The sequence below is a fragment of the Bartonella sp. OC16QHHD genome (assembly GCF_042194035.1).
Classification (GTDB): domain Bacteria; phylum Pseudomonadota; class Alphaproteobacteria; order Rhizobiales; family Rhizobiaceae; genus Bartonella.
Genome location: NZ_JBHIMJ010000021.1, coordinates 57,672 through 115,342 on the forward strand (window position 1 = coordinate 57,672; position 57,671 = coordinate 115,342).

Sequence of the window (57,671 nt, forward strand, 5' to 3'; positions counted from 1 at the left end):
TTCTATAAGTTTAACTTTGAAAAATGCGGTGCGTGAAGCAGCTGTTGACGCAATGGGTTGTAAGGAAAAAGAGGTGACGGTTCTTTTGTCACCTGCTTGTGCAAGTTATGACCAATTTAAAAATTATGAAATGCGAGGCGAAGCATTTGTCTCTTTTGTGATGCAGTTACAATAAAAAAGCATCAGTTATAAAAAAATATTTTTGCGTTAAGACTCCAGAATCTTTTTTTGTGTAATTTAGTTTTTAAAGTGTTTGTTAAACAGGCTGGGGAACCATATCACTTTGAGATAATTTATAAAATGGATAAGGTGGATATCATGGTGACGCGTGCAGATAGAGATCCAATTGCTAATTGGTGGTGGACGATTGATCGCTCTATCTTTGCAGCTTGTTTAATTTTAATGGGAATTGGCATTATGCTGTCTTTTGCTGCCAGCCCTATTATTGCAAAAAAAATCGGAATTGCTGATAGTTTTTATTTTGTTCGGTGGCATATCATTTTTAGCATTTCAGCATTTTTTACGATGGTTACCATTTCCTTTTTTTCGCTTTCTAATATTCGTCGTTTATGTGCTCTTTTGCTCATTGTAACGCTTGCTCTTATGGTTGCAACCTTATTTTGGGGTCCAGAATTAAAGGGAGCACGGAGGTGGATTCTACTATTTGGTTTTTCTGTACAGGCTTCAGAGTTTATGAAGCCAGCTTTTGTGGTTATGTCCGCTTGGCTTTTTTCAGAACAGATACGCAGGAGGGGAATTCTGGGTTATACGTTAGCGATTCTACTTTATGCCATTTGTTGTGTGCTTCTGGTTTTGCAGCCTGATATTGGACAAACAGTTTTAATAAGTGCAACATGGGGGGGGCTATTTTTTATTGCTGGTGTACCTCTTACCATTATTTTTCTCTTTCTCATTTTAGGCGTTGTAGGAATTATTTTAGCTTATCTTTTTCTGCATCATGTGCGCGAGCGTATTAATGGTTTTTTGACAGGTGAAGGGGATACGTTTCAAGTGGATGTAGGACGTGAGGCTATTTTGAATGGTGGTTGGTTTGGGCAAGGCCCTGGGGAGGGAACAGTAAAACGTATCATTCCTGATAGCCATACAGATTTTGTATTTTCCGTTGCTGCTGAAGAATATGGTATTATTCTTTGTTTATTAATTATGATGCTTTTTGGCTTTATCGTTATGCGTTCATTGTATATAGCCATGAATACACGTGATTCCTTTATACGTCTTGGTATTACTGGCATAGCAATGATGATTGGCTTTCAATCAGCGATTAATATGGCCGTTAATCTTCACTTAATTCCTCCAAAAGGCATGACATTGCCTTTTATTTCTTATGGTGGTTCTTCGATGGTGGCGATTGCGTTTTCAATGGGCATTTTGCTCAGTTTAACACGTCGTTGGCCAGAAGCGCGCCTTTCAGCTTTTTCTTCCTCTTCTGTCTTGGATACCCCTTATGAATGATAAAAAAGTTATTGTTTTGGTGGCTGGTGGTACAGGTGGACATCTTTTTCCTGCTGAAGCCCTTTCTGTTGAATTAAGGCAGCGTGGATATGATGTTCATTTAATAACAGATGAAAGAGCACGACCTTTTGTTCGGTGCTTTGATGAAGGGCATATTCATATCGTTTCATCGGCAACATTTACACGACGCCATCCTTTTGCTCTGATAAAGACGTTTTGGTCTTTGCTAAGGGGGATGGGGCAAACGTTGGCGTTGTTTTATAAATTACGTCCTGTTCTTGTTGGAGGATTTGGGGGGTATCCGAGCTTTCCTCCTCTTTTTATTGCGGCCTTAACGAGGCGTGTAACATTTATTCATGAACAAAATGCTGTTATGGGGCGTGCCAATCGGGTGTTGGCAATTTTTGTGCGTGCAATCGCTGGTGGTTTGTTGTCACCAAAAGGCGCTTATGCTCATAAAATACTTTTGACGGGGAATCCTGTCCGTGAGGCTGTGTTGAAGGCGGCCAAAATTCCTTATCATTCTTCAGAGGGAGAAAAGCCATTTAATTTTTTGATTTTTGGAGGTAGCCAAGGGGCTTCTGCTTTTTCACATATTGTTCCAGAAGCTATTGCTTTATTTGATGATAAGAACCGTAAACGTTTACGAATTGTACAGCAAGTCCGCGGTGAAGCAGGAAGGTTGATCAAAATCTATCGTGATATGGGCGTACAAGCAGAAGTTGCTCCTTTCTTTGATGATATGGCTGAACGTATGGCACATGCTCATTTTATTTTGTCGCGCGCTGGGGCTTCGTCCGTTTGTGAGATAGCGGTGATTGGTAGACCTGCTTTGCTTGTTCCCTATCCCCATGCTTTAGATCATGATCAGGCTGCCAATGCAGCTCTGCTTGCTCGTGTAGGTGGTGCGCAAATTGTATCAGAAAAAGATTTAAATGCACAAAAGCTTTTTTCTCTTTTAATGCACGCTTGTTGTGCGCCCCATTTATTGGAAAAACAAGCGCTTGCTGCAAAAAAAGTTGGACAACCTCATGCAACCCGTTGCCTTGCTGATATGGCTGAGTCCTTAATTGCAGGGCGATTGTTGTCAGATATAAAAGAGGAGCTTTTTAATGAAAATGCCACTTGATATAGGCGTTATCCATTTTATCGGAATCGGGGGGATCGGTATGAGTGGAATTGCGGAGGTTTTTTATAATCTTGGCTATAAAGTTCAAGGGTCAGATCAAGTTGAAAGTGCAAATGTTGAACGTTTGCGGAAAAAAGGAATTAACGTTCATATAGGTCATTGTGCTGAAAACTTAGGGAATGCAGAGGTTGTTGTTTTTTCTACTGCCGTTAAAAAAACAAATCCTGAGTATATTGCTGCAAAGGAAAGACATTTGCCGCTTGTCAGACGTGCAGAAATGCTGGCGGAGCTGATGCGGTTTCGGCGTGCAATTGCGGTGGGTGGTACACATGGTAAAACAACAACCACATCAATGGTCGCAGCCCTTCTTGATGCTGGTCATTTTGATCCAGTGGTGATTAATGGCGGTATTATTAATGCTTATGGTACGAATTCTCGTACAGGAGATGGCGATTGGATGATTGTTGAAGCTGATGAAAGTGATGGTACATTTTTAAAGCTGCCTGCTGATATTGCTGTTATTACTAATATTGACGCTGAGCATTTGGATCATTATGGAAATTTTGATGCTGTGCGTGAGGCTTTTCGGCAATTCGTAGAAAATGTTCCTTTTTATGGTTTTGCTGTTTTGTGTCTTGATCATCCAGAGGTTCAGTCATTGGCGGGCCGTATTGATGATCGTTGGGTGATCACTTATGGTGCAAATCCACAAGCGGATGTTCGTTTTCTTAATCTTTCGATGGATGGTCAAAAAACGCATTTTGATGTTCTTGTTCGCTCACGCAAAACAGGAAGAAAGATTGAGTTGAAAAATTTGCTTTTGCCCATGGCAGGGCAGCATAATGTTGCTAATGCAACGGCGGCGATTGCTATTGCGCATGAACTAGGCATTTCAAATGAAGCTATAAAAAGGGGCTTAGCAGAATTTGGCGGAGTAAAACGGCGTTTTACGCGAACAGGAAATTGGCGTGGCATTGAAATATTTGATGATTATGGACATCATCCTGTTGAAATAAAGGCTGTTTTGCGTGCAGCACGTGAGAGTGCAAAAGGGCGTGTTATTGCGATTGCACAACCCCATCGGTATTCACGTTTGTATCATTTATTTGATGATTTTTCTGCTTGTTTTAATGATGCAGATACAGTGTTGATTACGCCCGTTTATGCGGCTGGTGAAGAGCCTATTGTAGGATTTGGTTCTCAAGAATTGGTAGAGCATATTAAAATGGCGGGTCATCGTGATGTGCGCTTGATACATAGTCTGGAAGATGTCGTGTCTCTTGTCTCAAAATTTGCTCAGGCAGAGGATTATGTTGTTTTTCTTGGTGCTGGCAATATCACACAATGGGCTTGTGCGTTGCCTCATCAATTAGCGGTATTGGATGGTCATGGTAAATTTTCAGCACATTGATGGTGAGGCGCTATTGGCGCAATTGCAACCACTGTTGGGTGGCGTGAGAGGAAAGCTTACACCTAATGTTGAGATGCGTAAGGTAACGTGGTTTCGCACGGGCGGGTTGGCAGAGCTTTTTTATCAGCCTGTTGATGAAGAAGATTTGGCTCTCTTTCTTCAAAATTTGCCTGAATTTGTTCCTGTAACAATTGTCGGTATTGGTTCTAATCTTCTGGTGCGTGATGGGGGGGTTCCTGGTGTTGTGATTCGTCTTTCGCCAAAAAAATTTGGGCAAGTGAAGCAAGTTTCTCCAAAAGGCTTTTTAGTTGGTGCTGGTACGGCGGATAAACATTTAGCTGCTGCCGCTTTAGAAGCTGAGATTGCAGGTTTTCATTTTTATCATGGTATTCCCGGAGGTCTTGGAGGAGCTCTCAAAATGAACGCGGGTGCGAATGGTGTTGAAACTGCAGCGCGTGTTGTCGAGGTCTATGCGCTGGATCGTAAAGGGCAACGTCATATCTTGAGTGTGAAAGATATGCATTATTCCTATCGCCATTGTGATATTCCTAAAGATTTTATTTTTACGGCTGCTTTATTAGAAGGAAGAATCGGCAATAAAGATGATATTCGTGCTGCTATGGATGAAGTTGCCCTCCACAGAGAAACAGTGCAACCTATTCGCGAAAAAACAGGGGGGTCAACTTTCAAAAATCCTGAGAATACATCCGCGTGGCGCGTGATTGATGAAGCAGGGTGTCGTGGTTTACAGATTGGTGGCGCTCAAATGAGTGAAATGCACTGTAATTTTATGATTAATACAGGGCAAGCAACAGGATATGATCTTGAAGCATTGGGAGAAACAGTGCGTGCGCGTGTTTTTGCAAATTCAGCCCACCTTTTACAATGGGAAATAGAGCGTATTGGTCAATTTGAGCGTGGTCGAAGTGTTTCTCCTTTTGATCCATTTCATTGATTTATTGTTCACTAAAAAAGTGAAAATAAAAAATTGAGTCATTTCAAAGAGATAATAAAAAAATTCTATTAAGAATCAATAAATTAACAAAGAATCTCTTGCATCAGGCTTTTGAGTCTGATTCATTATGCAAAATGCTAGGTTATTGATTCGCAAGGATAAACTTTGTTTTTCCTGTATGTGGTGCTGATGTATTCTATATAGACTACATATAGTATGCGAAAGAGGGTGATTTATTATGAAAGATAAACATATAGCTGTGTTAATGGGAGGTTTTTCTTCTGAACGGTCTATAAGTTTATCTTCGGGGGCGGCGTGTGCTGATGTTCTAGAGGTGCAGGGGTATCGCGTGAGCCGCGTGGATGTTGACGCTCATATTGCTTCTGTTCTTGAACAGTTGCAGCCCGATATTGCCTTCAATGCATTGCATGGTCCATTTGGTGAAGATGGCCGGATCCAGGGGATTCTTGAATATTTAAAAATTCCTTATACCCATTCTGGTGTGATGGCATCCGCTTTGGCAATGGATAAGGGACGTGCAAAAATTATCGTTGAAAATTTTGGGGTTTGTGTTGCTCCTTCTCGTATCATGAGCCGCTTTGCTTTGGGACAAACGCATCCCATGGAGCCTCCTTATGTAATTAAACCTGTGTGTGAAGGATCAAGTTTTGGTGTTGTCATTGTCCAGGAAAATGAAGCAGCACCGCCGCATAGTATTGGGGGAGCTGAGTGGGGGTATGCTGATGAGGTGATGATTGAAAAATATATTCCTGGTCGTGAATTGACTTGTGCTGTTTTGGGGAATGAAGTGCTGGATGTGTGTGAAATTCTTCCCGATAAACACTTTCCATTCTACGATTATGACTCGAAATATAAAACGGGTGGTTCTCTTCACATTTGTCCTGCACAACTTTCACTAAATATTTACCAAAGTGTGCAAAGAATGTCTTTAGCAGCCCATCAGGCGATAGGGTGTCGAGGTGTTAGCCGTTCTGATTTTCGTTTTGATGAGAAAACGGGAGAATTGGTTTGGCTTGAAATTAATACGCAACCCGGTATGACATCGACGTCTCTTCTTCCTGATATTGCAAAAGCGAGCGGCCGTACTTACGGCGATATTGTTCAATGGATGGTGGAGGACGCATCATGTATGCGTTGAATGTTAATAAAACAAATGTTCCGATGGAGGTGCTTTCAGTGCCGGCTTTGCCACGTCTTTATCGTCGTTTTCTCCGGTTTATGTTTGAGTTTGTTTTTGTCAATATTCATATTCCACGCCATTTCGGCTCTTTTGCTGTTGTATGGTTTTTCTTTGTTACGGCTTTTTATGGACTTTCATCAAGTGGTCAGATGGCTGTGATCGTAAATACGATCATATTGGATAGTAGTTTTGTGGTCACTCATGTCGATATAAGCGGTAATAAGCGCTTGGCAAAGCAGGATATTTTTAAAATTTTAAAACTTGATGTTGCGCCTTCTATATTCACTTTTGATGTTGAAAGAGCACGTTCTCTTTTGGAAAAACAGGCTTGGGTGCAATCGGCTAATGTTCAGAAAATTTATCCCAATAGAATGCGCATTTCCATTGTGGAGCGTGAACCCTATGCCATTTGGCAACATGATGGCATAATGGATATTGTTGATAATACAGGTCGTGTCATTGTGCCTTTTAAAGGGGAAATTGTTCGGGATTTACCTCTTGTGGTTGGGCAGGGTGCACAAAATGCTGCTAAAGTGTTTATTCAAGCGCTGTCAGTCTATCCGGAAGTATATGATCGTATTCGTGCTTTTGTGCGGGTAGGTGATCGACGTTGGGATCTTGTTTTGAATAATGGAATGCGCGTTATGTTGCCTGAAAATGGTGCTCTTGAAAGGCTTTCTTCTCTTTTTTCGTCCGGTACAATGCAAGATCTTTTATCTCGCGATATTCTCAGTGTTGATTTACGTCTTGCTGATCGAATTACTGTTTCTTTATCAGATGAAACGTTGGAGCGTTATCATACTACTGTAGCAGAAGAAGAACGTATTTTAAAAGCGCGAAAGGCAGGAAGCCTATGATGCTGCTCAGATCACATCATTTGAAGGGGCGTAAAACACGTTTTTTAACGGTACTTGATGTCGGTTCAAGTAAGATTGTTTGTCTTATTGCTTGTTTGCGTCCTTTGAAGCATGCGCACTATTTACATGGTCGTACACATTCTACGGAAATTCTAGGCTTTGGAGTGCAGCGTTCACGTGGTATTAAATCTGGTGTTGTCATGGATATGTTTGCAGCAGAACAATCCATAAGATTGGCTGTTGATGCGGCAGAAAAAATGGCGGGTTTGGTGGTGGATTCAGTGATTGTGAATTTTTCCTCAAGTCGATTACAAAGTGCTTTGATTAATGGAAAGGTCCATTTGAATGGTCGTGAAGTCACCAAGCGTGATATGCGTATGGCCTTTTCAGATGTTTCGCGTAAAGCCTTTGATGCTGAACGTCATGTTATGCACTCAGTTCCAGTTTCTTATGTATTGGATGGAGATAAAGGAATTTTTGATCCTATTGGCATGGCAGGGGAAACATTTGGTGTCGACGTGCATGTGGTAACAGCAGAAACAGCCTCTTTGCGTAATTTAGAAACTTGTATTAATCGTGCACATTTGAGTGTTGAAGCAATGGTTGCTACTCCCTTTGCAAGTGGTCTTGCTGTCTTGATGAATGATGAGGCGCGTTTAGGGGCTGCATGTATTGATTTTGGTGGTGGAACAACAACATTTTCAGTGTTTTTTGAGGGGAAATTTATTCATGCGGATGCTCTTGCTGTTGGGGGGCATCATGTGACTCTTGATGTTGCGCGCGGATTTTCTATGTCTTTAACAGAGGCGGAACGTTTAAAAGTTGTTTATGGTTCAGCACTTTTAACAAGTGCTGATGAGCGGCAAATGATTAATGTAGCAGAAATTGGGAGTGAACAGCGTGAAACTCAATATCCTCGCGCGGTTCTTGGGCGTATCATTCGTGCGCGTGTTGAAGAAATTTTAGAAATGGTCCGTGATTGTTTAAATCGTTCTGGTTTTGGTCACATCATTGGTAAACGTGTTATTTTGACTGGGGGAGCAAGCCAGTTAACAGGATTGCCAGAAATGGCACGTACTATATTAGGAAGAAATGTTCGTATCGGGCGGCCTTTAGGTATTTCGAGGCTTCCTTCTCTTGCAAAAGGGGCGGCGTTTACATCTGCTGTTGGGTTGTTAATTTATCCGCAATTGGTGGGGTTTGAAGAAAAAACAATGCAGGCGGCAGGAAATCATTTATCGATGGGCACGCGTGGATATTTTCAGCGTGTTGGTCAGTGGTTGCGTGAGAGTTTTTAGTTAAGTGTCTAGTTGGATAAATTTCATCGCTTTGGCTTGCGGTGTCTTATGAGAAGGAAAAGAAAATGACGATTAATCTGCATCGGCCAGATATCGCGGAATTGAAGCCACGCATTACCGTTTTTGGTGTTGGAGGTGGTGGCGGGAATGCCGTGAATAATATGATAAATGCTGGTCTTCAGGGAGTTGACTTTGTTGTTGCAAATACGGATGCACAGGCTTTGGCTATGTCAAAGGCTGAACGTGTTATCCAACTTGGGGCAGCTGTGACAGAAGGTTTGGGTGCTGGGGCTTTGCCGGAAGTTGGACAAGCGGCGGCGGAGGAATGTATTGATGAAATTATTGATCATCTTGCAGACTCTCATATGGTTTTCATTACTGCTGGTATGGGGGGAGGAACTGGAACAGGAGCTGCTCCCGTTGTTGCTCGCGCAGCGCGTGAAAAAGGTATTTTGACTGTTGGTGTTGTGACAAAGCCGTTTCAGTTTGAAGGCGCACGTCGTATGAAAACGGCAGAGGCTGGTATTGAAGAATTACAAAAGTCTGTCGATACATTGATTGTTATTCCCAATCAAAATCTTTTCCGTATTGCAAATGATAAGACAACGTTTGCTGATGCTTTTGCTATGGCTGACCAAGTGCTTTATTCTGGTGTTGCTTCCATTACGGATTTGATGATTAAAGAGGGTTTGATTAACCTTGATTTTGCTGATGTTCGTTCTGTTATGCACGAAATGGGTCGAGCCATGATGGGAACGGGTGAGGCATCTGGTGATGGGCGTGCTTTGGCTGCGGCTGAAGCTGCCATTGCAAACCCATTGTTGGATGATACCTCTATGCGTGGGGCGCGTGGTTTATTGATTTCTATTACGGGTGGTCGTGATATGACTCTCTTTGAAGTTGATGAAGCTGCTAATCGTATTCGTGAAGAAGTAGATGCTGATGCGAATGTGATCTTTGGCGCTATTGATGATGAGTCATTGGAAGGTGTTATTCGTGTTTCTGTGGTTGCCACCGGTATTGATCGTGAAGTTAGTGATGTGGTTCAGTCCTCTCATCCTCAGATTCAAAGGACTGCTTCTTCAATACGCAAGAGCGATCCTGGAACGTCACACAGTTCTTTTCATGTTCAATCTTCGCCTCTGCGTTCTGAGTCAATGGTAGAAGTAATCGAATCACTTGAAATAGAGAAGGGTAAATCAACCGGAGAACAGTTCCGTCCCAAAAGTCAAATTTTTGCACATCCTGCAGACTCAATGACGACACGAAGTGCGACGAATGCTGTTGCGTATGGTTCAAATGCTGTTCAGGAACAGAGATCAAATGTGCCTCGTATGCAAGTAAGCCGTGGTTCTCAACAGGCGATGACGGCTCCTGTGAGTATGGAGGCAACAGCGCATGTTCTTGATGAGATGACAGGGCTTGTGAAGCAAAAAGAAAAGCCAGTGCAACCAAAACAAATGCAAGCGCGCGCTCCAATGCGTATGCCTGAGTTAAAGGATTTTCCACCTGTTGCTCATGGACAAAGTCAAAGAACATTTGTGACTGATCAAGGTCCTCGTAATCTTTGGCAGCGTTTGAAACAGAGCTTGACACATCGTGAAGAAGCTGAGCCAGAAGCGAGGCTGGAGCCTGCTGTTAGATCGTCTCAGCAGAAAGAGTCTCATGTTTACAATAAAAATTCTCAGGCGCTTTCTCAAGATGCTTCTGTTTATGTTCCACGTCGTTCTGGTGAGCTGCATCCTCAGGTACCACAAGATCAGCGTACATTTATAAGTGAAGAAGATCAGTTGGAAATACCAGCATTTTTACGTCGTCAGGCAAATTAATTGATGAAAAATGAGGTAAAGTAAGAAATTTTATTATTTCTTTAATGATCAGACAAAAATTATACAGTAAAATATATTACTGTTTTTTGGATAAAATACTTTGTTTAAAAAAAACCGCTTATAATAAGCGGTTTTTTTTATTATTTACTATGAATATTTTTTATAGTTTTATAAATTTTGTTAAAAGATGTACAAGCAATTTAATAACATGATATGATGAATTTAGTACCAAAATATCAGTCTACTCTTAAAAAAGCAGTAACATTTAAGGGGATTGGCGTTCACAGTGGCTGTTTGTCAGTGGTAAAGATTTGTCCAGCGGATGTTGGGTGTGGTATTGTTTTTAAGCGTTGTGGATTAGACGGAACAGAGAAAATATTTCAAGCCCATGCATCGCAAACAGGAGAAACTGAATTATCAACAGTACTTGGAGATGAAGATGTAAGGGTTGAAACAATTGAACATTTGATGGCGGCAATTGCTGCTTATAATTTGGATAATCTTGTTATTGAAGTGTCACATAATGAGATTCCTATTTTGGATGGTTCAGCGTGGCTATATTGCCAAGCTTTTGAAGATGTTGGTATTGTACAGCAAAATGCGTTGCGTTCTTATTTCATTATAAAAAAGCCGGTGCGGGTTGAAGGAGCTCATGGTGTTGCAGAGCTTTTGCCATTCGATGGACGTCGTTTTGATATAACGATCTCTTTTCCTTCTTCTGCTATTGGTAAGCAACATTTCAGTTTTGATCTTACCACACGAGGGTTTAGGGATGATTTGTCACGTGCGCGCACTTTTGGTTTTATCAAAGACGTGGAGGAATTAAGGCTTTCTGGAAAGGCGAGAGGTGCTTCTTTGGAAAATTCTCTTGTTATCGACCTTAATGATAAAATTTTAAATCCCGATGGTCCTTATTGGGAGAATGAATGTGTTCGGCACAAGATGCTTGATGCGATTGGTGATACTGCTTTGCTTGGGGCACCTTTTATTGGATTATTTCGTTCTTATTGTAGTGGGCATAGAATTAATGCGCAATTGGTGAAGGCTGTTTTGGCAGACGAATCATATTATGAAAAAAGCTTTTTAGAGAAAGAGTAAAAAAATTGACAAGATTTTTTTATCGTTTATTTGATTTTTAAGGGGATGATTGACCTAAACTGCTAAATTGGTTATGTGGATTTTAAAGTGATATGGTATAAAACCTTTGATAAATTGTTTTTGCTACAAGGTGATATTCTGTGGAGGCCGGAAAAACTATGAAAAAATCTCATGTGTGCATTGGAAATATGACATATAGAAAATCTAACATTGTACGCAAGATATTGGGGGTGGTGCTTTTGGGAAGCACCTGTATGTTAGCGGGATGCCTCTTTAAAGAGAAAAATACCCTTGATCCATCTGCTTATGTTTTGAAAATAGAGCCACCAGATGTTTTATATAATCAGGCGCTTGCTAGCCTTGAAAGTGGGCGGCTTGGGGACGCATCGAAGAAGTTTTTGAAGATTGAAAAACAGTACGCTTATACAGACTGGGGACGTAAATCTTTGGTCATGGGTGCTTTTACTAATTATCGACTCGGAAAGTATGATGATTCAATTAGTATGGCTCAACGCTATATTACTCTTTATCCAGGGTCGACTGACTCGGCTTATGCATACTATATTATTGGTCTTTCTTCTTTCCGTCGGATTCCTGATGTTACGCGTGATCAACGTGACACGAAACGTGCTATTGCTGCTATGCAGCTTCTTATAGAGCGTTATCCTAATTCTGAGTATGTCAAGGATGCTAAGGATAAAATCCGTTTTGGTCGCGAACAACTGGCTGGTAAAGAAATGCAGATTGGCCGTTATTATGAAGAGGGACGGCGCTATCTTGCGGCAAGTAGACGGTTTCGTACCGTGGTTGAGGAGTATTCTGATACAAATCAAATTGAAGAAGCACTTTTCCGCTTGACTGAAGTTAATCTTGCTCTCGGCTTAACGGCGGAAGCACAGACGGCAGCAGCTATTTTAGGACGTAATTATCCCAAAAGTGAGTGGTATAAATTTTCTTATAATCTCTTGCAGAAGAATAAAATATCGCCACGTGAGCATAAATCTTCTTGGATCTCAAATGCTTTAGGTGGTGACAAGAAGAGGATACGTTGATTCTCTATGTTGGTACAGCTTTCGATTCATAATATTGTTTTGATCGAAACGCTCGATATTCATTTTACAGCGGGGTTGACGGTTTTAACTGGAGAAACGGGTGCGGGGAAGTCTATTCTCCTTGATGCTTTATCACTTGCTCTAGGGGGGCGGGGTGATGCTTCGCTTGTGCGTCATGGGGCTGACCGCGGGCAGGTCACAGCTGTTTTTGATGTGTCTGTTTCACATCCTGCACGTCAACTTATTCGTGAGAATGGTCTTGATGATGAGGGTGATATTATTTTACGACGTGTGCAATCAAGTGATGGACGTAGCCGTGTTTTTATCAATGATCAGGTGTCTAGTGTTGCATTGATGCGGAGTGTTGGCCGTTTGCTGGTTGAAATCCATGGACAACATGATGATCGTGCGCTTGTTGATGTTGCTACACATCGCCAATTATTAGATGCCTTTGGTGGTCTCGAAGATGAAGTGGAAAATTTGCGTCAGTGTTATCACTCATGGCGTGAATTTGAGGAGCGTTTGCAACGGCAGCGTCTTAAAGTAGAGAGTGCTGTACGGGAGGTTGATTATCTTCGTGCGTGTGTAGAAGAGCTTGAAAAGCTTGATTTTAAAGTTGGTGAAGAGGAAGCTCTTTCTCTTCGTCGTGCTGATATGCTTAAATTAGAAAAAATAGCAACAGATATTAAAGAAGCGGATGATCTTTTAACGGGTCAAAAATCACCAATCCCAGTGCTTTCTAATTTGGTGAGGCGTTTGGAGCGGAAAATTCCTGAGGCGCAAGAACTTATTGCACCTGTGGTGAAATCTATTGATGAGGCATTGCATGCACTTGCAACAGCACAAGAAGGTATTGAGACGGCAATACGAGCATTAGATTTTGAACCTGATGAATTGGAACGGATAGAAGAGCGTCTTTTTTCTCTTCGGGGTTTTGCTCGTAAATATCAAGTTTCTGCGGATGAATTGATTCAGTTACGCGATAAAATGGACGCAGAACTCGCTGATTTTGAAGAGGCTCAGACTATATTGACACGTTTTGAAGATGAGGCAGAGCAGGCAAAGAAAAATTATGATACATTGGCGCAAGCCTTAACAATAAAGCGTCGGGAGACAGCAAAGCATTTATCTGAAAGTGTTATGGCTGAGTTGCCGGCATTGAAGTTAGAGAGGGCTGAATTTATTGTTGAAATGCAAAGTGATGTGGAAAAGCGGAGTGCAGAGGGATGTGATCGTATTGAATATTGGGTGCGGACAAATCCTGGAACACGTGCTGGGCCGATGCTTAGTGTGGCTTCTGGCGGTGAATTATCCCGTTTTTTGCTGGCATTAAAAGTTGTTTTATCTGATCGAGGATCAGCACCGACGCTGATTTTTGATGAAATTGATACAGGTGTTGGGGGGGCTGTTGCAGCGGCTATTGGGCAACGGTTGCAACGCTTATCAGAACATGTCCAAGTTTTCGCTATTACGCATGCTCCACAGGTTGCATCGAAAGCGCATGGTCATTTTCTTATTTCAAAAATTGAGAGTCATGATAAAGGACGCTTTGTTACTGCGATTCATAAAATGAAAGAGCATGAGCGTGCAGAAGAAATTGCCCGTATGTTGGCTGGAGAACAGATTACTGAAGAAGCGCGTGCAGCGGCTCAAAAGCTTCTCGCATAAAGGTAATTAGTCAGCGATAAAAATACTAGAAAGCTTATATTTATTGAGATTCACTTGATGAGGAGGCGTGGGAGGCCCTTGTGGCAGCGCTTGTAATTTGGAATAGATTTTATGAACAAAGATGCATATAAAAATCTCACAGCTGTTGAAGCAGAACGTGAATTAGAGTGGTTGGCAAAAGAGATTGCACGTCATGATGTGCTTTATAATCGTGATGATCAGCCTGAAATTTCTGATGCAGAATATGATGCTTTACGTCGTCGTAATGCAGAAATTGAAGCTCTTTTTCCAGAGCTTATACGTATTGATTCTCCTTCACATAAAATTGGAGCACCAATTTCTGAAAAATTTGAAAAATCTGTTCATGTACAGCCTATGCTTTCACTTGATAATGCGTTTAGCTCTGAAGATGTTACTGAATTTGTTGAGCGTATTCGTCGTTTTTTACGGCTTCCAGAAACACAAGTGTTGGAAATAACAGCGGAGCCAAAAATTGATGGTTTATCTTTGTCTTTGCGCTACGAAAAGGGGCAGCTTGTGCGTGCGGCAACGCGTGGGGATGGAACTGTCGGTGAAAATGTGACGGCAAATGCCCGAACAATTGCTGATATTCCACAAGTTTTGCAAGGTGATTTTCCTGGTATCATTGAGGTGCGTGGTGAAGTTTATATGGGGCGGGAGGATTTCCAAGCACTGAATATCAGCCAACAAGAGAAGGGCAAGTTAACCTTTGCCAATCCTCGAAATGCGGCGGCTGGTTCTCTCCGTCAGCTTGATTCACGGATAACCGCTAGCAGAAAACTTCAATTTTTTGCTTATGCTTGTGGTGAGGTGAGTGAAATATTGGCAGAAAGTCAAATGGAGATGATGAAAAAGCTAAAAGAGTATGGCTTTGTTATCAATCCATTAACAAAAGTCTTTAAGACAGTAGAAGACATTATTTGCTATTATCACGATATCGAAGAATGCCGTCATTCTTTAAGCTATGATATTGATGGCATTGTTTATAAGGTCAATGATTTGATGCTCCAAAAGCGCTTGGGGTTTGTTTCTCGTTCGCCGCGTTGGGCTATCGCCCATAAATTTCCAGCAGAAAAAGCGATAGCGCTTTTGGAGAATATTGACATTCAAGTTGGGCGCACGGGAGCTTTGACACCTGTTGCACGTCTTACGCCTATTACTGTTGGTGGAGTGGTGGTGACCAATGCTAGTTTGCATAATGAGGATTATATTAAGGGAATTGGTCATAAAGGAGAGCCCATTCGTGAAGGGCGTGATATCCGTGTAGGCGATAGCGTGATTGTACAACGTGCTGGTGATGTGATCCCTCAAGTTATTGATGTTATCATTGAAAAACGCCCGAAAGATGCTGCTGTTTTTATTTTTCCTCATTTGTGTCCAGCTTGTGGGAGTCATGCTGTTCGTGAAGTGGGAGAAGCCGTGCGTCGCTGTACAGGGGGGCTTATTTGTCCTGCACAAGCAATTGAACGTATTCGTCATTTTGTTTCACGCAATGCTTTTGATATTGAGGGCTTGGGTAAAAAACAGGTAGAGTTCTTTTTCCATGTTCAAGATGAGGCGCTTTGTATTCATACACCAGCCGATATTTTTACTTTACAACGGCGCCAAGAAAAATCTTTGATACGTTTGGAAAATATGGAAGGTTTTGGTACTGTTTCAGTGCGGAAATTGTATGATGCCATTAATGCGCGCAGAGAAATTCCGTTGAGCCGTTTTTTGTTTGCATTGGGGATTCGTCATGTTGGCGAAGTGAATGCACGCCGCCTTGCACGCGCTTATAAAAATTATACAGCTTTTGAGACTGCGGCTATGGAAGCACTTATGCCATGTGATAAGGAAAATGAAGAAGGAAATGAGGCTTGGATAGAGCTTACCAATATCGAAGGAATTGGACCACAGGTAGGGAGCGCAATTGTTGATTTTTATCAAGAAGCGCATAACCGTGAGATTTTATCTGTTTTGCTTGAAGAAGTAATACCTCTTGATGAGGAGCCTATCATAGCAGATTCTTCACCAATAGCAGAGAAGATCATTGTTTTTACAGGAACTTTGGCGCATATGTCACGCGATGAAGCAAAAGCATTGGCAGAGCGATTAGGGGCTAAAACATCTGGTTCACTTTCTAAAAAAACAGATCTTCTTGTTGCAGGACCTGGAGCGGGCTCCAAGTTGGCTAAAGCTGAGGAATTAGGTGTTGAGGTTATCGATGAAGAGGCTTGGCTACAGCTGATTGAGAAACATAATGTTTAGAGGGATTTTTCCAGAAGATCGTATGCTGTTTGTATGATTATCTCTCTTACATTTTTGGGGGGATGAAATCAAAAAGGGGGATAATAGGGGCTGTTTTTTGCAAAAACAGAGCGCCATATATTTTGATATTTATTAAGTTATTAAAAATGATTAACGTTGAACTTAAATATTAAACTTAAACTATTATGATGAAGAATATACAAGGTTATTATTAGTAAAAGATATAAATTATTACTGTGAAGAAAGGCAAAATTTTTGAACAAATATGTATAATTTAATCCAAAATGCCGTAATAAACCAATTATAATGACGTAATAGAAATATAACGCGGAAGATTACAAAATATAATAAAACATTCCGCTATAAATGAATAAGGGATATAACTGCGAGTTGTTTATTATGTTGAATTATAAAAGATTACTGGTATCTATGCTTATCAGGCATTATTAGATGGTACACTTGTCCAATTTCATTACAAAATTTCGGATATTCGCTAATGCGTCTAGCAGCATAATTTTTTTTCTGACTTCCTTCATCTCTCTCAAATTTCTCAGCATAGGAAATTTCGTTTATTAGAGCTAGTATTTGGACTGAGAATATTTCAGAATTAAATACCATTCGTGCATATCTAAACATTGGATCTGTCGAGTTCATGACCAGATTTTTTGCCCAAATGAAATCGCTTTCTTTCCAATTATATTGAGAACGTAACTTATGTATGTAGGTAGGTAGGGATAATGCCGGAAATTTTTTATTATACTCTCTCTGTAATAAGTCCACAAGGCATGCACACCAAACAACTTTCGCATGGATAAGATTTATATTTTCAGGAATTAGCACTATCATACCAGGGTTTAGAACATGATATACACCATAACTCTTATTATCCAGATATTTTTTCGCAATTTCTAGACGCTCTTCGTATATATTATCAGGATATTGTGTCTTTACGTACTCTTCGTATAATTTATCGTACTTATTTGGAGTAATGACTTGATTTTCAGAAAATACAGCAATAGGAACTCGCTTAAATTTAGTAATTTCCTTCAATACAGAAGGCTCAATATAGTATCCAAAAATAATATTATGGAACAAAATAAAACTATACGCATTAGGATAATCACTTTATTTCTAAAATACTGGATAAGGATATAGCTTATTAAGATCTGTGCTTAAGATTTTGTTAACTAACAAGCCATAAGATACACGCTTTATTGTGTCTTTTTCAAAGTATTTGTGAAATTTTGTAGAGAGCTTGAATCTCCTTTACTTATGTGACTGTTTTTGTGTTATGTAGTTTTTCATATACTCTGTTATTGTTGTTAATTTTTTAGCTGAATGACATGTTCAGGTAAAAACATATACCTCCATATATGTTGTTTTCATACTGTGCAGTTGGAAACTATTTATATTGTGGATAACGTTTTTCAACAATAAGTTCTAGTCTAGAAAATAATATTGTACTGTTAACTATGCAAATAAATAAAAAACCTTAACGCTGATGTTATCATCATGCTATTTCTTTTAAATTCTAAATACTTAACTTTTATTTCATAGCAGATTCTATTTTATTGTAGCAATATGTATTATAAGGAATTACAGCTGTTGAAAATAACTCAAGAATTTAAAAATATAAATTATCATTATGAAGCAAACAAAAAGGTAAAATTTATTCGAATAAATATGCAGAATTTTTGAATCCAAACAGCGTAATAAGCTGGTTATAATAGGTGTTTTAGAAATACGATGCGGAGGATTACAAAATATAACGAAAGTTTCCATATAAAAGAAATAGGGATATAATAATGTCTAGATGGAGATCGCCAAGATAAGTATTACCACGTATAGGTGTATCTCATCTTGCTTCACCGAGGTTAGCGTTTACCGTACCAGCAAAAAAACTTGAAGTATCTTGTAGAAATATTTTTTGTATTTCCTGATGCAGATACATATTTTTCCCTTAAAAAGAGAAGATCCTGTGTTTTGTAGAAAGAGTAAAAGTTATACGTTGCTTCATTTAAAGGGGCATTGTTGCTTCTTTTGCCCATTTTTTATCTTCTTCGTTCAAGTAAGGTGCATTCATCTGATAAACGCGCGCATGGTAATCATTGAGCCATTGTCGTTCTTCTTGTGTCAAAAGCTCTGGAAGGATTAACCGTCGATCAATGGGGCAAAGTGTGAGTGTTTCGAACGAGAGCATTTCTATATCTCCACCATCAATTTTTTGTGCTGGCTTCACAATCATCAAATTTTCAAGACGGATACCAAAAGCGCCTTCGCGGTAATAGCCTGGCTCGTTTGAAAGAATCATACCGGAGATGAGTTCTTGGCACCCTTTGCGAGAAATATTTTGCGGTCCTTCATGGACAGAAAGATAAGATCCAACACCATGACCGGTGCCATGGGCATAATCAAAACCAGCTTTCCACAATGCAATGCGTGCAAGAGAATCAAGGTCTTGTCCTCGTGTGCCTTTTGGAAATCTGATAGTTGAAAGAGCAATCATGCCTTTGAGGACAAGCGTAAAACAGTGTTTTTCTTCTTCTCCAATATTCCCAATTGCTACGGTGCGTGTGACATCAGTCGTACCATCACGATATTGTCCACCTGAATCAACGAGGTAAAGTTCACCGGCTTTGAGTTGTTTATTTGTTTGCGTTGTTACACGATAATGAATAATGGCACCATTTTCTCCTGCTGCTGAAATTGTATCAAAAGAAAGATCTTTAAGTTTTTCTCCCATTTCTTTTGCTGTATTTATGCGAAATTCTTCTAATTTTTGAGCAGCGGAAATTTCACTTATTGACCCTGGTATTTGTTTATCTAACCAAGAAAAAAAACGGGTTAGGGCAACACCATCGCGTAGATGCGCTTTGCGTGCGCCATTGAGTTCTGTGTCATTTTTAATGGCACGTGGTAGAGCAGCAGGATCAGTAAGTGTGATAAAAGAGCTATTTTTTTCTTCAATAACAGTTCGTAATTTTTCGCATGTTAGCTGTGGATCTAAGGCAAACACTGTCCCTTTTTGAACATACTCTTTGATCTTGGGAATAAGCTGTTCTGGTTCATATAATTTTGCATAACGTTCTAGATATTGTTTCTGTTCTACACCAAGTTTTTTGCTGTCAATGAATAAAGCTGGTGTTTCGTTAAGTGGAATGAGAGCAAAACAAAGGGAAAAAGGCGTGTTGGAAACATCATTGCCCCGTATGTTGAATGTCCATGCAATGGAAGAGGGGTCTGTAAAAATAAAAGCATTTGCATGAGTTTGCTGTATATCTTTGTAAATCAAAGCGAGTTTTTCATTTGTATCGCACCCAGCATATTTGAGAGGGTGAATTGATAAGGCAGATTGTGGTAATTTTGGTTGATTATGCCAGAGCAGATCAATGGGATTATGTTGAACTTCTACAAGTTTTCCACCTGCTTTCATTTCTAATGCATTTCTCAATGCATCGGTGGCAGCAATCGTGTGGAGCCATGGATCAAAGCCAATAGAAAGTTTTTGACCATTTTTTTCAAGCCATTGTGAGGGAGGACAAGTTATGAGATCTTCATAATTAAAAATATCAGGATCAGTTTGTTGGCGAACTTGGAGCTTATATCGCCCATCTGTAAATATGATGGCTTTGTTTTTTAAAATCAGTGCAATCCCAGCTGAGCCAGTAAAGCCGGTTAGCCAGCTAAGACGTTGAGCATGAGGGGGGACATATTCTCCTTGATGCTCATCGCACCGCGGAACAAGAAAACCATCGAGTCCAAGGTGATTGAGTTCTTTACGAAGGCAAGAAATGCGTTCTGCTGCATAAGCAGGATTTGTTGTCGCCTCAAAAGATTGATACATAACGACGTCCTTTTCTTTTATTTTATTTTATTTCAGGTGTATCGTAACCCATCCTTGCCGGTGGTATGTTTCGATATGCTTCAGTCCTTGTTTTATATAAGTCTCCAAAACATGGGCATGTTGTTCTTCAAGAATTCCAGAGAGTATAAGTGATCCCTCTTTTTGAAGTGCCGTTACCACTTCTTGCGCAAGTTCAATAAGCGGATTAGCAAGGATATTGGCAACAATGAGATCAAAAGGGACTCGTGATGCAATTGCATCATGGGCAAAACCTGTTGCTGTAATAGCTGTAACAAATTCATTGACATCATTGAATTCGATATTGTGTTGTGCAACTTGAACAGCAATTGGGTCAATATCGGATGCAAGCACAGTAATTGGTTTGAGCATTGCTATGCCAATGGCTAGTACACCGCTCCCAGTACCAAGATCAAGGGCATTTTGGGGATTTTCGTGTTTCATGACTTTGGCGATCATTTCTAAACAACCGGCTGTTGTTCCATGATGTCCGGTGCCAAAAGCTTGATTAGCTTCAATTTCAATAGGGAGAACATTTGCTGGAATGGCGTTTCGGTTGTGACTTCCATGAAGGAAAAAAGGACCAGCTTGCACAGGTTTTAGTCCTTCTAGGCTTTTTTGTACCCAATCAATGTTGGGTAAAATTTCCATATTAATTTTATCAAAATCTATAGAAAGAATTTTGGCAAAACGTTTCAATGCGTTCTCTTGATTGTCTTGATCGACATATAGAGAAAGCTCATATACAGCATTTTGTTCATCTATCTCTGTAAGAGCAAGAGGATAACCTTCTTCGTCAAAGGCTGTTTCTATAAGGGTATAGAACCGTTCTGCTTCATTTTTAGAAGCAGTATAATAGAGGCGAATTTGTTGCGACATGCTGTTCTTTCTTTTGATCGGCTTTTTTTAGTTTAAGATGAGTTTTTTTAACCGTTCAATGGCGATTTCATCTTTTAATTCGCTATCGCTTTCTTTCGTGTCATAACGGATAACGCCAGCTAATTTTCCACCTTTTTTGAGTAAAAAAACTGCTGCTGTATGGTTATATGTATAGTTTCCATCTGTTTCAGGAACTTTTTCAGCAACGATGTTGAAAGAATTGACCATTTTATGAACTTTATCAGGATCTCCACTAATGCCAACAATTTTATTGTTAAAATTACTGAGATAATCATGGAGTACTTTTGGTGTGTCACGTTCAGGATCAACAGTCACAAACCATATACCTAATTTATCAGCTTCAGGACCAAGGGCTGTAAGCCATCGATCAAGATTCATCAGTGTGGTAGGGCAGCTTTCAGGACACATAGTGAAGCCGAAAAAAATTATTGAAGGCTTGCTTCGAACATCAGCCTCAGTAATATTTTTCCCATTAGAATCAGTGAGAGTAAAGTTATCACCTAAAGGCTTATTTGTCAGCGTATCATAACTAAAAACACCTGCAAGAAATATGATTGTCAGCCCCAAGATGCGTATTACATTTTTCATAGTTTGACTCTCTTAGATAGATCGAGAAATTGTAACATCGGCAGGTTTGTTTTGCAATGTTTGTTTCATGGTTGATTTTATTGGCTTGATTGGTATGTCTTTCCATATCTATTGATGAAACATTGGTGAAAGATGTATGAATATTGAGAAAGATCTTCGATTTCATGAAAGTGAGCCTCGTATCCATACGACAGCGCGGCTGCATGGTTGTAAATTAGGGCGCTATGTGGAAATTAATGAGCGGGTGATTTTACGGGATGTAACCGTTGGAGATTTTTCTTATTTAGAGCGTAATAGTGAGGCTATTTATAGCGATATTGGGCGCTTTTGTTCTATTGCATCTCATGTACGGATGAATGCGTTGGAGCATCCTATGGAGCGCGTTTCAACGCATAAAATAACCTATCGTCCAAACGAATATTTTCGTTATATGGCATTAGATAGTGGTTTTCGTGAAAGGCGTTGTGCAAAACGTGTTATTATTGGGCATGATGTGTGGATTGGATATGGTGCGGTTATTATGCCTGGGGTGACAATTGGTCATGGCGCTATCATTGGCGCGAACGCTGTTATAACGAAAGATGTTTTGCCATATACGATTGTTGTTGGGGTGCCTGCTAAACGGTTGCGGATGCGTTTTCCCAATCATGTCATAGAATGCCTTTTAGATATGGCTTGGTGGGATTGGCCGCTTGATAAAATTCACAACGCATTGCCTGATATGCAAAATTTGCCCATTGAAGCTTTTGTTCGTAAATGGAAATGACATTCAGAATAAAATAAAGTGGTTTCTTGAAAAAACTGATCGTGGTTTACTTGTAATTAAGCTTTGTTTACAAAATTGTCTAGTACACGCTTTTCTCCGGCTTTTTCGAACATTATTGTCAATTTATGATCGTCTATTGTTGTAATACGACCATAACCAAATTTTATGTGAAAAATCCGATCATTGACAGAAAAATCTGATGGTACATGAGAGATTGATTGAGAGATAACTTTCCCTTCAATATTCTTGTTTTTTTGTGCACGCTTTTGTCTTGCTGTTGCATAGTCACTATAAAAGGAATCGTGATGTTGAAAGGAAGATTTTCCATAACCACCATAGGATGTTTCCATTTCTACAACTTCTATATGTTCTGCTGGTAATTCATCTAGAAAACGGGAGGGAAGAGCAGGTTGCCAAAGTCCATGAATTCTTCGATTCGATACAAACCATATATGCAAATATTTTTTTGCTCTTGTTAGACCTACGTAAGCAAGGCGCCGTTCTTCTTCTAATCCTGAACGTCCACCTTCATCTAATGAGCGTTGGTGGGGAAAGAGTCCTTCTTCCCAACCTGGAAGGAAAACTGTTTCAAATTCAAGTCCTTTGGCTGAATGAAGTGTCATGATGTTGACTGCATCCATATTTTCATTATTTTCCGTTTCCATAACGAGTGCAACATGTTCCAAAAAACTTTGAAGATTTTCAAATTGTTCCATGGAACGAATCATTTCTTTAAGATTTTCTAGTCTTGTAGGAGCCTCTGGTGAACGATCTTCTAACCACATGGTTGTATAACCAGAATCATCAAGGACGATCTCGGCAAGTTCTCTATGAGGAGTGTCTTGAAGCATATTTTGCCAGCGGCGGAAGTTTTCAATAAGGCTTCGTAACGCACTGCGTGCCTTAGGCTTTAATTCATCTGTTTCAATGATGTCAGCGGCAGCAGAAAAGAGAGGAACAGCACGTGCACGTGCACTCTCATAAAGAATGCGCAGGGTTGCATCTCCTATGCCGCGTTTCGGTGTATTAATAACACGCTCAAAAGCTAAATCATCAGTAGGTTGGACAACAACGCGTAAATAAGCCATGGCATCACGTATTTCCATTCGCTCATAAAAACGAGGACCACCAATGACGCGATAATTAAGGCCAAGTGTTACAAAGCGATCTTCAAATTCACGCATTTGAAATGATGCGCGTACCAATATAGCCATATGATTTAATGCATGACCGGTTTGTTGTGCGCGTTCGATTTCTTCTCCGATTGCTCGAGCTTCTTCTGCCGAATCCCATGCTGAATGAATTTTTACCTTTTCTTCCTCACTCTTTATTTGAGCAGAAAAAAGGACTTTTCCCAGTCTTTCTTCATTATGAGCAATGAGATGGGAGGCGGTTTTAAGAATATGAGATGTTGAGCGATAATTGCGTTCTAGACGAATAATTTTAGCAGAAGGAAAATCTTTTTCAAAACGTAATATGTTTTCGACTTTTGCACCACGCCATCCATAAATGGATTGATCATCATCACCAACACAACAAAGATTAACATGTTGACCTTGAGGATGTTGGGCCAAAAGGCGAAGCCAAAGATATTGTGCTGTATTTGTATCCTGATATTCATCGACAAGAATATAACGAAATTGAGAATGGTATTCGCGAAGAATATCTGGATTATGTTGGAAGATAGAGATAGAATGAAGTAGAAGGTCACCAAAATCACAAGCATTAAGATCTTTTAATCGATTTTGATAACTGTGATAAAGTTCACGTCCCATGCCGTTACCAAAGGAATGAGCATCACTTTTTGAGATATGTGTTGGTGAAAGTCCTTGATTTTTCCAAGAATCAATCATCATGGCAAGGTTTCGTGCGGGCCAACGCTTATCGTCTAATCCTTCAGCTTGAATAAGTTGTTTTAAAAGTCGAAGAACATCATCGCTATCGAGAATTGTAAAGTTTCTTTTTAAATCAACAAGCTCTGCGTGACGGCGTAAAATTTTAGCTCCAGTGGAATGAAAGGTTCCAAGCCAAGGCATACCTTCAACAACTTCTCCAATAAGTTCACCAATACGTATTTTCATTTCACGTGCTGCTTTGTTGGTGAAAGTGACAGCAAGTATTTGCTGAGGAGAGGCAAGTCCAGAGCGTAAAATGTGAGAAATACGGGTTGTTAAAACGCGCGTTTTTCCTGTACCAGCACCTGCAAGAACTAAAAGAGGTCCCTCAGTATTCATAACAGCTTGTTGCTGTTCTGGATTGAGTTGTTCTAAATAGTCTGTGTTATATGATTTTTGTTCTTTTAGAGTATGGGAGAAAAAATCAGAGCTCTTCTTATCATGGTCTGGAGGGGAATCTTCTTCAAAGAAAGGTATGGTGTGATCAGAAAAATTACTCATTATATCTCTTTTGTAGTCTTTTTTTCATTGAAGTTCTAGATTAAAAAAAACTTCTCTTAAAAAGTCACAACAGTTTCAGTTGAACAGACAGAAAGAGAACGTAAAAAAATAAGCACAAACATTAAAGGCGTTGGGTGAGAACGCTTTGAAGGGCATAAACGCGTAACGAAGCCGAAAGATTTACTTGTTGTGGTCTTTTGCTATCAATATCGGTGATAATAAAGGCTAAAGATTGTCCTTTTTTGCGGGCTATATCTTTTAGAATATCTAAAAATGGTGGTTCTAAAGAGACGCTTGTTGCGTGTCCATCAACGCGAACAGATATCTTTCGTGGAATGACTTTTGACCAATCGATAGAATTATTTTCGTGCATTTTTCCACCTTTATTCGTCGTTTCGCAAACGATTTTGATCAAGAAATTTTTGCATTTTTAAAGATTTTTGCTGCTCAAAATTTTTTTCAGTTTTTGTTCGTCCAAAACGATAACGATTTTGCTCAGCACAAAGAGATTTTTCTGTACGTTTTTTTTGTTTTCGAAATTGGCGAAGATTAATCAATTCAGTCATGAGAAAAATTATTTTTTCCGAAAGGAATCTAAAGAAACAACATCAGCACTTTGATTTTGTTTTGCATCGTTATTTGAAGGTTCTTTATTTGTACTGAGATTTTGTTCTTTTGTAAGCGTATTTTCTTTTTTTTGTTTGTTTGATAAGGTAATGGGCGTAGTTGAGGTATTTTCTGAATTTTCACTTTCTCCAGAGGTCAGATTTGAGGGCAGATCAAATGCTGCTTCAAATGCTGCTACAGGATCGTAAAAGACCTGAATGGAAGTAAAAGGAATCACGAGCTTTTCGGTTATTTCCCTGAAAGAGAGAGTTACTTCGAAAGCTGTTTCTGAAACACTGAGATCTCTAAATTGATGCTGTAAGACGATTGTCATTTGCTCGGGATAGCGATTTTTTAGCCGAGGAGAAATTTTAACGCCTGGGGCATTTGTCAAAAAAGTTATAAAAAAATGATGATTTCCCGGAAGACCTGCTTTGGCAACTTCCGATAAAACTTTACGGATAACTCCACGAAGCGCATCCTGAACGAGAATATCGTAACGGATTTGATCTTTAACCATCGAAGTTTATTCCTTTTATTTCACGTAGCAGAATGGGGCGTATTGATATTGTGTGATAGAATATATTTTAAATTAGCAGATTTTTTCTACGATGCACCTCAATAAATCGAATAAATACGAAACTCTATGGTAAATAATGTCTGATAATGTCTGAAAGATCAATCAACAACATTTAAAAAAGTGAAGGCTTCTGTTGCCAGGTGCCTCCGAACCCCGCTTAAACCTGCGACGGTTTAAGGCTCAAATTGAAACATTCACACCACCTTAAGCGGCGAGACGTGCTTCCGCATAGTTGTCATTTGCAACTACTCATTTAGCCCGATAACGGTGGTACAATGCCGAGTAAAAGAGCGATCTTTACACCCTTGTCGATCCTATTTCGCCCCCACCAAAATATAACTTTGGTTTCTTATATTTTGGTGGAGGCGCCGGGTACCGCCCCCGGGTCCAATAGGTTTATTTCACCGTCCATTTATTACCATAGCTGGTAAACCAGCCCTCTAAATATAGATGAAGAACAGTCTTAGGAAAAGGGGGGGTTGTTAATATTTTTAATCCTCTAATTATTTATGGAGCTATATGGTGCGGCTGTAAAATATAGTCCGCTCATTTTTGGAGAGGAGATGATGCAAAATGACAAATAATTTAGCAGATATTAAACTATATGATTCAAATCCCGATGAAGCAGCAGTAGAACGACTTAGCCGTCGTTTAGCTTTGGTGATGAAAAAGCAGGATGCGGCGCTTGTTGCTACGTCGGATCCAAAAGAGTTAGAACGTGTTGAAAAATGGGTTCAAGATGTTTTAGAAGCTGATGAGAAGAGTGCTAAAAGGGCTGTTTCAAAAGTGGCTGAGATGATGTCTGGAGAGCGTAGAAAAAGTCGTATGACTTTTTATTATCTAGTTGCTAAGCAACTTAATGCACTTCATAAAATTTAAACAATATTAAATTTGTGATAATGATAAAAAAAGCCCAATTTTTTGGGCTTTTTCGTTGATAAAAAGGATTAATGTTTTTCATCCTCTTGGAGGTAGCCTCCTTTACGCATACTTGGGACAAAGAGAAGAGCAATGAATGCCATGATCATCACGACGGTTATATAAAAATAAAAGAGTGATTCATAACCGTACTTTTTTAATCCAAGCGCAACGTATTCAGCAGAACCACCAAATAAGGCGTTACCAATGGCATGAGAGATGCTAACGCCTAATGCGCGTATTGAAGAGGGAAACATTGCTGATTTTACGACACCAGAGATGGATGTATACATGCTCATAATGAAGAGCAAGCCAATAATGACGGAAAAGGCAATCCATATACTATGCGTATTACCGATTATCCAGAGTCCAGGAAATGTAAAGATGACAGAGAGTATACTCCAAATGATAAGTAAAGTTTTTGTTCCAATTTTATCGGCTATGATACCAGCTATGGGTTGGAATAGGATGAAAATAAATAGTACAGCTGTCATAATCGTTGTTGCGGTATGTTTATCAAAGCCGGTAGTTGTGATCAGATATTTTTGCATATAAGTCGTAAAGGTGTAAAATGTGAGTGATCCTCCTGATGCAAAGCATGCAATTACGACAACGGCTTTTGTATGCTTGGTGAGTAGTTCCTTAAGACTGCCAGAGTGTTTGTGAGAGCGGCTTTCTTTCGTGGTTGTTTCGTGGAGAGAACGACGCAGATAAATCGCAATCACTGCCCCGAATCCACCAATTACAAAAGGAATGCGCCATCCCCATGCTTTTAACTGATCTTCAGAGAGATAAGATGCTAGAATAAATATAATGAAGCTGGCAAGAAGTTGACCTGTAATAAGGGTGGCAGATTGGAAAGAAGCAAAAAGCCCACGATGTTTTTTGAGGGCAACTTCGCTCATATAAGTGGCTGCTGTACCATATTCACCACCCGCTGAAAGTCCTTGCATCATCCGAGCTAAAAGTAAAAGGATTGCTGATGTTATTCCTAAGGTTTCATAGGTGGGAAGTATGGCGATGAAAAAAGAGCCACCACACATCATAAAAATGGATATAAGCATCGAGCGTTTACGTCCATAACGATCGGCGACAAACCCTAAAAACCAAGCTCCAATAGGGCGCATAAGAAAGCCAATAAAAAACACACCTGCGGTTTTTAACAGTGGCGTAATCGTATCACCATCGGAGGGAAAGAATTGTGATGCAAAATAAATTGATGCAAATGAGTAAACGTAAAAATCATACCATTCTACGAGATTTCCTGATGCGCTTGCTATAATAGAAAAAACACGTTTTCTTGCATCCTGTGATGCTGAAGTTGTTTCATTTTTCATGAATTGTTCCCCTTTTGGATTTATAGTTCATATTTTCTAAACATAATTGTTTATGATTTCCAGAAAAATTCAATTGTATTACAACAATTTCTTAGGGAAACTCTTTAAGATGATTTATTAGAGTTATGTTGTCATTCGTTTTAAGATTTTTACTTGTGTTGTAGAATAAAAATTTATCACATTGCATTTAAAGGGAGAGAATATTGAAAAGTAGATCAAGATACCTTTAAACTTTATGAGAAGAATGCAATTATTGGCATAATACCGGAAGATCATAGAAGAGATGGTCTTTATGAGCAGAAAGCCCCAAAACTGAAAATATTTCAAAAAGCTTAAGTAATGTAAAAGGGGATTTTGTGTCCTTACTTGTCTTATTGTATCATAACACATCATCATTTAGGAGGGTGAGGTAAGCCTCAGATAAGGTTTTCCGTATGAGGTGTTTTTTTAGATATCGTGATAAATATTTAGGGTAGGGCTGCCCATAGAATCTTATCAAGTAAATTACATAAAGAGGGCAGTAACTATAGACAATTTAAGAGAAACTGAGTTGTTTGTAAGACGAATGCGGGGCGGGCTTTTCGTTCTTTACTAGGGTGGAGAGGAGATCAAAAAAAGCCCAATTTCTTGGGCTTTTTTTATCCAGAAAATAAGTTTAATGAAGTCTATCGTCTTTATCGAGATATCCTCCTTTATCTATATCGGGCATAAGAAGAATAGAGATGAGTGCAATGACCATCATACCAACGATGTAAAAAAAGAAAACAGATTCGTATCCCATATTTTTTAATCCAAGCGCTACATATTCAGCAGAACCGCCAAAGAGTGCGTTGCCAATGGCAAAAGCAAATCCAACACCAATTGCTCGGATTGAAGCAGGGAACAATTCTGCTTTTATGATACCAGCAATGGACGTATAAAAACTCATAACACAGAGTATTCCAATAATAATTAAGAGTGCTGTCCATGGATTATGGGCATTACCGATCATTTTAAGTACAGGAATGGTGCAGATAATGGATAATGCCCCCCAACTAATGAGTGAAGCTCTTGCTCCAATTTTATCGGCTAGGGAACCAAAAAGGGGTTGGAGTAGCACAAAAACAAAGAGGGCGGCAGTCATTATCGTTGTTGCGGTTTGTTTATCAAAGCCCGTGGTTGTGATCAGATATTTTTGCATATAAGTGGTGTATGTATAAAATGTGAGTGATCCACCAGCTGTAAAGCCAACAACCAAAAAGAAAGCTTTTTTATGATTGCGAAAAAGTTCTCGAAGACTACCAGCATGTTTTTCAGAGCGGCTTTTGTGGGTTGTTGTTTCATGGAGCAAACTACGCAGATAAATTGCAACGATTGCTCCAAAGCCACCAATCACAAAAGGAATACGCCATCCCCACGCTTTTAACTGATCTTCAGTAAGGTAAAGGGCTAAAATAAATATTATAAAACTTGCGAGAAGTTGACCTGAGATCGTTGTTGCATATTGAAAAGAAGCAAAGAGCCCGCGACGATTTTTTGGTGCAACTTCGCTCATATAAGTTGCTGCTGTACCATATTCACCGCCAACGGAAAGTCCTTGAAACATACGGACTAAAAGGAGAAGAAATGCTGCTGTTATTCCCAAGGTTTTATAAGTGGGAAGTATGGCAATGAGAAAAGAGCCACCACACATCATAAAAACAGAAATAAGCATTGAGCGTTTGCGTCCGTAACGATCGGCAATGAAGCCAAAGAGCCATGCTCCAATTGGACGCATAAGAAAGCCAATAAAAAAGATTCCTGCCGTTTTTAACAGTTGTGTAACAATATCTTCATCTTCAGGAAAAAACTGTGATGCAAAATAAACCGATGCAAAGGAGTAAGCATAAAAGTCGTACCATTCTACCAGATTTCCTGATGCGCTGGATATGATAGCAAAAATACGTTTCCTTGTATCATGTGGATCTAAAGTTGTTTGATTATTCATGAAGTATTCCCCTTTTAGATTTATAACTTTTCTTCTTTTTAAAGCTATTTACGATGTGCATTATAAAAACGCCATTGTACCATGATAATTTTTCAGGGAAACATAAAGATTTTTTCTAGAGCTATCAGTGGTGTTTTGGGCTCATGGTGTTGTTATATTGCGTAAATCATACGCTTTTTACTATCCTTAAGGAAATATTATTTTTTGTTTGATTGTGAATTATTTGCATATGCAGAGTGTTTATGAAGATATGATACTCTTTAGTTTATATGCTTGATGTTGTTTCGTAAAATGATGTTATTGACTATTGCATGCGAGGTTGGTGTATCTGTTAAAATACTTTTTATGAATGATCTTAAGTGTTAAGGGGGAGTACAATATTAAGAGTTCATCAATAGTATAATGATAGCGGCTTGCACTTTTATTAAGTGTAAAGAGAGTAGTGCCCATGTTTATACTTTACGGGGCTTTTACGTTATGTCATTCACGAGTGCCGTTGTGAAATGGAGTTGGGTGCATTGAGAAATGTTTCTCAAAAAAGTGTGTGAATTCATAATATAATGGTATTTTCTATTTTTCATGAAAGGATTTGTGTTGCATGAGGGGTACCATTAAGAACGTATTAAACAAAATCATGAGTGTAATCTTTATTATTGATAAAATTTCTTGAAAGATAATCACTTGTCTTCGACTTTGAGTGGGAATGGGAATATTAAAATAAATCAAACGTTTTTTATCTTCAGTGAACTAAATTCAGCAAAAGAAGTATTTATTACATAATAATATGAAGCCATTTATTTTTATAAGCGGCGTGTGCAGGAGGGAACATTGCTTTTTTAGAGTGTTTGAAGGGATAAAAAAATTGTGAGCTTTAAACTGCTATCGGAAAGGATATAAAAAAAAGCCCAGAATACTGGGCTTTTTTGTTAAAATCCTTGTTTGTTAACATTAAAGGTTAATGAATATCGTCTCCTTGTAAATACCCTTTTTTGCGAGCATCTGGCATTAAGAGAACAGCGATGAATGCAATAATCATCATGCCGGTTATATAAAAATAGAAGACAGATTCATATCCAAGATCTTTTAATCCAAGCGCGACATATTCAGCAGAACCGCCAAACAGTGCGTTGGCAATAGCATAAGAGAGCCCAACTCCTATTGCTCGTACTGAAGCGGGAAACATTTCTGATTTTACAATGCCAGAGATAGATGTATAAAAGCTCATAATGCAGAGCATTCCAGTAATGACTGATAAAGCAATCCATGTACTATCAGTACTACCAATCATATTAAGTCCAGGAATGGTAAAGATAATAGATAAAACACTCCAAATAAGGAGTGAAGTTCTTGTTCCAATTTTATCTGCAAGAGCACCAAAGAGGGGTTGGAGTAACATGAAAACAAAGAGTGCAGCTGTCATGATTGTTGTGGCTGTATGTTTATCAAAGCCAGTGGTTGTAATCAGATATTTCTGCATGTAAGTCGTATAGGTGTAGAATGTGAGCGATCCTCCAGCTGTAAAGCCAATAACCAGAAAGAAAGCTTTTCGGTGGTTGCTCAGAAGTCCCCTAATACTACCAGCTTGTGCACTAGAACGACTTTCTTTGGTCGTTGTCTCATGGAGTGTGCGGCGTAGATAAATCGCAACAATTGCTCCTAGTCCACCAATGGCAAATGGAATACGCCAGCCCCACGCTTTTAGCTGATCTTCGGTGAGATAAAGCGCTAAAATAAATATAACGAGACTGGCTAGAAGTTGACCACCAATCAGTGTGGTATATTGGAAAGAGCTAAAAAATCCTCGGCGATTTTTGAGGGCGATTTCGCTCATATAAGTTGCTGTTGTACCATATTCACCACCGACAGAAAGCCCCTGAAGCATTCTGAGTAAAAGTAAAAGAATTCCTGCTGTCACTCCAATGGTTTCATAGGTAGGAAGTAGGGCGATTAAGAACGAACCACCACACATCATAAAAACAGAGATAAGCATTGAGCGTTTGCGTCCATAACGATCGGCAATGAAGCCAAAAAGCCATCCGCCGATTGGGCGCATAAGAAAACCAATAGCAAAAACACCCGCCGCTTTTAAAAGTTGCGTAACGTCATTGCCATCTGAGGGAAAGAATTGTGATGCAAAATAAATAGATGTAAAGGAATAAACATAAAAGTCATACCATTCTACTAGATTACCTGATGCACTGGACACGATAGCCCAGATACGTTTTCTTGTATCATGTGGTTTTAAAGCTTCTTGTTTTTCCATAGTCGATCCCTTTATTTCATGTTCATCCATCTTTGTTCATTTATGTCATTTTTTTAGAAGCTGTCTATAGTATTTTATCTTTTGCATCAAAAATTTAGTCAGATCATGATAATTTCTTGTGTAAGATGTTTTTGGAAAAAGATTTGAATTATCTTTGTACGGATTTTACAGTTTTTATTTTCTATAATGAGAAGAATCGGTCATAATAGCCCTATGAAATCATATCTTGCTCTTTTATCTCACGTTTTAAATCAGGGTATTGATCGGACAGATCGAACGGGTGTTGGAACGCGATCTATTTTTGGGTATCAGATGCGCTTTGATTTACAAGCAGGATTTCCGTTGTTGACAACAAAGAAACTACACTTACGTTCAATTATTTATGAACTTTTGTGGTTTCTTAAAGGCGATACAAATATCGCTTGGTTGAAAGAGCATGGTGTGTCAATTTGGGACGAGTGGGCTGATGAAAAGGGAAATCTTGGTCCTGTTTATGGTTATCAGTGGCGTTCTTGGCCTGCTCCTGATGGACGCCATATTGATCAAATTAACAATCTTTTAACGATGATTAAGGAAACGCCAGATTCTCGTCGCTTGATTGTGTCAGCTTGGAATCCTGCATTAATAGAGGAAATGGCGTTGCCTCCGTGTCATTGTCTTTTTCAATTTTACATTGCGGAGGGGAAATTATCTTGTCAACTTTATCAGCGTTCGGCGGATATTTTCTTAGGTGTTCCATTCAATATTGCATCCTACGCATTGCTAACGATGATGATTGCGCAAATAAGCGGTCTTAAAGTAGGCGATTTTATTCATACTCTGGGAGATGCTCATCTTTATTCTAATCATTTTGAACAGGCAAAATATCAATTGTCTCGTATACCAAATGCTTTGCCATGTATGCGCATAAATCCAGCGGTAACAGATCTTTTTTCTTTTCAATTTGAGGATTTTGAGTTGCTTAATTATGAAGCACAACCCCATATTAAAGCGCCGGTAGCAATATGACGATTTCCATTTGTTTAATTGCTGCTGTTGCAGAAAATGGTGTTATCGGTCGTGAAGGTGCAATGCCGTGGCATTTATCGACGGATTTGCAACGCTTTAAAGCTTTGACGTTGCGTAAGCCCATTATTATGGGAAGAAAAACTTGGGATTCTATTGGGAGACCTTTACCAGGGCGTACAAATATCGTCATTACGCGTGATTGTACCTTTTGTGCTGAAGGGGCTGTTGTTGCTCACTCTTTATCGCAAGCTTGTTCTCTTGCAACAAATGTTGCTTCTCAAAATGATGTAGAGGAAATTTTTATTATTGGTGGGGGTGAAATTTTTCAACAAGGGTTGCATATGGCTGATAAAATATTCCTTACAGAAGTTTTAGCTTCTATAGAAGGTGATAGTTTTTTTCCTGTTTTTGATAAAGAAAAGTGGACTATTGTGCAAACACAAGATATTCCAAAAGGGGATAAAGATAGTCATCCGACACGTTTTGTTGTTTATGAGCGGAAATAATTTTTTGTAATATGAAGTGGAAGGGTTTATCAGTTGTATTGTAATGAGGTAAGAGACACCCTATAAGATCAAGCAAATGGTTGGTGTTCGAGTAGTGGTAATCAGTTAAAGAGGTGATAATGCCCTGGACAAATCAAAATGGTGGTGGCCCGTGGAGTGGCGATAAAAACAGTGGTGACAAAAAAACACCAGCTAAGAATCTCTTTGGTTCTGATGGCGGTAATGGTGGTGAAAATGGTCCTAATCTTAATGAAATTTTGCGCAAAGGGCAGGATCAGTTTAAACAATTCGGGAGAAGCAGTTTTTCTGTTTTATTCCTTCTGCTTATTGTGTTTTTTTGGCTATACCAGTCAATTTATATTGTTCAGCAAAATGAACAAGCGGTAGAGTTGCGCTTTGGCATCCCTAAAGAAGGCATTATTGGCGATGGGTTGCATTTTCATTTTTGGCCAATTGAGACCTATATGAAAGTACCTTTAACGGAAAAAACAATCGCGATTGGTGGGAAGCCCGGTCAGGCGCAACAAAGTGATGGTTTAATGCTTTCGAGTGATCAAAATATCGTTAATGTTAATTTTTCCGTTTATTATCGGATTTCATACCCTAGTCAGTTTTTATTCAATGTGAATGATCAAGAGGGAACTGTCCGCCAAGTTGCTGAGAGTGCAATGCGTGAGGTCATTGGTTCGCGGCCGGTTGATGATGTTTTACGTGACAAGAAAGAAGAAGTTGCTAATGACGTTAGAAAGATTATCCAGTTGACTGTGGATAAATATCAACTTGGTGTCGAAATAAGCCGTGTTTCTATCAGTGAAGCTGCTCCTCCGACAAAGGTTGCTGCTGCGTTTAATTCTGTTCAGCAGGCGGAGCAGGAACGTGGAAGAATGATTGAAGAGGGGAATCGTGTGCGTTTTACGAAAATTGGTTTAGCAAATGGTGAAGCTTCACGCACACGGGAAATCGCAAAAGGTGAAAAGGCACAAATGGTTGAAGAGGCAACAGGGCGTGCTGAACGTTTTCAGGCGATAGCTCGAGAGGCTGCGATTTCACCAGAAGCTGCTCGCTACCGTCTCTATATGGAGACGATGGGGCGGATTCTTTCTTCACCAAATAAGCTGGTTCTTGATCAGGCAAATTCTCCAGCGATGCCTTATTTGCCTTTGAACGAATTGTTGCGTAGCAAGTCATCGGAAAAAGTAAAGGCAACATCAGCGCGTCCTGCGTTACTCTTAGATTCTCGTATTTCTGGAGGAGATTAATTATGCAGCAATCTCGCTTTTTGTTTGTTTTTAGTGCTATAGTGTTTGTTTTGATGATTTTGTGGATGTCCGTTTTTATCGTCTATCCTCGTCAACAGGTAGCAATTAAGCGTTTTGGACAAATTGTTCAGGTAGAATCTAATCCTGGAATCTATTTCAAGGCGCCCTTTATCGATAAGATGATCATTGTTGATAATCGGTTATTGCGTTACGATGTTCCTACACAATCTGTACAGGTTCGTGGTGGTGCGTATTATGAGGTGGATGCGTTCTTTATTTACCGTATTACAGATCCTAAGTTGTTTTTACAGCGCATTGCTTCTGGGCGTCCACAAATTGCGGCACGTGAAAACCTTGCACCACGGTTTATTGACGCTTTGCGTGCTGTTTATGGTAAGCGAGAATTTAAAGCAGCCTTATCGGATGAACGAGGCGCGATGATGGCTGAAGTACAGAAGCAATTTTCTGTAGATGCAGGTTCGTTGGGTATTGCCATTGTTGATGTGCGTATTCGTAAAACCGATTTGACTGATGCTGTTTCAGAAGATGTCTATCGGCAAATGGCAGCTGAACGTGAAGCTGCTGCGGAAAATATCCGGGCTCGTGGTCAGCAGGAGCGAGATCGTATTGTGGCAGAAGCTAATCGTGAATATGAAGAAATTGTAGCAGCTGCAAAGCGTGATGCTGAAATTACCCGTGGTGAAGGTCAAGCTGAAAGTATTCGTCTTTTATTGAATGCGAGGGAGGCTAATCCGTCTTTTTACGATTTTTGGTTGGCGATGGAACAATACAAGAATTTAGAGCGTACTCCGATGGTGATTTCTCCAAATGAGGATTTCTTTTTCTATTTTCGTAATCCGCCGCAGGCAAATAAAGCATTCTTACCGACAATGAATACTGGCCTCAGTAAAACTGATCCAAAATCGGGAGAGAATAGATAAAATAATGGATTGCAGATACGAGATTTTGCATGAAAAGAATGATCTGTGACCATTTTCTTTTATGGTAAAAGTGGTAGAGAGTATCGAGCCGTGCTGGTTTTCCGTATATAAATTTAGTGGGGCTCTTTGCATCTTTGATTAAAGGCATGTCATGGATAGAAGTGTCGTGAGTAAAAATACGTTTTTAAAGTTTTTTATCACAAGAGTTGTTTTTTGTGTGACTTTGTTTCTATCAGGATCAGTGAGTTTGTCTTGGGGAGCCGAGACAAGCAAGGCATTGCTTTCTATTCCTGATTTAGCTTCTGAGCTTTTGGAAACAGTTGTGAATATTTCCACGGCGCAGACTGTTGAAGGAACAGAACAGGATGCAAACACCTCGGTACCCGTTATTCCAAAAGATTCATTGCTGGAGGAATATTTTAGTGATTTTTTTATACCCAAGGATGGTCAAAAAGATAGTCAATTTCAAAAGGTGCGTTCTTTAGGGTCTGGTTTTGTGATTGATGCGCAAAAAGGGATTATTGTTACAAATTATCATGTTATTGTAGATGCTGATGATATTGAAGTTAATTTTACGGATGGTACAAAACTAAAGGCAAAGCTTCTTGGAAAGGATAGCAAAACTGATTTGGCGTTGCTTCAAGTCGATGCAGGAAGTAAAAAATTAAAAGCTGTGCGTTTTGGTGATTCAGAAAAAGCACGTATTGGTGACTGGGTTATGGCTATTGGTAATCCTTATGGTTTTGGTGGAAGTGTGACGGTTGGTATTATTTCTGCACGTAACCGTGATCTTAATGCTGGTCCCTATGATAATTTTATTCAAACAGATGCAGCAATTAATCGAGGCAATTCTGGTGGTCCGTTATTTGATAGAAATGGTGAAGTCATTGGCATTAATACAGCAATTGTTTCACCTTCGGGAGGATCTATCGGTATTGGATTTGCTATTCCATCGGATATGGCTCTTTCTGTTATTAATCAATTGCGTAATTTTGGAGAAATAAGGCGTGGTTGGTTGGCTATTCGTATTCAGCCGGTAACAGAGGATATTGCAAAAAGTTTAAAATTGGACAATGCTGTGGGAGCATTGGTGGCTGGTAAAATAGAACAGACGGAAGAAAATAATGTAGATAATAGCCAGTTACAAACTGGAGATGTTATTCTTTCCTTTGGTAATTCCAAAATTAAGCATGCACGTGATTTGCCGCGTTTAGTTGCAGAAAGTTCAGAAGGAAAAGTGGTGGACGTTACTATTTTACGGAATGGGCAAGAAGAAACAGTAAAAGTTAAGCTTGGACGTTTGATTGAAACAGATCCAAATGAAGATACAGAAGAAGTTGATGATAAAAAAAATCAAGATCTGTCGAAAAATGTGACAATGCAATTTATGGGAATGACGTTATCTGAACTGACAGAGGATTTGCGTCATCGTTATTCAATTTCAGATAAACTTCGAGGACTAGTGGTGACATCTGTTGCACAAAATAGCGCAGCGGATAAAAAGCGTATTCGCGTTGGTGAAGTGATTGTTGATATCAATCAGAGTTCTATCACAACAATTGATGAGGCTAAAAAACGTATTCATAAATTACGTGAAGCTGGACGCAAAAATGCTCTATTTATTGTAGCGCGTCCAGATGGAGAGTTACGGTTCGTAACGCTCCTAATGGATTGATCCTTAAAAATTATTTTTTTGTTTTTTATCAGCCTTAGTAATGGGATATTTTGCAAGTCAGGCATGTGATGTCCAATGTTTCTCAAGCTCATTTCACGATAGAGAGCATGGGGTGTGCAATATAAAATCCATTGGGCAGCTCTGTTTCTACGTTAAATAAAAGTACAAGTTGGTACCATCATAGATTTGCTAGTTTCCAATCTTGTAACAGCCTAGACTTTGAAATGCTGCATAAGAGATCTATGTTTTGTGTTTAAGTCAATTATTATTATAAATAATGTTTTATTTAGTGAGACTTTTAGTCCTTTGTGATTGTACTTTATGTGCTATGGAGAACGTTTTTTTTCAATTCAGTTTGAAAAAAACTATCTTAGAGAAAAATCATATTAGACTAAATTAGTTATATATATATATATATATTTACACCTTTCTTGGTGATGGATGAAGAAATAGTTATAAAAAAGAGAGCGTGAAGAAGACAATTTCTGAATCTCCTATTATAAATCAGATTAGTATACTGTTTTTATAGGAAAAAATAAAGCTGTTTGATTGTATAGGTTAAGCTCAGTATTATTATTCATAAATAATGACAAAGAATATGTTTGTTTTTAATGGACTAACGGACAGAATTATTATGGCTGTAGTTTACTATTGAACTATGATAGCAAAAATGCTTGGAAATTCCTTTGGTGTTGTTATTAAGCCCATTTTTTATAAATTTCATAGGGGGCTTTGGTGGTGTCTGCATGTTGCAATAAGTTATTGATTGGGAGAAATTGCTATTCATGACACAGAGAACAGTTACATTAATAGCGGGGCCAACGGCAAGTGGGAAGTCAGAACTTGCCTTGCAAATGGCTCAAGAAAAGAATGCTCTCATTATTAATACTGATTCAATGCAGGTTTATGATGTTTTAAATATTTTAACGGCACGGCCGGGGGAGGCTGATACCGCGATTGTTCCCCATTATCTTTATGGTCATGTGAGTCCTACTTTGAATTATTCAGTAGGGCAATGGTTGTGTGATGTCGAGAAGCTATTGGCTACTTTTTCTTTAAGATCAGTTATTTTTGTTGGTGGGACAGGACTTTATTTTCGTGCTCTTTTAGAGGGGATTTCGGAAATCCCTCATGTTCCAAATGTTGTGCGGCAGAAGTGGCGTTTGCTGCTTGATAAAGAGGGACCTGAAAGTCTTTATCGCCAGTTGTTGCAGATTGATGCTGTTGTTGCTGAAAAAATTTCTTCGCACGATAGACAGCGTATTGTACGTGCTTTGGAAGTTTATGATGCAACCGGTAAGACGCTCAGTTGGTGGCAGAAACAAAAAACAACACCTATCATTGCGCCGAATTTGACCGAAAAAATTCTTCTCATGCCACCACGTTCTCTGCTTTATGAACGTATTCATAAACGCTTGGATTCTATGATTGAAAGAGGAGCTTTAGAAGAAGTGGTGGCTATGAAAAAACTTAAACTTTCCTCTTCATTACCAGCAATGAAGGCTATTGGTATACCTGAGTTTATGGCTTATTTGGATGGATATAGAAGCTTTGAGAATGCTCTTGAAGCGGTGAAAATACAAACGAGGAGATATGCAAAAAGACAAATGACATGGTTTCGTAATCAATTTGATGAAGAATGGATGCTTACTTTTTGATAAAAGAGTTAGAGCTTTGCAAAGAAACTTATCGAAAGATAAAAGATAATTCGTGAAAAAGAAATTTTTTAGAAAATATAATTTTTTATTGACGAATGGTATCAATGGAATTAGAAATCTTCCTACAAGGAATTTTTTATATATTTTATACGTCGGAATAATGGGGGTAATCATACAGTATGTGTTGTGTAATGGGCTCCTTTGGGGTCTTTTTTTATGGGCTCCGTTAGGGGCTTTTTTATTGTCCTATAAAGTAGGTGAGTGGGAAAAATGAGAAATGATCCAAGAAAGCAAGAGAGTGCAGATGGAAAAATAATGTCGGGGGCTGAAATAGTGGTTCAGGCTCTTATAGATCAAGGGGTTAAACATATTTTTGGTTATCCTGGTGGGGCTGTTTTGCCTATTTTTGATGTTCTTTATCATCAAGATATACTCCAGCATATTTTGGTGCGCCATGAACAAGCCGCAGGGCATGCGGCTGAAGGCTATGCACGCAGCACCGGGAAGGTAGGGGTTATGCTTGTGACTTCTGGTCCAGGCGCAACGAATGCTGTGACACCTTTGCAAGATGCACTTATGGATTCGATACCTCTTGTTTGTTTTTCTGGGCAGGTGTCAACAACGGTGATTGGAACAAATGCTTTTCAAGAGGCTGATACAGTTGGAATTACAAAGTCTTGTACGAAGCGTAATTGGTTGGTTAAAAATGTCAATGATCTTGCGGCTATTATTCATGAAGCTTTTTCTCTTTCTCAATCAGGCCGTCCTGGACCGGTTTTGATTGATATTCCTAAGGATGTTCAATTTGCTTTAGGATTTTATAGAGCACCTCAAGTTCAGGAGTCTTTACATTCTTTTCCATCGTTGAAAGGGAATACTAAGGCTATTGAATCTGCCGTTTCTCTTTTAGTTGAGGCAAAACGCCCTATTATTTATTCTGGTGGAGGTGTAATTTCATCGGGGATGAAAGCTATACAGCTTTTACGTAATTTGGTTCAGTTGGGAGATTTCCCCATTACTTCTACCTTAATGGGACTTGGTGCTTATCCTGCTTCTGGTAAAAATTGGCTTGGAATGCTTGGAATGCATGGAACCTATGAGGCTAATATGGCCATGCATGATTGTGATGCCATGTTAGCTGTTGGAGCACGATTTGATGATCGTATCACGGGGCGCCTTGATGCATTTGCACCTCATGCGCGTATTATTCATATTGATATTGATCCTTCTTCCATCAATAAAATTGTAAAAGCAGAAGTTCCAATTATTGGTGATGTGGCGCATGTTTTGGCAGATATAATGCAACATTTGCATAAGGAACAATCAAAGTTCGATAAAGAAAGTCGTAAACCATGGTGGGTGCAGATTAATCGCTGGAGATCACGCAATTCATTGGCATATATGAAAAAAAAAGATGTTATCATGCCTCAATATGCTCTTGAACGGCTTTATGCTCTTATCAAAGATGCCCGTGCTTATATCACAACGGATGTCGGACAGCATCAGATGTGGGCAGCACAGTATTATCATTTTGATGAACCAAAACATTGGATGACTTCTGGTGGTCTTGGAACGATGGGGTATGGTTTACCTGCTGCTATAGGTGTTCAAATAGCGCATCCTGATGCGCTTGTTGTGTGTATTTCTGGTGATGCCTCCATTCAGATGAATATTCAAGAGCTTGCAACAGCTATTCAGCATGACACACCGGTGAAAATTTTCATTTTAAATAATCAGTATATGGGAATGGTCCGCCAGTGGCAGCAATTGCTGCATGGTAATCGTCTTTCTCATTCTTATACGGAATCTATGCCTGACTTTGTGAAATTGGCACAAGCTTATGGAGCCGTGGGAATTCATTGTTCAAAACCCGATGAACTTGATGATAAAATTCAGCAGATGATTGATTGTGATAAGCCTGTTCTTTTTGATTGTCGTGTTTATCATTTAGAAAACTGTTTTCCTATGATCCCATCGGGATGTGCCCATAATGAGATGTTATTACCCGATGAGGCAAGCGAAGAAGCTATTGCAAATGCTATTTCTTCCGATGGAAAGATTCTTGTATAAAATGAATATGTTAACAAAATGGTGAAGGATGGTGATGATGAAGTCTTTGGAGTCTTCATCTCTGTCTCTTTTTTGTGGAGAGTTCCTATTATCCTTAGAGCTCATTTTATGATTTTCATTCTTTGTTTAAAGACATGGGGTGTATTATTATTTGTTCATCTAAAAAATGTTATAAGTCGTGTGCACAATTATGTTTGAATTTATTTGTACGCGATGTTTGTTTTTTTTAATTCATATGTTCACATTAATAGCTATTTCGTTGCATTTTTTAGATAATACATTGAATTATCTGTTATAAATTAATTATGTTGTCTCATATATGAAAGATTCCATCGTGCAAGAAAAAAATCCACTGTGCTTGAAGGGTGCAACCATGCAAACCGTCATGCCTATGAAAACAATAGAAAAGTTTGTTACTATGTTTTGGTTTTGCATTATGAAATTACTCCAAATAGCTCTTTCAGGGGCTTGATAGGAAAATCCCCCTAGCGGCTTGAAAGGAAGGGAAAAAATAACAAAAATCAAATGCAGCCATAGAAAACCAATAGGTCACCATAGCTTATAATCAGGTATGATTATGCGGGAGAAACCTATACATATGAGATGTATCGTCAATATATAAACCAGAATAATACTCAACATCATATCATTATCAGGATATTAACATTGAAAATTAAATATTCTTTCTTTTATTTGTTCTATATATCTATGATTCCATAAATCTGCAGACACAAACACTCTTTGAATCCATCGCATTGGATTTCATAACTATCAAATGATCCAAAAAATTTATCTCTAGAGTGTAGGGCCATTCTATTATCAATGTATAATAATCTTCCTGGTTGTACATCAATTCCAAAAGATATAGCCTTAATAGCTTCATAAAAATGATCTAAAGCTTCTTTGGCTTTTTTTGACTGTGGCTCTAACATGCCTGGATAAAAAACAGCGCTGATATCTGGGAATTCACCGTCCCCTTGAACGAGGGGCACTTTACTTGTAGAAGTTACCCCATTTTTTCTCCATCTATAGGGAACATTAATTATATATAAATTATCCCTGAAGCTCCTCAAATCCTCCTCACTTAAAAGTTTTAAAGCTAGACGTGCATCAGATATTCTCGTTAACGGACCATCAACACCATTGCGAACACCAGATAAAAGTATCCCCTTTAGGAGATAAATTTAAATCCGTTATAAATTTTAGTGCAGCATTTTCATATGAAAATCTAACTCAACTTCAGATCCTAATCCTGTATAATCTTTTTTATTATCCTCTAAAGGAACTAGGTTATTTACTATATGTTCGCCTTCAAACTTAATTGAATAAGGCTCTCCGATCAATAAAGAAAACATCATAATTAAATTTTCGCTAATATAGCCACTTTTACAAGACGCATCTAAATTGTAAGGATTAGGTGACATATTAATTTGTCTATCAACAGGAAGGTTTTCAAAGATTAAATATGGTTTAGGGGTAATAGACACCTTTTGATTCATAAGAATTGTTAATATTCTATGGGGTAGCAGCGAAAATGCTATTTTTTTAGCTCAACCGAATATTCAATACCACCGTATGGATCATAAATAACATGGTCTAAAGCCTCCCAAAGTTTGTCTCTTTCGAGATTGCTCAACTCAAAAGTATTTTCATTTATCATTATAATTTCCTCCCCAATTATCTTTCCCTACTTTCTTATTAAGAAAAGTGAAAAAATAATAATTAAAATTAAAATCAGCCATGTTAGTAAATAAGTTTCTGTAAAATCTTGGATTAATCCAAATAATGGTGGAGCAGTAATAATTGCGATTTGATTTATAGACATTGCTAACCCCAGAGAAAAGCCAACGCTTTCTTTTGGTGAAGAGTCTACAATATAGGCGACCCAAGGGCCATACCATCCCAATCCAAAAAAACCTAACCAAGCAGATAAAATAGTTAAATAAATTATGGATCCACTCATGCCTAAAATTAATATTAAAAATCCAAAAACGACTGCAATCATGCAAAACAAGACAGGAAAAAATCGTCCTTTTCTACAATGATCACTCCACGCTGCTAAAATAATTCTTCCTAAGGCACCAGAAGCCTGTGAAACAAAAAACAAATAAGCACTTTTATTTAAGGACAGCTGATAGATTCTATAAAAATAAATCGTTATAAAAATGGTTAAAACATATTGAACGATCACAAGTGAAACGCCTGAGAAAATAATATTCTTCATATGCGGTGCAGTTAACATCGCAAGACGAGACTTTACATTTGCATAGAACGAAACTTTTTCTTTGCTTTCTGGAACGATAGCGACAACTTTTTCTGGTGAGTGATAAAAAATAATAAATATACATCCCCCTAAAAAAGAAACGATGGCACCGACCAAAAACGCACCTTGTATGCCATAGACAAGCGCACTCGCAGGAAGAACTATCCCAGCTAATGCCCACCTAATGGTAGCCCCGCCTGCCTTATTCCCATTGCAAACCCGCGCTGCGATTGTGGAAACCATGAAGAAACAGATTTAGCGTCACCGGGTTGAGCAGAACTATAAAATCCCCCTACAATTAGCAAACAAACCAAAAGGGAAATATAGTTATCTGCGATTGCTCCCAACAAAAGAACGACAGAAACGCCAACCGCGCCAACTCCATCAATATAGCGCTCGTTAAACTTGTCTAGTAATTCACCAGCTATGAGTAACCCAATAATAGGTAGGAATTGCGCTGCTGAAGACAGCAAACCTATCTGAGAGTCACTAAGCGAGAAATCCTTCTTAAAAAATTCAGCTAAAGGACCAATCCCTTGAACAAACAAGCAGGCTGAAGCTTGAGCGATCGTGGCAACAAGCAATACAATCCATCTATAATAATTTTTTTCTATAAATTTATTATTGCCCACTATGCCCCCCCTCCAATTAAAGTGTATTCCAATGAGGTAGCCTTTTTTAATAATGATTGCAACAATAAATGAGGTATTTTATGCTGATTACATAAAAATCTGTCAATACGATTGGTATGAATATGAAAGCTAAGGAATATACTTAATTTAAGGAAATAAGCTATTATATGTCGTGCAAATTTGATAGGCTAGCGATATAAGATAAATTTTACAAACATTGGCTCAGCCGGCATTAAGTGCTCTTTATAAAAGAAGCTATATTTTGGCAAGCTTTTTCAAAATAATTCTCAAAGCTTTCTTCAGTCACATAGCCCAGATGCGGTGTGTAAAGAACTCTATCTGATTGCAATAATTTGCTCTCATATACTGGCTCGCTGTCATAAACATCTAGTGCAAAGTAAGTTGAATTTTCCAAACTTAGTATTTTTTCTATCGCCCCTTTTTCAACCAAAGCTGAACGCGCTGTGTTAACAAAAATAGCATGTGGTTTCATGCTCAATAGATCATCTAATTGAATGATTTCTCTGGTTTTATCACTTAAACGTAAATGGATGGATATAATGTCAGGACGTGTAAAAAATTCATCTTTTGAATGCGTAAAATGATAACCTAAATTTCTTGCTTCTTGCGTTGAACGCTCGCTCCCATAAACCAAAATGGACATGCCAAAAGCTTGAGCATATTGAGCAACCATTTTACCAATACGCCCAAACCCGAATATTCCAAGAGTAGCCCCTTTCATTTGGTTGCCAAATGTTGTTTGCCATCGTCCTTTTTTCATATCAGATACAGATTTACAGAGTTTTCTACGCGCAGACATAATTAAGAGCCACGCAAATTCAGCAGCAGAAGTTGGATCTCCACCACCGTCTAATATTTCAATTCCTAAGTCTCTACAAGCTTCTATATCAATATGTGAACCTATAGGGACTGTTTGGCAGATTAATTTTAAATTTGGCAGTTTCAGGAGAAGATTTCTATCAACTATAGTCCGCTCTCTGATTAAGATAAGAATATCGATCTCTTTGAGCTTATCTTCTAAATCACATTCTTTAGCTAAATTATTTATAACCAGCACTTCATGTGATGTCATTAATTTTGTAATAGATTGTAATGTTAGGGTGGCTTTTTGATAGTCATCTGGAATTAATATTTTCAATTTAAACCTCCCGTTTCATTCATCAATATTTGAGCTCATTATTTCATTTCTAAAACAACCAAAAAGCAATCTCATCGCTGATATTTTGACATAACGCCAAGCCTATTAACAAATTATATCCCTTTATTTATTGTTATTTCTAGCAATAAGAACAGCATTAATCAGTTAGTTTTTATAAACTTTAAAACATTGCGACAAAAAGAAAAAGTTTGACTCAATAGATGAAGAATTGCGCTTTTCTCATATTCTAGAGGACGAATCTGAAGTGCTACGCTGGACTGAAACCATGTTCCAGTTTTCTATAATAGACTACCAAGAAGGTCATACTTACGAACCATATTTTATTGTTGAAACAGAAAAAACTACATATTTGTGCGAGATAAAGCGTGCTTCATATAAGTGTGATATCTCTCTTTATGCGTTGAGATATAACATATTTGTAGCATGAAGAGTAAATTTATTAAAATCATGATAAGAGGACGATAGGAACTTTATAGGTGTATCATCATAGGATTAAGTAGTTTTGTTGAGAGCTATTTCTATTTCTGCTAAAAGGTTTTTGATATATTTAATTATTATTTCGTAATAGTGGATGTACTTTATTTTTATGTGCAAGAAAGCTGATTGATTGTGTAAAATAGTATTCATAAAATGACATTATTCTTATCCTGTTAAGGACATTTTTTCTAGTGAGGTTTTTGCAATTGCAATGCTCTTTTTCTTATTCTAAATTTTGGTTAAAAAAAGCGTATATAGGTGTTATTTTAAATTTAAGATATGCATATTCCATTGTTGGTGTTACTGTTGTAAAAAATGATATTTTATTTGATAAGTATAAGATGTTACCAAGAAGATCGATGTATAGATAAAATTTAGATTTTTACAATATCTTGAAAAAGCAATGGGTAAATAATTGATAATTGTGCTACGAAGGTTGTTAGATGGGCGTGTGTCAGCAATTCTTAATAAAAAGGTTTTTCTTGATAGTCGTTTTTTTTTCAAAATACTGCTCTTCTTATGCAAATCTTATGTTGGTAAGCTATGCAGTTTTCACGGGAACAGGATAATGCATTAAAGGCTGTTGCCGCGTGGTTGAGGGAAGGGCGTTCTCCTCTTTTTCGCCTTTTTGGCTATGCGGGGACCGGTAAGACGACGCTTGCGCGCTATTTTGCAGAGACAGTTGATGGTTCTGTTCAATTTGCTGCTTTTACAGGGAAGGCGGCGCAGGTTTTGCGTTCTAAAGGTGCAAGCAATGCTTGTACGATTCATTCGCTGATTTATTGTCCGCGTGGAGAAGAGGAAGTTTCCGATGAAATAACAGGAAAAAAGTCTATTGCTCCAACATTTACATTAAATCGAAGAAGTGCTGCTGCACAAGCTAAACTCATTATTGTTGATGAGTGCTCGATGGTTGATGAACAATTGGCGCGTGATTTAATGAGCTTTCGAACGCCAATTCTTGTTCTTGGTGATCCAGGTCAATTGCCTCCTATATCTGGTGGGGGCTTTTTTTCTAATGGGAAACCAGATTTTCTTCTTTCAGAAATTCATCGGCAAGCGCGCGACAATCCGATTATACGTCTTGCTATGGATGTACGTGAAGGACGCGATATTGCTTATGGTGACTATGGAGAAGCGCGCGTTGTGACACGTAAAGAGGTCAATCAACAATTGGTTTTGGATGCTGATCAGGTCTTGGTAGGGGTTAATCGTACACGCCACCTTTATAATCAGCGTTTGCGTGTGTTAAAGGGATTTACAGCAGATTATCCGCAAGCGGGAGATAAGCTGGTGTGTTTGCGAAACGATCCTATTAAAGGTTTGTTGAATGGCTCTTTATGGAAGGTGATGACTTCACAGAAGGAGACCGTTAAACCAAGTATTAATCTTCTTGTGAAACCAGAAGAAAGTGAGCGTGGGGTAGCAAAGATTAAACTTTTAAAAGCAGCGTTTGAAAACCCTGATCAAGAAATTTCATGGCAATTAAAAAAGCGATATGATGATTTTGATTATGGGTATGCATTAACGGTTCATAAGGCACAAGGTTCTCAATGGAATAATGTCGTTTTGTTTGATGAAAGTTTTGCATTTCGTGATATGTATGCGCGCTGGCTTTATACGGGAATTACGCGCGCAGCAGAGCGTTTAACGATTGTTCGATAGAAAAAAATGTGTATATCATCTAAGTTTCAGATGGAAAATGCCTTTTTTCTATCTTGTTACATACTATAAAAAAATGGAAATGGGCATGGCGGTAAAACTTTCGGTTAATCTTAATGCTGTTGCTGTTTTGCGTAATCGACGTAATCTTCCGTGGCCAAGTATAACGAATATTGGGCATATAGCGCTTGCTGCTGGAGCAGCAGGTTTGACGGTTCATCCGCGCCCTGATGAAAGGCATATTCGTTTTGCGGATTTGCCAGATATATACTGTTTAATCAAGAACACTTTTCCTACAGCTGAGTTTAATATTGAAGGTTATCCCAGTGATCAATTTTTGGATATCGCTGAAAACTATGCGGATCAGATCACCCTTGTTCCTGATGATCCAGATCAGTCAACGTCTGATCATGGTTGGAATTTTGCTCATGATGCAGAATTTTTAGCACCTATTATTCAGAATTTAAAAAACAGAAAGATTCGTGTATCCCTTTTTGCTAATCCTACTGTCGATGGTCTTGATATTGCTAAAGCAATGGGCGCTGATCGTGTGGAATTTTACACGGGACCTTACGGTGGTGCATTTCAGGATAAAACAAAACAAGATCAAGAGCTCAATAAACTTGTTTTAGCAGCAAGAAGAGCAAAAGAGTTGCAGTTAGGTATAAACGCAGGGCATGATCTGACACTTATGAATCTTCCTGCTCTTGTCAAAAATATTCCTTGGCTTGATGAAGTTTCTATTGGCCATGGGCTCATTGCTGATGCATTAGAGTATGGAATACATGAGACTGTTCAGCGTTTTATCCGGTTATTATCGTAATCTTTTTCTCTCTATAAAAATTGGAAAAGAAATTTTTATAGAGGTTTGCCAATTTATCTTAAAAAACAATATATGCTTAGATAAATAGCACTATTATCGTGCATTATAAATATTCTATTGTTCCTCTATTTATTGGTTGCTTTCTATCTTTTGTTTTTGAGTGTATGCGATGTTTTTTATTTGTACTATCCATTATGAGGAAGTTTTAAAATCTTCTTATTATAATTTCTTTGAATGGAGAAGAGATAGGGTTTTGAAAGTATTTCCATTATAAAGGAGTGCGTAGGATTTTAATGGATCAATACACAAATTTTCTTGATATTTGAGCTCATTTTTGGGTTATCTGTAAATAGTATAACGTAAAATCTCCTTATGAATAAGCTTAATGCAATAGGAGCTGTTAAATAGAATGATGATATCGACTTGTAGCTTTATGAAGTAAAGAGAGTGATGTGCAATAAATCTTACACTATTATAGGGAATTCTTGAAAAGGGCTTGAGCATATTAAAATTTTTTTATAAGGCGCCATAAATGGATAACATAATGGACGTATGGGGGCTTCTTCGCGTGAGAGGCGTGGATATTAAAGAACGTAAAAAGTAAAAACATCCTCTTTATTATTCTAAAGATATTGTTGTATATGCTTTTGAAAGTTGTATTAACACAATACTTGTTATTTTGTAATTTTTCTTGCTATCTGTATTGATTTGGTTCATGTTAAAAATTGTATGTTGTATCTTAATTTTTAGAATATAGCGTTTTGTTGCACGATAAAAGAGTAGAATATTAGCTAAATTTTCTTTAGAAATCTTATTTTGTGTAATTATTGTTTTTGTAGAATAGCAGTTGAAGTTTATTTGGGGATCCGTATATGTTTTAGGAATGTTTGGGGACTACAGTTTTTTCTATGCAATATGTAAACTTTAAAATTATTCAATTGCTGTGTTCTTATAAGCGGTGTTTTTTGTCTTTATAAGTGTGTGATGCACTGTAGATAATGTTTCTTATTGAATAAAAATAATCTGAAATCCAGTTTAAATAGAGAAAGAAGGAATTTTTTTATGCGTGTTTATTATGATCGTGATGCGGATGTTAATCTCATTAAAGGGAAAAAAGTAGCCATTGTTGGTTATGGTTCTCAAGGGCGTGCACACGCTTTAAACTTGAAAGATTCTGGTGTTAAAAATGTGCAAATAGCTTTGCGTTCAGGGTCGGAAACAGTTAAAAAAGCCATGGCTGATGGTTTTGAAGTGGTGAGTGTTGCTGAAGCAGCAAAATGGGCAGATCTCATCATGATGGCAACACCAGATGAATTGCAAGCTGATATTTATAAGGAACATATTCATGATCATTTACACGATGGGGCAGCGATTGCTTTTGCGCATGGTTTGAGCATTCATTTTGGCTTGATTGAACCTAAAAAAAACGTTGATATTGTGATGATTGCTCCTAAAGGTCCAGGGCATACAGTTCGTCATGAATACCAACGGGGTTGTGGTGTTCCTTGCTTAATAGCGGTGGCGCAAGATGCTTCAGGGCATGCACATAATGTAGCATTATCTTATGCGTGTGGACTTGGTGGTGGACGTGCTGGGGTGATTGAAACAACATTTAAAGAAGAGTGCGAAACTGATCTTTTTGGTGAACAAGCGGTTCTCTGTGGAGGTCTTGTTGAACTGATTCGAGCAGGTTATGAAACATTAACACAGGCAGGTTATGCGCCGGAAATGGCTTATTTTGAGTGTTTACATGAAGTGAAACTGATTGTTGATCTCATGTATGAAGGGGGCATTGCAAATATGAATTATTCGATTTCTAATACAGCTGAATGGGGTGAATATATCTCTGGTCCACGTGTGATTACGGATGAAACTAGAGCAGAAATGAAACGTATATTGAAAGATATTCAAACGGGTAAATTTACATCGAATTGGATTCAAGAATATAAAGCTGGTGCTGCTCATTTTAAAAGTATGCGGCGTTTAAATGATAATCATCCTATTGAAGAAGTTGGTAAAAAACTTCGTTCTATGATGCCTTGGATAAAATCTAACGCTTTGGTTGATAAAGAGCGTAATTGAAGCTTCTACAGAGATATTTTGTCAATAGCTTTTATAATTTTATAGATAAATATCAAAAAAAGGGTAACTTTAGTTACCCTTTTTTATATGTTTTTGGAAACATAAGCTTTATTTTTTAATTTTTTGTATAATTCTTTTTTCCAAAAAGAAAGTATACAATTCCTAAAAATATGAACCACGCTGGAGTGTATTTTAAAGCTATGGCAGTGTCAGCTTCTAATGACAATAAATAAATAATGAATGCAAAGAAAATAAGAAGCGCCCAACATATAACAACACCTCCAGGCATTTTATAAGGAGAGACAGTATGCTGGAGAGGACGATTGCGGCGATAGACGATATAGCTGATCAAAATGATAGACCATACAAATATAAACAAAGTTGCGGCAATTGTCGTAACAATTGTAAAAGCAGCTATGAGTGTTTGAGATAACGATACAATTGCATAACCAAATAAGATGCATATACATGAAAAGAATAATGCGTTAGCTGGAACGTGGTTACGAGAAAGTTTTCCTAAAAATTTAGGAGCACCTTTTTGTGTTGCTAGCCCATATATCATACGGCTGGTAGAAAAAATTCCACTATTTGCTGAAGATGCGGCAGCTGTGAGGACAACAAAGTTCATCAAACCTGCAGCAGTTGGAATACCAATAAGTGCATACATTGTTACAAATGGGCTTTTTTCTGGACTGATTTGATCCCACGGCGTCACAGACATAATCACAAGAAGAGAGAATATATAAAAGAATACAATGCGGATTGGTATTGAATTAACAGCTTGTGGTAGAGCTTTTTGAGGTTCTTTTACTTCAGCAGCAGCTGTTCCAGCGAGTTCAATGCCAACAAAAGCAAAAATAACAATTTGAAATCCAGCAAAAAAGCCTGTAATTCCTCGCGGAAAAATATTCCCACCGTTCCATATATGGCTAAGAGAAGCAACCGTACCGTTTGGAGAGACAAAACCGGTAAAGATCATATAAAATCCTACAACGATTAAGACTAGAATTGCTACGATTTTGATAAAACCAAACCAAAACTCAAGTTCGCCAAATAGTTTTACTGCGACGAGGTTAAGAATTAAAAAGGACATAAGACCAATTATAACAGGAATCCACGGATTGAGTTCAGTCCACCAAAAGTGTGTATAAGTGACAATAGCAATAATTTCAGCAGTTCCAGTGACAATCCAACACAACCAATATGTCCAGCCGATAAAGAATCCGGCACATGGCCCTAGAAGATCGGTTGAGAAGTCAATAAAAGATCGGTATTGTGTATTAGAAAGCAATAACTCTCCCATAGCACGCATGACAAAGTATAGAGCACAACCAATAATTGCATAAACGAGTAGAATCGAAGGCCCTGCTACACTGATTGTTTTTCCTGATCCCATGAAGAGACCTGTTCCAATCGCTCCACCGAGGGCTATAAGTTGTATGTGTCGGTTATGTAGTCCACGTTGTAATTTCTTCTTAGGTTTTTTTTCTAAATTTTGTTTGTTCATTTTTGGGGAGTTCTCCTTAGTTATTTTTAAATAAAATTACCCTAAAAAAGGTAATTCCTTCTATCGGAACACGCTATGGTTAAGGAGTAAAGGAATTTTTTTCTATGACTATATGTGAATAAAGCAAGAACATTATTCATTAATGGAATAATTATTTTATATATAAGAAACAAAAGATAAATTGTATTATATTTTTTTTGATTTTTATGTTTTATACATAATTAATATTAATTATGTATAATATAATTTATTTTATACATAATTATTATTTGTATATAAACAATAATTATATTTATTTATAGTAATTTTTATATAAATATATTTATATTTAAAATTATTTATTTATTTATATTTTTTATATATAAAAATATAAATAAAATTGTAAATTTATTAAATATAAAACTTTATTTATAAATAAAATAAGTTTAAATAGTTAAACTATTATTTAAATAATTAAAAAATATATTTAAAATTTACATTTAAGTATTAATATTTAAAATTTATTACAAATAGAAAAATATTTTCATAGAATCTTTTTTTATTGCAGATAGCTATTAAGATATATTCTGTTTAGAGCTACATTTTTAATTTTGATAAAAAATTGAATATAAATTTTTTTGGGGGGGGGGAAGTTTTAGATAAAATCTCATGTTTTATTAGTAAACAATGTCAGTGAAGTTTATAGAGAATTCTTTACAGAATAGCTCGTTCTTATCCTATTATACAGTAAAATACTGTTGTGTAGAGTAGTGATATAAAGCATATAACATTTTACACATTAAGTATTTTTAGAATGTGTGGTGAGTGTTCAGGGCAGGGCTAGCCCATAGAGCCTTATGTAGGTGAACCATATAAATGATCAGCAGCATTCCCTCTTAATAAGCTGGATTGTTCACAAACCGGCGCTGGTAGGAATCGTCGTTTTTTGATGTTTGGGGAGGAGGTTAAGTAGAAAAAGGGTAACTAAAATTACCCTTTTTTGAGATGTTTTATGTATAGACTTTATTTGTTACCTTGAGTCATTTTTTTCTTTACAAATGTAAAATAGGTTATGCCTAAGCAAATAAACCAGAATATACCGTATTTTAAAGCTGTTAGGGTGTCTTCTTCTAACGTTAACAAATAGAGCATGAAAGCAAAGAAAACTAAAATTATCCCGCACACGATAACTCCTCCTGGCATTTTGTAGACGGATTCAGCATGCAAATGAGGGTGATTGCGACGATATACAATATAGCTAACCAAAATTACAGACCATACGAATAAAAATGCAATAGCTGAGATGCTCGTCACAATTGTGAAAGCACTTATGAGGCTTGGAGAGAGTGAGGCAATTGTATACCCTATTAAAATACATAAGCAGGAAAAGAATAGAGCATTGGCTGGAACATGATATTTGGAAAGCTTACCTAAAATTGGAGGAGCACCTTTTTGTGTTGCAAGCCCATATATCATGCGGCTAGTAGAAAAAATACCACTATTTGCCGAAGAAGCAGCCGAGGTGAGAACGACAAAGTTTACCAAACCAGCAGCTATCGGAATACCAGCAAGCCAAAACATCGAAACAAAGGGGCTTTTATCTGGAACAATTTGATCCCAAGGTGTGACTGACATAATCACGATGAGAGAGAAGATGTAAAAGAGTACAATACGTACTGGTATTGCATTAATTGCTTTTGGTAGAACTTTTTTAGGATTTTTGACTTCAGCTGCAGTTGTTCCTGCAATTTCTATACCAACAAAAGAAAAAATGGCAATTTGAAATCCAGCAAAAAAACCTGTCATTCCTCGCGGAAAGATATTTCCATCGTTCCATACGTGATTGAGAGAAGCAACAGTACCATTGGGAGAAGTAAAGCTCGTCGCGATCATATAAAAACCAACAACAATTAATGCTAAAATTGCTACGACTTTGATAAGACCAAACCAAAATTCAAGTTCACCAAATAGTTTTACGGCAAAGAGATTAAAAATTAAAAAGAAACCAATGCAAGAAAAAACGGCAATCCATGGATTAAGCGTTGGCCACCAAAAGTGCATATAAGTGATGATGGCAATAATATCTGCAGCTCCAGTTACAACCCAGCTCAACCAATAGCTCCAGCCTACAAAGAAAGCGATTCCCGGTCCTAGCATATCGGTTGAAAAATCAATAAGGGACCGGTACTGTGAATTAGAAAGCAATAATTCTCCCATAGCACGCATGACAAAGTATAGGGCACATCCAATAATAGCATAAACGAGTACGATGGAAGGGCCTGCTACACTAATTGTTTTTCCTGATCCCATGAAGAGTCCTGTTCCAATAGCTCCACCGAGGGCTATAAGTTGTACGTGACGGTTATCTAGGCCACGTTGTAGTTTCATCTGAGGACCATCTTTTAAATTTTGTTTATAGCTCATTTTTTGGGGGTTCCCTTTAATTATTTTGAGATTAAATTACACTAAAAATGCATTGTTCTGTATCGAAGCATGATATAAATGAGGTGTAAAGGAAAAAAACGTTTTTTATGATTTTGTGTGGATAAAGAAAAGAATATGTTTTAGGAATATGGTTTTGAAAAAAGAGAATGTTTTTCTCTTAAATAACGTAACAGATATTTGAATAGGGAGCTTTTTATTGTTATTAATAACAAATTAATTGTTCATTAAAAGACGTGGGGCTTTTAAAATTATTTCAGAAAACTGTCAGGAGTTTTTATAATTTTTTGAAACTTATTATTTGTAATCAGTGCATTATTTATTATTATTCATAATGGTGAGAGTTTTAATTTTTGCTCAAATAGCACTTGAGAGTTCTCATCTTAGTTTAAGAACAATTTGTAATGGAAAATTAAAATGATTTTTAAAATCATTTTTTTGTTTGTATGGTGCTATCATAAATCAAAAAGTTACTTTATGTTTCATAAACGAAAAGAGGAATATCATAGCTTATTTTTTTAAAGTGATGAATAAGGATTTTGTTTAGATATTGGTAACATTTTATAAAATATTGCGAGAAACTCACATTGTTTACACAAACGTCCTTGAGAGTATGATAAAGAAATGCAACGTAATTCAGTTATACAAAGAAAAAAAGAACTGGGGATTGTATAAGTTCTGTTAGAGATTGAGCTATTCATAGTGAGAGACAGAATCAGGAAAAGATGCTCTATTAACTTTACAATTTGTTATCAAAAGATAAAACTATCCAAAGAAAATGAAAAAAGAAAACAGAGATAAAACTGTTCCTGTCGCAATGTTAATCGAGCCTTTTACCCGCTGCTTTTTTAAGGCGGTACTGGCAAATGATATAAAAATGGTCATTAAAGTAAACCATGCAAAGATGTTGAAAGAATGTATGGTTACAAGTTCAAAACCTTTTTTAATGCTACCACCAGAAGCTAAGAATTTTGGAAAAGTTGCTATGTAAAATATAGATACTTTGGGGTTTAGTATTTGTGTTAAAGAACCGTCCATATAGCTGGTTAAAAGCTTTGTTTCACTCGTAGCATGCTTTTCATTCGTTGAACTTCTTTCTTTTGAATTTAAGCTGTGTATTCCAGATTTAATTGATTTAAAGCCCATGTATAATAAATAGCTGCCACCCATGAGTTTTACTAAAAAAAACAGCGTTTTGTTGTTGAGAATGAGCGCTGATACACCTAGTATGGAAAATGCCCCATGCACATATGTTGCTGTACACAATCCTAAAACGTTTACAAATGCGTTCTTTCTTCCCAATCTCGTTGCATTATCGATGATAAGGGCCATATTCGGCCCCGGTGAGATGACTAAAAAAAATGAAACAATGAAAAAGGTCAGTATTTGATGATTCATTTTACTTTTAGCTCTGAAATTAATTGATTTTCGAGATACAATTCTATTCTGTCAAACTGAGAAAGTTTTCCGACACCCTGTGGAGTGCCTGTGTATATGAGATCACCACGTCTTAGCTGAATGTAGTGACTTAAAAATGAGATTATCTTCTCAAAGCTAAAGATCATATTTTTCGTATTGCCAACTTGTCTTGTTTCGCCATTCAACTTCATTGCAAAGGTTATTGGGTTGTTTATTTTTTCCTTGTTTATGAAGTCAGAGACGTATGCAGCGCCCTTAAATCCCTTCGATAAAAGCCAAGGAAGCCTTTTTCCTTTCAGTTTTGTTTGCAAATCCCGCGCGGTGAGATCAAGACCTATTGCTACGGCATCATAGCATTCTTCTGCTTCTGCCTCCATGATCATGAAAGCGTCCTTTGAGATTTTGAGCACAATTTCAGTTTCAAAATGTATTTCTTTGGAAAAATCAGGGAGATAAATTTCATTGCCTAAAACGAGTGAACTTTTGGGCTTGCTAAAGATAACGGGTTCATCTTCAACAACATTACCTAGTTCATGAACATGTTCAACATAATTGTATCCAACACAGTAGATGTCATTTATCATGGGAGCCCTCCAAATTTTTCATTTTCTCTTTGTATAGGCAAGAGAAAACTTTGCAAACAACATTTTTTCTTATATCGCGTTTTGCGTTTTCTGGAAAAGAAGCATTATGTGGGTTAATGACTAACCACGATGACAGCCCTTCGCATTATCCTTTTTTGAAGAGTGCCCAATCTTATAGTCTTTGAGATTATTTTAATTTTGATTGCCAATTTCCTGAAATTACTTTATTACTTAAAGAGTAATTTTGCTCGTCTACGCAGCGATTATTAGGGTCTGAAAGCCCTAAAGTTCGCTCATAAATGAGCCCGCTCTGTGGGTGTCGCAGAATTATGGGATATTTTTCTATATCTAGGTGCGATGAGCACTAAAAGTAAAAAAAGCTGACTCGAACTCAGTACTTTCAGGCTCTCGGAATACTAATGCGAGGGTGCTCGCACCCAGCGGGGGGAGCTTAAGAGTGAAAAGCAAAAAGCTACATTTTAACGGCATTTCTATAGGCAAAAAATCGCTTTCAAAGAAAAATGCTGGGAATGTCGTAAAAGCAATTAGGGCATCAATTAGGGATAACTTTTCAACAAATCCAAAAATATGAGAAAGTCTGTGATGGTTTAAAAGAAGCAGATCGTGGAAAACTTATTGTGGCATGTGGAACGGAGAAGATTTTTACCAGCTTTAAGATAGCAGAATAAATAACCAGAATTGGCAAGCGTGTTTTGTTTTTCGCGCCTTTTCTGGCTTTGATGTCACAAAACGATAAGAGAATGGACACGCTATACAGAAGTACCGTTTCATTCCTTTGTGGTGTATTCTGATACATAAGTTGGCAAGCGTCGTAAAAACAAAGAAGCTGCTGCCGAACTCGATGTCTCAGATCTCGCTCTATCAGCTATCAACTGATGTTCAAAAGCTTTGAAAAAAACAAATAAAGTCTTAGTAAATGCAATGACCGTGGTGTTTGCTACTTACCAATTAATCCAAGTGATTGCGGATGCGCAAAAGAAATACGGTTTATCAGAATTTGATCTGATCATTTGTGAAGCAGCGCAGGTTAAGGCAGATAAAGTAGAACCTTTGGTTGTA

The 57,671-nt window shown here is 38.0% G+C and carries 43 protein-coding genes, 1 other RNA gene and 3 pseudogenes (2 of these 47 cut by a window edge); 26 read left to right on the forward strand and 21 right to left on the reverse strand.

The window, feature by feature from the left end; translation table 11 throughout:
* The 13 genes and pseudogenes from murD to ligA all read left to right on the forward strand — a co-directional run.
* Positions 1–175, forward strand: a pseudogene (gene murD, locus ACFIK1_RS03340) (UDP-N-acetylmuramoyl-L-alanine--D-glutamate ligase); it begins 1,221 nt to the left of the window's first position.
* Positions 176–318: 143 nt separating this feature from the next.
* Positions 319–1,473, forward strand: coding sequence for an FtsW/RodA/SpoVE family cell cycle protein (locus ACFIK1_RS03345; protein WP_015856642.1), 1,155 nt, complete (start codon positions 319–321; stop codon positions 1,471–1,473).
* Positions 1,466–2,602, forward strand: a complete 1,137-nt coding sequence (murG, locus tag ACFIK1_RS03350) for an undecaprenyldiphospho-muramoylpentapeptide beta-N-acetylglucosaminyltransferase (protein ID WP_375662081.1) — start codon at positions 1,466–1,468, stop codon at positions 2,600–2,602. Before ACFIK1_RS03345 ends, murG begins: the two co-directional genes overlap by 8 nt.
* On the forward strand, positions 2,586–4,013 hold the full coding sequence (gene murC, locus ACFIK1_RS03355) for a UDP-N-acetylmuramate--L-alanine ligase (RefSeq protein ID WP_375662082.1): 1,428 nt from the start codon (positions 2,586–2,588) through the stop codon (positions 4,011–4,013). The genes murG and murC overlap by 17 nt, the downstream gene beginning before the upstream one ends.
* Entirely contained in the window at positions 3,991–4,968 is a 978-nt protein-coding gene (gene murB / locus ACFIK1_RS03360; protein WP_375662115.1) for a UDP-N-acetylmuramate dehydrogenase, read from the forward strand. Before murC ends, murB begins: the two co-directional genes overlap by 23 nt.
* Before the next feature lie 238 nt (positions 4,969–5,206).
* On the forward strand, positions 5,207–6,127 hold the full coding sequence (locus tag ACFIK1_RS03365; protein ID WP_375662083.1) for a D-alanine--D-alanine ligase: 921 nt from the start codon (positions 5,207–5,209) through the stop codon (positions 6,125–6,127).
* Entirely contained in the window at positions 6,115–7,026 is a 912-nt protein-coding gene (locus ACFIK1_RS03370) for a cell division protein FtsQ/DivIB (protein ID WP_375618227.1), read from the forward strand. The genes ACFIK1_RS03365 and ACFIK1_RS03370 overlap by 13 nt, the downstream gene beginning before the upstream one ends.
* Positions 7,023–8,324, forward strand: coding sequence for a cell division protein FtsA (gene ftsA, locus ACFIK1_RS03375; RefSeq protein WP_375613372.1), 1,302 nt, complete (start codon positions 7,023–7,025; stop codon positions 8,322–8,324). The genes ACFIK1_RS03370 and ftsA overlap by 4 nt, the downstream gene beginning before the upstream one ends.
* A gap of 65 nt (positions 8,325–8,389) precedes the next feature.
* Entirely contained in the window at positions 8,390–10,153 is a 1,764-nt protein-coding gene (gene ftsZ / locus ACFIK1_RS03380; protein ID WP_375632991.1) for a cell division protein FtsZ, read from the forward strand.
* Between the two features lie 213 nt (positions 10,154–10,366).
* Positions 10,367–11,251 carry a UDP-3-O-acyl-N-acetylglucosamine deacetylase gene (gene lpxC, locus ACFIK1_RS03385; RefSeq protein WP_375632989.1) on the forward strand — a complete coding sequence of 295 codons (885 nt, stop codon included), beginning with the start codon at positions 10,367–10,369 and terminating at the stop codon, positions 11,249–11,251.
* Between the two features lie 158 nt (positions 11,252–11,409).
* A complete protein-coding gene (locus ACFIK1_RS03390) occupies positions 11,410–12,303 on the forward strand; it encodes an outer membrane protein assembly factor BamD (RefSeq protein WP_375632987.1) in 894 nt (297 codons plus the stop codon).
* Positions 12,304–12,309: 6 nt separating this feature from the next.
* Positions 12,310–13,971 (forward strand): DNA repair protein RecN, encoded by a 1,662-nt coding sequence (gene recN / locus ACFIK1_RS03395; RefSeq protein ID WP_375655100.1) that lies wholly within the window; start codon positions 12,310–12,312, stop codon positions 13,969–13,971.
* 111 nt (positions 13,972–14,082) lie between these two features.
* Positions 14,083–16,242, forward strand: a complete 2,160-nt coding sequence (ligA, locus tag ACFIK1_RS03400; protein ID WP_375662084.1) for an NAD-dependent DNA ligase LigA — start codon at positions 14,083–14,085, stop codon at positions 16,240–16,242.
* 417 nt (positions 16,243–16,659) lie between these two features.
* Here the strand turns inward: ligA and ACFIK1_RS03405 are convergent, their stop codons facing one another.
* The 4 genes from ACFIK1_RS03405 to ACFIK1_RS03420 form a co-directional block, all read right to left on the reverse strand.
* Positions 16,660–17,292, reverse strand: a complete 633-nt coding sequence (locus ACFIK1_RS03405) for a hypothetical protein (RefSeq protein ID WP_375662085.1) — start codon at positions 17,290–17,292, stop codon at positions 16,660–16,662.
* A gap of 967 nt (positions 17,293–18,259) precedes the next feature.
* A complete protein-coding gene (locus tag ACFIK1_RS03410; protein WP_375662086.1) occupies positions 18,260–20,086 on the reverse strand; it encodes an aminopeptidase P family protein in 1,827 nt (608 codons plus the stop codon).
* Between the two features lie 27 nt (positions 20,087–20,113).
* Positions 20,114–20,983: a 50S ribosomal protein L11 methyltransferase gene (locus tag ACFIK1_RS03415; protein WP_375662087.1), complete on the reverse strand. Its 870-nt coding sequence runs from the start codon at positions 20,981–20,983 to the stop codon at positions 20,114–20,116.
* 27 nt (positions 20,984–21,010) lie between these two features.
* Entirely contained in the window at positions 21,011–21,592 is a 582-nt protein-coding gene (locus ACFIK1_RS03420) for an SCO family protein (protein ID WP_375662088.1), read from the reverse strand.
* 136 nt (positions 21,593–21,728) lie between these two features.
* Here ACFIK1_RS03420 and ACFIK1_RS03425 point away from each other — a divergent pair, with 136 nt between their 5' ends.
* Entirely contained in the window at positions 21,729–22,358 is a 630-nt protein-coding gene (locus tag ACFIK1_RS03425) for a DapH/DapD/GlmU-related protein (protein WP_375632975.1), read from the forward strand.
* A 56-nt stretch (positions 22,359–22,414) separates the two neighbouring features.
* On the opposite strand, the gene ACFIK1_RS03430 is transcribed toward ACFIK1_RS03425, so the two are convergent.
* The 5 genes from ACFIK1_RS03430 to ssrA all read right to left on the reverse strand — a co-directional run bounded on the left by ACFIK1_RS03430 (position 22,415) and on the right by ssrA (position 26,416).
* Complete coding sequence (locus ACFIK1_RS03430; protein WP_375662089.1) at positions 22,415–24,754, reverse strand: ATP-dependent helicase; 2,340 nt, start codon at positions 24,752–24,754, stop codon at positions 22,415–22,417.
* Between the two features lie 121 nt (positions 24,755–24,875).
* On the reverse strand, positions 24,876–25,127 hold the full coding sequence (locus tag ACFIK1_RS03435) for a ribbon-helix-helix domain-containing protein (RefSeq protein WP_273788067.1): 252 nt from the start codon (positions 25,125–25,127) through the stop codon (positions 24,876–24,878).
* A gap of 10 nt (positions 25,128–25,137) precedes the next feature.
* Positions 25,138–25,320, reverse strand: coding sequence for a DUF4169 family protein (locus ACFIK1_RS03440; RefSeq protein ID WP_375612011.1), 183 nt, complete (start codon positions 25,318–25,320; stop codon positions 25,138–25,140).
* Positions 25,321–25,328: 8 nt separating this feature from the next.
* Positions 25,329–25,880, reverse strand: a complete 552-nt coding sequence (locus ACFIK1_RS03445) for an SspB family protein (protein ID WP_375612012.1) — start codon at positions 25,878–25,880, stop codon at positions 25,329–25,331.
* Between the two features lie 179 nt (positions 25,881–26,059).
* Positions 26,060–26,416: a transfer-messenger RNA gene (gene ssrA / locus ACFIK1_RS03450) on the reverse strand.
* Positions 26,417–26,513: 97 nt separating this feature from the next.
* Here ssrA and ACFIK1_RS03455 point away from each other — a divergent pair.
* Positions 26,514–26,819 (forward strand): DUF2853 family protein, encoded by a 306-nt coding sequence (locus ACFIK1_RS03455; protein ID WP_375662090.1) that lies wholly within the window; start codon positions 26,514–26,516, stop codon positions 26,817–26,819.
* A gap of 68 nt (positions 26,820–26,887) precedes the next feature.
* On the opposite strand, the gene ACFIK1_RS03460 is transcribed toward ACFIK1_RS03455, so the two are convergent.
* From ACFIK1_RS03460 to ACFIK1_RS03470, 3 genes are all read right to left on the reverse strand, one after another.
* Complete coding sequence (locus tag ACFIK1_RS03460) at positions 26,888–28,195, reverse strand: MFS transporter (protein ID WP_375662091.1); 1,308 nt, start codon at positions 28,193–28,195, stop codon at positions 26,888–26,890.
* A gap of 655 nt (positions 28,196–28,850) precedes the next feature.
* Positions 28,851–30,161, reverse strand: a complete 1,311-nt coding sequence (locus tag ACFIK1_RS03465; RefSeq protein ID WP_375662092.1) for an MFS family transporter — start codon at positions 30,159–30,161, stop codon at positions 28,851–28,853.
* 955 nt (positions 30,162–31,116) lie between these two features.
* Entirely contained in the window at positions 31,117–32,424 is a 1,308-nt protein-coding gene (locus ACFIK1_RS03470; RefSeq protein ID WP_375655094.1) for an MFS family transporter, read from the reverse strand.
* A gap of 213 nt (positions 32,425–32,637) precedes the next feature.
* Between ACFIK1_RS03470 and ACFIK1_RS03475 the strand changes: the two genes are divergently transcribed.
* From ACFIK1_RS03475 to ACFIK1_RS03505, 7 genes are all read left to right on the forward strand, one after another.
* A complete protein-coding gene (locus ACFIK1_RS03475; protein ID WP_375662093.1) occupies positions 32,638–33,432 on the forward strand; it encodes a thymidylate synthase in 795 nt (264 codons plus the stop codon).
* Positions 33,429–33,938, forward strand: a complete 510-nt coding sequence (locus tag ACFIK1_RS03480) for a dihydrofolate reductase (protein ID WP_375655093.1) — start codon at positions 33,429–33,431, stop codon at positions 33,936–33,938. The genes ACFIK1_RS03475 and ACFIK1_RS03480 overlap by 4 nt, the downstream gene beginning before the upstream one ends.
* Before the next feature lie 119 nt (positions 33,939–34,057).
* Complete coding sequence (gene hflK / locus ACFIK1_RS03485; RefSeq protein WP_375662094.1) at positions 34,058–35,197, forward strand: FtsH protease activity modulator HflK; 1,140 nt, start codon at positions 34,058–34,060, stop codon at positions 35,195–35,197.
* Positions 35,198–35,199: 2 nt separating this feature from the next.
* Complete coding sequence (hflC, locus tag ACFIK1_RS03490) at positions 35,200–36,138, forward strand: protease modulator HflC (protein ID WP_375662095.1); 939 nt, start codon at positions 35,200–35,202, stop codon at positions 36,136–36,138.
* 151 nt (positions 36,139–36,289) lie between these two features.
* Positions 36,290–37,813 carry a Do family serine endopeptidase gene (locus ACFIK1_RS03495; RefSeq protein ID WP_375662096.1) on the forward strand — a complete coding sequence of 508 codons (1,524 nt, stop codon included), beginning with the start codon at positions 36,290–36,292 and terminating at the stop codon, positions 37,811–37,813.
* A 785-nt stretch (positions 37,814–38,598) separates the two neighbouring features.
* Positions 38,599–39,471: a tRNA (adenosine(37)-N6)-dimethylallyltransferase MiaA gene (gene miaA, locus ACFIK1_RS03500; RefSeq protein ID WP_375662097.1), complete on the forward strand. Its 873-nt coding sequence runs from the start codon at positions 38,599–38,601 to the stop codon at positions 39,469–39,471.
* A 270-nt stretch (positions 39,472–39,741) separates the two neighbouring features.
* Positions 39,742–41,541 (forward strand): acetolactate synthase 3 large subunit, encoded by a 1,800-nt coding sequence (locus tag ACFIK1_RS03505; protein WP_375662098.1) that lies wholly within the window; start codon positions 39,742–39,744, stop codon positions 41,539–41,541.
* A 698-nt stretch (positions 41,542–42,239) separates the two neighbouring features.
* Here ACFIK1_RS03505 and ACFIK1_RS03510 read toward each other — a convergent pair.
* The 5 genes and pseudogenes from ACFIK1_RS03510 to ACFIK1_RS03530 form a co-directional block, all read right to left on the reverse strand.
* The gene (locus ACFIK1_RS03510; RefSeq protein WP_375662116.1) at positions 42,240–42,725 is read right to left on the reverse strand and encodes a TauD/TfdA family dioxygenase; all 486 of its coding nucleotides are present in this window, start codon (positions 42,723–42,725) and stop codon (positions 42,240–42,242) included.
* 18 nt (positions 42,726–42,743) lie between these two features.
* On the reverse strand, positions 42,744–43,040 hold the full coding sequence (locus ACFIK1_RS03515; RefSeq protein WP_375662099.1) for a hypothetical protein: 297 nt from the start codon (positions 43,038–43,040) through the stop codon (positions 42,744–42,746).
* Between the two features lie 38 nt (positions 43,041–43,078).
* Positions 43,079–43,201 carry a hypothetical protein gene (locus tag ACFIK1_RS03520; RefSeq protein ID WP_375662100.1) on the reverse strand — a complete coding sequence of 41 codons (123 nt, stop codon included), beginning with the start codon at positions 43,199–43,201 and terminating at the stop codon, positions 43,079–43,081.
* A gap of 27 nt (positions 43,202–43,228) precedes the next feature.
* Positions 43,229–44,436 (reverse strand): annotated as a pseudogene (locus ACFIK1_RS03525) (MFS transporter).
* 232 nt (positions 44,437–44,668) lie between these two features.
* Positions 44,669–45,595, reverse strand: coding sequence for a D-2-hydroxyacid dehydrogenase family protein (locus tag ACFIK1_RS03530; protein ID WP_375662101.1), 927 nt, complete (start codon positions 45,593–45,595; stop codon positions 44,669–44,671).
* Between the two features lie 1,041 nt (positions 45,596–46,636).
* Between ACFIK1_RS03530 and ACFIK1_RS03535 the strand changes: the two genes are divergently transcribed.
* The 3 genes from ACFIK1_RS03535 to ilvC all read left to right on the forward strand — a co-directional run bounded on the left by ACFIK1_RS03535 (position 46,637) and on the right by ilvC (position 50,660).
* A complete protein-coding gene (locus ACFIK1_RS03535) occupies positions 46,637–47,758 on the forward strand; it encodes an ATP-dependent RecD-like DNA helicase (protein WP_375632949.1) in 1,122 nt (373 codons plus the stop codon).
* Between the two features lie 85 nt (positions 47,759–47,843).
* Positions 47,844–48,578, forward strand: a complete 735-nt coding sequence (locus tag ACFIK1_RS03540) for a pyridoxine 5'-phosphate synthase (RefSeq protein WP_375632947.1) — start codon at positions 47,844–47,846, stop codon at positions 48,576–48,578.
* A 1,062-nt stretch (positions 48,579–49,640) separates the two neighbouring features.
* Positions 49,641–50,660 (forward strand): ketol-acid reductoisomerase, encoded by a 1,020-nt coding sequence (gene ilvC, locus ACFIK1_RS03545; protein WP_375632945.1) that lies wholly within the window; start codon positions 49,641–49,643, stop codon positions 50,658–50,660.
* Between the two features lie 115 nt (positions 50,661–50,775).
* On the opposite strand, the gene ACFIK1_RS03550 is transcribed toward ilvC, so the two are convergent.
* The 4 genes from ACFIK1_RS03550 to ACFIK1_RS03565 all read right to left on the reverse strand — a co-directional run bounded on the left by ACFIK1_RS03550 (position 50,776) and on the right by ACFIK1_RS03565 (position 56,591).
* The gene (locus tag ACFIK1_RS03550) at positions 50,776–52,167 is read right to left on the reverse strand and encodes an amino acid permease (RefSeq protein ID WP_375662102.1); all 1,392 of its coding nucleotides are present in this window, start codon (positions 52,165–52,167) and stop codon (positions 50,776–50,778) included.
* Between the two features lie 1,002 nt (positions 52,168–53,169).
* Positions 53,170–54,570 (reverse strand): amino acid permease, encoded by a 1,401-nt coding sequence (locus tag ACFIK1_RS03555; protein WP_375632941.1) that lies wholly within the window; start codon positions 54,568–54,570, stop codon positions 53,170–53,172.
* A gap of 783 nt (positions 54,571–55,353) precedes the next feature.
* On the reverse strand, positions 55,354–55,986 hold the full coding sequence (locus tag ACFIK1_RS03560) for a LysE family translocator (protein WP_375662103.1): 633 nt from the start codon (positions 55,984–55,986) through the stop codon (positions 55,354–55,356).
* On the reverse strand, positions 55,983–56,591 hold the full coding sequence (locus tag ACFIK1_RS03565; protein ID WP_375662104.1) for a fumarylacetoacetate hydrolase family protein: 609 nt from the start codon (positions 56,589–56,591) through the stop codon (positions 55,983–55,985). The genes ACFIK1_RS03560 and ACFIK1_RS03565 overlap by 4 nt, the downstream gene beginning before the upstream one ends.
* 596 nt (positions 56,592–57,187) lie before the next feature.
* Here ACFIK1_RS03565 and ACFIK1_RS03570 point away from each other — a divergent pair.
* Positions 57,188–57,671: pseudogene (locus tag ACFIK1_RS03570) on the forward strand (DEAD/DEAH box helicase family protein) (its annotated part continues 1,255 nt past the right edge of the window); the annotation flags it as partial.

Bases quoted from the DNA above. Each gene is read 5' to 3' on its own strand.
- ACFIK1_RS03345 (WP_015856642.1), top strand. From the start codon at position 319: ATGGTGACGCGTGCAGATAGAGATCCAATTGCTAATTGGTGGTGGACG.
- murG (WP_375662081.1), top strand. From the start codon at position 1,466: ATGAATGATAAAAAAGTTATTGTTTTGGTGGCTGGTGGTACAGGTGGA.
- murC (WP_375662082.1), top strand. From the start codon at position 2,586: ATGAAAATGCCACTTGATATAGGCGTTATCCATTTTATCGGAATCGGG.
- murB (WP_375662115.1), top strand. From the start codon at position 3,991: ATGGTAAATTTTCAGCACATTGATGGTGAGGCGCTATTGGCGCAATTG.
- ACFIK1_RS03365 (WP_375662083.1), top strand. From the start codon at position 5,207: ATGAAAGATAAACATATAGCTGTGTTAATGGGAGGTTTTTCTTCTGAA.
- ACFIK1_RS03370 (WP_375618227.1), top strand. From the start codon at position 6,115: ATGTATGCGTTGAATGTTAATAAAACAAATGTTCCGATGGAGGTGCTT.
- ftsA (WP_375613372.1), top strand. From the start codon at position 7,023: ATGATGCTGCTCAGATCACATCATTTGAAGGGGCGTAAAACACGTTTT.
- ftsZ (WP_375632991.1), top strand. From the start codon at position 8,390: ATGACGATTAATCTGCATCGGCCAGATATCGCGGAATTGAAGCCACGC.
- lpxC (WP_375632989.1), top strand. From the start codon at position 10,367: ATGATGAATTTAGTACCAAAATATCAGTCTACTCTTAAAAAAGCAGTA.
- ACFIK1_RS03390 (WP_375632987.1), top strand. From the start codon at position 11,410: ATGAAAAAATCTCATGTGTGCATTGGAAATATGACATATAGAAAATCT.
- recN (WP_375655100.1), top strand. From the start codon at position 12,310: ATGTTGGTACAGCTTTCGATTCATAATATTGTTTTGATCGAAACGCTC.
- ligA (WP_375662084.1), top strand. From the start codon at position 14,083: ATGAACAAAGATGCATATAAAAATCTCACAGCTGTTGAAGCAGAACGT.
- ACFIK1_RS03410 (WP_375662086.1), bottom strand. From the start codon at position 20,086: ATGTATCAATCTTTTGAGGCGACAACAAATCCTGCTTATGCAGCAGAA.
- ACFIK1_RS03415 (WP_375662087.1), bottom strand. From the start codon at position 20,983: ATGTCGCAACAAATTCGCCTCTATTATACTGCTTCTAAAAATGAAGCA.
- ACFIK1_RS03420 (WP_375662088.1), bottom strand. From the start codon at position 21,592: ATGAAAAATGTAATACGCATCTTGGGGCTGACAATCATATTTCTTGCA.
- ACFIK1_RS03425 (WP_375632975.1), top strand. From the start codon at position 21,729: ATGAATATTGAGAAAGATCTTCGATTTCATGAAAGTGAGCCTCGTATC.
- ACFIK1_RS03430 (WP_375662089.1), bottom strand. From the start codon at position 24,754: ATGAGTAATTTTTCTGATCACACCATACCTTTCTTTGAAGAAGATTCC.
- ACFIK1_RS03435 (WP_273788067.1), bottom strand. From the start codon at position 25,127: ATGCACGAAAATAATTCTATCGATTGGTCAAAAGTCATTCCACGAAAG.
- ACFIK1_RS03440 (WP_375612011.1), bottom strand. From the start codon at position 25,320: ATGACTGAATTGATTAATCTTCGCCAATTTCGAAAACAAAAAAAACGT.
- ACFIK1_RS03445 (WP_375612012.1), bottom strand. From the start codon at position 25,880: ATGGTTAAAGATCAAATCCGTTACGATATTCTCGTTCAGGATGCGCTT.
- ACFIK1_RS03455 (WP_375662090.1), top strand. From the start codon at position 26,514: ATGACAAATAATTTAGCAGATATTAAACTATATGATTCAAATCCCGAT.
- ACFIK1_RS03460 (WP_375662091.1), bottom strand. From the start codon at position 28,195: ATGAAAAATGAAACAACTTCAGCATCACAGGATGCAAGAAAACGTGTT.
- ACFIK1_RS03465 (WP_375662092.1), bottom strand. From the start codon at position 30,161: ATGAATAATCAAACAACTTTAGATCCACATGATACAAGGAAACGTATT.
- ACFIK1_RS03470 (WP_375655094.1), bottom strand. From the start codon at position 32,424: ATGGAAAAACAAGAAGCTTTAAAACCACATGATACAAGAAAACGTATC.
- ACFIK1_RS03475 (WP_375662093.1), top strand. From the start codon at position 32,638: ATGAAATCATATCTTGCTCTTTTATCTCACGTTTTAAATCAGGGTATT.
- ACFIK1_RS03480 (WP_375655093.1), top strand. From the start codon at position 33,429: ATGACGATTTCCATTTGTTTAATTGCTGCTGTTGCAGAAAATGGTGTT.
- hflK (WP_375662094.1), top strand. From the start codon at position 34,058: ATGCCCTGGACAAATCAAAATGGTGGTGGCCCGTGGAGTGGCGATAAA.
- hflC (WP_375662095.1), top strand. From the start codon at position 35,200: ATGCAGCAATCTCGCTTTTTGTTTGTTTTTAGTGCTATAGTGTTTGTT.
- ACFIK1_RS03495 (WP_375662096.1), top strand. From the start codon at position 36,290: ATGGATAGAAGTGTCGTGAGTAAAAATACGTTTTTAAAGTTTTTTATC.
- miaA (WP_375662097.1), top strand. From the start codon at position 38,599: ATGACACAGAGAACAGTTACATTAATAGCGGGGCCAACGGCAAGTGGG.
- ACFIK1_RS03505 (WP_375662098.1), top strand. From the start codon at position 39,742: ATGAGAAATGATCCAAGAAAGCAAGAGAGTGCAGATGGAAAAATAATG.
- ACFIK1_RS03515 (WP_375662099.1), bottom strand. From the start codon at position 43,040: ATGAATCAAAAGGTGTCTATTACCCCTAAACCATATTTAATCTTTGAA.
- ACFIK1_RS03520 (WP_375662100.1), bottom strand. From the start codon at position 43,201: ATGATAAATGAAAATACTTTTGAGTTGAGCAATCTCGAAAGAGACAAA.
- ACFIK1_RS03535 (WP_375632949.1), top strand. From the start codon at position 46,637: ATGCAGTTTTCACGGGAACAGGATAATGCATTAAAGGCTGTTGCCGCG.
- ACFIK1_RS03540 (WP_375632947.1), top strand. From the start codon at position 47,844: ATGGCGGTAAAACTTTCGGTTAATCTTAATGCTGTTGCTGTTTTGCGT.
- ilvC (WP_375632945.1), top strand. From the start codon at position 49,641: ATGCGTGTTTATTATGATCGTGATGCGGATGTTAATCTCATTAAAGGG.
- ACFIK1_RS03550 (WP_375662102.1), bottom strand. From the start codon at position 52,167: ATGAACAAACAAAATTTAGAAAAAAAACCTAAGAAGAAATTACAACGT.
- ACFIK1_RS03555 (WP_375632941.1), bottom strand. From the start codon at position 54,570: ATGAGCTATAAACAAAATTTAAAAGATGGTCCTCAGATGAAACTACAA.
- ACFIK1_RS03560 (WP_375662103.1), bottom strand. From the start codon at position 55,986: ATGAATCATCAAATACTGACCTTTTTCATTGTTTCATTTTTTTTAGTC.
- ACFIK1_RS03565 (WP_375662104.1), bottom strand. From the start codon at position 56,591: ATGATAAATGACATCTACTGTGTTGGATACAATTATGTTGAACATGTT.